This window comes from Mycobacterium pinniadriaticum (assembly GCF_026242045.1).
Lineage (GTDB): Bacteria > Actinomycetota > Actinomycetes > Mycobacteriales > Mycobacteriaceae > Mycobacterium > Mycobacterium pinniadriaticum.
In genome coordinates this window covers 1-57,671 of the sequence record NZ_JAPJDO010000010.1, presented here as the reverse complement: position 1 = coordinate 57,671, position 57,671 = coordinate 1, and the positions used below count along the sequence as shown (strand labels likewise).

The 57,671-nt window shown below is 66.7% G+C and carries 49 protein-coding genes (1 of these 49 running past the window's edge); 21 read left to right on the top strand and 28 right to left on the bottom strand.

Annotation, left to right across the window (positions count from 1 at the left end; translation table 11 throughout):
* From ORI27_RS13645 to ORI27_RS13610, 8 genes are all read left to right on the top strand, one after another.
* Positions 1-988, top strand: the 3' portion of a protein-coding gene (locus ORI27_RS13645) for an ABC transporter ATP-binding protein (RefSeq protein WP_265997406.1). Its footprint begins 35 nt before the window's first position; only the last 988 of its 1,023 coding nucleotides appear in the window; the start codon falls outside the window, past its left edge; the stop codon is at positions 986-988.
* Between the two features lie 15 nt (positions 989-1,003).
* Complete coding sequence (locus ORI27_RS13640) at positions 1,004-2,197, top strand: ABC transporter substrate-binding protein (protein ID WP_265997405.1); 1,194 nt, start codon at positions 1,004-1,006, stop codon at positions 2,195-2,197.
* A 9-nt stretch (positions 2,198-2,206) separates the two neighbouring features.
* Positions 2,207-3,028, top strand: coding sequence for an ABC transporter permease (locus tag ORI27_RS13635; protein ID WP_265997404.1), 822 nt, complete (start codon positions 2,207-2,209; stop codon positions 3,026-3,028).
* Complete coding sequence (locus ORI27_RS13630) at positions 3,028-3,828, top strand: ABC transporter permease (RefSeq protein WP_265997402.1); 801 nt, start codon at positions 3,028-3,030, stop codon at positions 3,826-3,828. Before ORI27_RS13635 ends, ORI27_RS13630 begins: the two co-directional genes overlap by 1 nt.
* 204 nt (positions 3,829-4,032) lie before the next feature.
* A complete protein-coding gene (locus tag ORI27_RS13625; RefSeq protein WP_265997401.1) occupies positions 4,033-6,909 on the top strand; it encodes a CHASE domain-containing protein in 2,877 nt (958 codons plus the stop codon).
* A gap of 51 nt (positions 6,910-6,960) precedes the next feature.
* Complete coding sequence (locus tag ORI27_RS13620) at positions 6,961-7,329, top strand: response regulator (protein WP_265997399.1); 369 nt, start codon at positions 6,961-6,963, stop codon at positions 7,327-7,329.
* Between the two features lie 142 nt (positions 7,330-7,471).
* Positions 7,472-8,764 carry an MFS transporter gene (locus ORI27_RS13615; protein WP_265997398.1) on the top strand — a complete coding sequence of 431 codons (1,293 nt, stop codon included), beginning with the start codon at positions 7,472-7,474 and terminating at the stop codon, positions 8,762-8,764.
* 197 nt (positions 8,765-8,961) lie between these two features.
* Positions 8,962-10,383 carry a WS/DGAT/MGAT family O-acyltransferase gene (locus tag ORI27_RS13610; RefSeq protein WP_265997397.1) on the top strand — a complete coding sequence of 474 codons (1,422 nt, stop codon included), beginning with the start codon at positions 8,962-8,964 and terminating at the stop codon, positions 10,381-10,383.
* Positions 10,384-10,422: 39 nt separating this feature from the next.
* Here ORI27_RS13610 and ppsA read toward each other — a convergent pair whose 3' ends face one another.
* Together ppsA and ORI27_RS13600 are read right to left on the bottom strand one after the other, a co-directional pair.
* A complete protein-coding gene (gene ppsA / locus ORI27_RS13605; protein ID WP_265997396.1) occupies positions 10,423-12,717 on the bottom strand; it encodes a phosphoenolpyruvate synthase in 2,295 nt (764 codons plus the stop codon).
* Between the two features lie 33 nt (positions 12,718-12,750).
* Positions 12,751-14,208: a bifunctional aminoglycoside phosphotransferase/ATP-binding protein gene (locus ORI27_RS13600; protein WP_265997395.1), complete on the bottom strand. Its 1,458-nt coding sequence runs from the start codon at positions 14,206-14,208 to the stop codon at positions 12,751-12,753.
* Positions 14,209-14,400: 192 nt separating this feature from the next.
* Here ORI27_RS13600 and ORI27_RS13595 point away from each other — a divergent pair, with 192 nt between their 5' ends.
* Complete coding sequence (locus ORI27_RS13595) at positions 14,401-15,384, top strand: Acg family FMN-binding oxidoreductase (protein WP_265997394.1); 984 nt, start codon at positions 14,401-14,403, stop codon at positions 15,382-15,384.
* Between the two features lie 3 nt (positions 15,385-15,387).
* Here ORI27_RS13595 and ORI27_RS13590 read toward each other — a convergent pair whose 3' ends face one another.
* Entirely contained in the window at positions 15,388-16,023 is a 636-nt protein-coding gene (locus ORI27_RS13590) for an SRPBCC family protein (RefSeq protein ID WP_265997593.1), read from the bottom strand.
* Between the two features lie 132 nt (positions 16,024-16,155).
* On the opposite strand from ORI27_RS13590, the gene ORI27_RS13585 reads away from it, so the two are divergent.
* From ORI27_RS13585 to ORI27_RS13560, 6 genes are all read left to right on the top strand, one after another.
* Positions 16,156-16,446: a dsRBD fold-containing protein gene (locus tag ORI27_RS13585; protein WP_265997393.1), complete on the top strand. Its 291-nt coding sequence runs from the start codon at positions 16,156-16,158 to the stop codon at positions 16,444-16,446.
* A complete protein-coding gene (locus ORI27_RS13580; RefSeq protein ID WP_265997392.1) occupies positions 16,443-18,482 on the top strand; it encodes an erythromycin esterase family protein in 2,040 nt (679 codons plus the stop codon). The genes ORI27_RS13585 and ORI27_RS13580 overlap by 4 nt, the downstream gene beginning before the upstream one ends.
* A gap of 3 nt (positions 18,483-18,485) precedes the next feature.
* Complete coding sequence (locus ORI27_RS13575) at positions 18,486-19,460, top strand: 1-phosphofructokinase family hexose kinase (protein ID WP_265997391.1); 975 nt, start codon at positions 18,486-18,488, stop codon at positions 19,458-19,460.
* Positions 19,461-19,569: 109 nt separating this feature from the next.
* Positions 19,570-20,439 (top strand): universal stress protein, encoded by an 870-nt coding sequence (locus tag ORI27_RS13570; protein WP_265997390.1) that lies wholly within the window; start codon positions 19,570-19,572, stop codon positions 20,437-20,439.
* A gap of 34 nt (positions 20,440-20,473) precedes the next feature.
* On the top strand, positions 20,474-21,121 hold the full coding sequence (dosR, locus tag ORI27_RS13565; RefSeq protein WP_265997389.1) for a hypoxia response regulator transcription factor DosR/DevR: 648 nt from the start codon (positions 20,474-20,476) through the stop codon (positions 21,119-21,121).
* A gap of 26 nt (positions 21,122-21,147) precedes the next feature.
* A complete protein-coding gene (locus tag ORI27_RS13560) occupies positions 21,148-22,881 on the top strand; it encodes a sensor histidine kinase (protein ID WP_407666306.1) in 1,734 nt (577 codons plus the stop codon).
* A 44-nt stretch (positions 22,882-22,925) separates the two neighbouring features.
* Here the strand turns inward: ORI27_RS13560 and ORI27_RS13555 are convergent, their stop codons facing one another.
* The gene (locus tag ORI27_RS13555; RefSeq protein WP_265997385.1) at positions 22,926-23,807 is read right to left on the bottom strand and encodes a universal stress protein; all 882 of its coding nucleotides are present in this window, start codon (positions 23,805-23,807) and stop codon (positions 22,926-22,928) included.
* A 163-nt stretch (positions 23,808-23,970) separates the two neighbouring features.
* On the opposite strand from ORI27_RS13555, the gene otsB reads away from it, so the two are divergent.
* On the top strand, positions 23,971-27,972 hold the full coding sequence (otsB, locus tag ORI27_RS13550; protein WP_265997383.1) for a trehalose-phosphatase: 4,002 nt from the start codon (positions 23,971-23,973) through the stop codon (positions 27,970-27,972).
* Between the two features lie 4 nt (positions 27,973-27,976).
* Here the strand turns inward: otsB and ORI27_RS13545 are convergent, their stop codons facing one another.
* The 4 genes from ORI27_RS13545 to ORI27_RS13530 form a co-directional block, all read right to left on the bottom strand.
* Positions 27,977-28,978: an Acg family FMN-binding oxidoreductase gene (locus ORI27_RS13545; protein ID WP_265997382.1), complete on the bottom strand. Its 1,002-nt coding sequence runs from the start codon at positions 28,976-28,978 to the stop codon at positions 27,977-27,979.
* Between the two features lie 120 nt (positions 28,979-29,098).
* A complete protein-coding gene (locus ORI27_RS13540; protein WP_265997381.1) occupies positions 29,099-29,602 on the bottom strand; it encodes a flavodoxin domain-containing protein in 504 nt (167 codons plus the stop codon).
* The gene (locus ORI27_RS13535; protein ID WP_265997380.1) at positions 29,599-30,183 is read right to left on the bottom strand and encodes a hypothetical protein; all 585 of its coding nucleotides are present in this window, start codon (positions 30,181-30,183) and stop codon (positions 29,599-29,601) included. Before ORI27_RS13535 ends, ORI27_RS13540 begins: the two co-directional genes overlap by 4 nt.
* A 77-nt stretch (positions 30,184-30,260) precedes the next feature.
* On the bottom strand, positions 30,261-30,998 hold the full coding sequence (locus ORI27_RS13530; RefSeq protein WP_265997379.1) for an SDR family NAD(P)-dependent oxidoreductase: 738 nt from the start codon (positions 30,996-30,998) through the stop codon (positions 30,261-30,263).
* A gap of 299 nt (positions 30,999-31,297) precedes the next feature.
* Between ORI27_RS13530 and ORI27_RS13525 the strand changes: the two genes are divergently transcribed.
* Positions 31,298-32,551, top strand: coding sequence for an IS110 family RNA-guided transposase (locus ORI27_RS13525; RefSeq protein ID WP_265997377.1), 1,254 nt, complete (start codon positions 31,298-31,300; stop codon positions 32,549-32,551).
* A 26-nt stretch (positions 32,552-32,577) separates the two neighbouring features.
* Here ORI27_RS13525 and ORI27_RS13520 read toward each other — a convergent pair whose 3' ends face one another.
* The 18 genes from ORI27_RS13520 to ORI27_RS13435 all read right to left on the bottom strand — a co-directional run bounded on the left by ORI27_RS13520 (position 32,578) and on the right by ORI27_RS13435 (position 50,159).
* On the bottom strand, positions 32,578-33,039 hold the full coding sequence (locus tag ORI27_RS13520; RefSeq protein ID WP_265997376.1) for a nuclear transport factor 2 family protein: 462 nt from the start codon (positions 33,037-33,039) through the stop codon (positions 32,578-32,580).
* A gap of 3 nt (positions 33,040-33,042) precedes the next feature.
* Positions 33,043-33,246: a (2Fe-2S)-binding protein gene (locus tag ORI27_RS13515; RefSeq protein ID WP_265997375.1), complete on the bottom strand. Its 204-nt coding sequence runs from the start codon at positions 33,244-33,246 to the stop codon at positions 33,043-33,045.
* A gap of 8 nt (positions 33,247-33,254) precedes the next feature.
* A complete protein-coding gene (locus ORI27_RS13510; protein WP_265997592.1) occupies positions 33,255-33,848 on the bottom strand; it encodes a fatty-acid--CoA ligase in 594 nt (197 codons plus the stop codon).
* 58 nt (positions 33,849-33,906) lie between these two features.
* On the bottom strand, positions 33,907-34,209 hold the full coding sequence (locus ORI27_RS13505; RefSeq protein ID WP_265997374.1) for a hypothetical protein: 303 nt from the start codon (positions 34,207-34,209) through the stop codon (positions 33,907-33,909).
* Positions 34,210-34,225: 16 nt separating this feature from the next.
* Entirely contained in the window at positions 34,226-35,722 is a 1,497-nt protein-coding gene (locus ORI27_RS13500; protein ID WP_265997373.1) for a class I adenylate-forming enzyme family protein, read from the bottom strand.
* Positions 35,723-35,749: 27 nt separating this feature from the next.
* A complete protein-coding gene (locus ORI27_RS13495; RefSeq protein WP_265997372.1) occupies positions 35,750-36,466 on the bottom strand; it encodes a hypothetical protein in 717 nt (238 codons plus the stop codon).
* Positions 36,463-37,179, bottom strand: a complete 717-nt coding sequence (locus ORI27_RS13490; protein ID WP_265997371.1) for a VirB8/TrbF family protein — start codon at positions 37,177-37,179, stop codon at positions 36,463-36,465. Before ORI27_RS13490 ends, ORI27_RS13495 begins: the two co-directional genes overlap by 4 nt.
* Positions 37,180-37,486: 307 nt before the next feature.
* Positions 37,487-38,944, bottom strand: a complete 1,458-nt coding sequence (locus tag ORI27_RS13485) for a FadD3 family acyl-CoA ligase (RefSeq protein ID WP_265997370.1) — start codon at positions 38,942-38,944, stop codon at positions 37,487-37,489.
* Entirely contained in the window at positions 38,941-40,131 is a 1,191-nt protein-coding gene (locus ORI27_RS13480) for an amidohydrolase family protein (RefSeq protein WP_265997369.1), read from the bottom strand. The genes ORI27_RS13485 and ORI27_RS13480 overlap by 4 nt, the downstream gene beginning before the upstream one ends.
* A gap of 44 nt (positions 40,132-40,175) precedes the next feature.
* The gene (locus ORI27_RS13475; RefSeq protein WP_265997368.1) at positions 40,176-42,575 is read right to left on the bottom strand and encodes a CaiB/BaiF CoA transferase family protein; all 2,400 of its coding nucleotides are present in this window, start codon (positions 42,573-42,575) and stop codon (positions 40,176-40,178) included.
* 4 nt (positions 42,576-42,579) lie between these two features.
* Positions 42,580-43,578, bottom strand: coding sequence for an enoyl-CoA hydratase/isomerase family protein (locus ORI27_RS13470; protein WP_265997367.1), 999 nt, complete (start codon positions 43,576-43,578; stop codon positions 42,580-42,582).
* Positions 43,571-44,719 carry a M24 family metallopeptidase gene (locus ORI27_RS13465; RefSeq protein WP_265997366.1) on the bottom strand — a complete coding sequence of 383 codons (1,149 nt, stop codon included), beginning with the start codon at positions 44,717-44,719 and terminating at the stop codon, positions 43,571-43,573. The genes ORI27_RS13470 and ORI27_RS13465 overlap by 8 nt, the downstream gene beginning before the upstream one ends.
* Positions 44,709-45,977: a M24 family metallopeptidase gene (locus tag ORI27_RS13460; RefSeq protein WP_265997365.1), complete on the bottom strand. Its 1,269-nt coding sequence runs from the start codon at positions 45,975-45,977 to the stop codon at positions 44,709-44,711. Before ORI27_RS13460 ends, ORI27_RS13465 begins: the two co-directional genes overlap by 11 nt.
* On the bottom strand, positions 45,974-47,143 hold the full coding sequence (locus tag ORI27_RS13455) for an amidohydrolase family protein (protein ID WP_265997364.1): 1,170 nt from the start codon (positions 47,141-47,143) through the stop codon (positions 45,974-45,976). The genes ORI27_RS13460 and ORI27_RS13455 overlap by 4 nt, the downstream gene beginning before the upstream one ends.
* A gap of 40 nt (positions 47,144-47,183) precedes the next feature.
* Complete coding sequence (locus ORI27_RS13450; RefSeq protein WP_265997363.1) at positions 47,184-48,425, bottom strand: cytochrome P450; 1,242 nt, start codon at positions 48,423-48,425, stop codon at positions 47,184-47,186.
* Positions 48,426-48,428: 3 nt separating this feature from the next.
* Positions 48,429-48,623 carry a ferredoxin gene (locus ORI27_RS13445; RefSeq protein WP_265997362.1) on the bottom strand — a complete coding sequence of 65 codons (195 nt, stop codon included), beginning with the start codon at positions 48,621-48,623 and terminating at the stop codon, positions 48,429-48,431.
* A gap of 7 nt (positions 48,624-48,630) precedes the next feature.
* A complete protein-coding gene (locus ORI27_RS13440) occupies positions 48,631-49,296 on the bottom strand; it encodes a TetR/AcrR family transcriptional regulator (protein ID WP_265997361.1) in 666 nt (221 codons plus the stop codon).
* A 47-nt stretch (positions 49,297-49,343) separates the two neighbouring features.
* Positions 49,344-50,159, bottom strand: a complete 816-nt coding sequence (locus tag ORI27_RS13435; protein ID WP_265997360.1) for an SDR family NAD(P)-dependent oxidoreductase — start codon at positions 50,157-50,159, stop codon at positions 49,344-49,346.
* Between the two features lie 315 nt (positions 50,160-50,474).
* Here ORI27_RS13435 and ORI27_RS13430 point away from each other — a divergent pair, with 315 nt between their 5' ends.
* Genes ORI27_RS13430 through ORI27_RS13415 form a run of 4 tightly spaced genes read left to right on the top strand, consistent with a single transcriptional unit; the run spans position 50,475 to position 55,762 of the window.
* A complete protein-coding gene (locus tag ORI27_RS13430) occupies positions 50,475-51,656 on the top strand; it encodes a cytochrome P450 (protein WP_265997359.1) in 1,182 nt (393 codons plus the stop codon).
* A 35-nt stretch (positions 51,657-51,691) separates the two neighbouring features.
* Positions 51,692-52,531: a mycofactocin-coupled SDR family oxidoreductase gene (locus tag ORI27_RS13425; protein WP_265997591.1), complete on the top strand. Its 840-nt coding sequence runs from the start codon at positions 51,692-51,694 to the stop codon at positions 52,529-52,531.
* Positions 52,532-52,584: 53 nt separating this feature from the next.
* On the top strand, positions 52,585-53,598 hold the full coding sequence (locus tag ORI27_RS13420) for a phosphotransferase (protein WP_407666309.1): 1,014 nt from the start codon (positions 52,585-52,587) through the stop codon (positions 53,596-53,598).
* A complete protein-coding gene (locus ORI27_RS13415; protein ID WP_265997357.1) occupies positions 53,582-55,762 on the top strand; it encodes a molybdopterin-containing oxidoreductase family protein in 2,181 nt (726 codons plus the stop codon). Before ORI27_RS13420 ends, ORI27_RS13415 begins: the two co-directional genes overlap by 17 nt.
* 5 nt (positions 55,763-55,767) lie before the next feature.
* Here the strand turns inward: ORI27_RS13415 and ORI27_RS13410 are convergent, their stop codons facing one another.
* Both ORI27_RS13410 and ORI27_RS13405 read right to left on the bottom strand, forming a co-directional pair.
* Positions 55,768-57,384, bottom strand: a complete 1,617-nt coding sequence (locus tag ORI27_RS13410) for an FAD-binding protein (protein WP_265997356.1) — start codon at positions 57,382-57,384, stop codon at positions 55,768-55,770.
* Positions 57,385-57,406: 22 nt separating this feature from the next.
* Positions 57,407-57,671, bottom strand: a 265-nt coding sequence (locus tag ORI27_RS13405) for an alpha/beta hydrolase-fold protein (protein ID WP_265997355.1), incomplete at its 5' end; no start/stop codon positions are given.

Below are 57,671 nucleotides of genomic sequence, written 5' to 3'. Positions count from 1 at the left end.
GGTGCGGAAGGTGTTCGGCGAGGTGACCGCGGTCGAGGGCGCGGACCTCTCGGTCGCCGATGGAGAACTGTTCGCGATCCTCGGCCCGTCGGGGTCGGGCAAGACGACCGTGCTGCGGATGATCGCCGGCTTCGAGCAGCCGACGGCGGGCACCGTTCACCTCGGCGGCGCCGACGTCACCGCGCTGCCGCCGGCCAAGCGGGACACCAACACCGTCTTCCAGGACTACGCCTTGTTCCCGCACATGACGGTGGCCCAGAACGTCGAATACGGGCTCAAGGTCAAAGGGGTGGCCCGCTCCGAGCGCAAAGAGCGCACCGCGGCGGCCTTGGACATGGTGCGACTGTCCGGCCATGCCGCCCGCAAGCCCGCTCAGTTGTCGGGTGGACAGCAACAGCGCGTCGCGCTGGCTCGTGCCCTGGTGGGCCGGCCCAGGGTGCTGCTGCTCGACGAGCCGCTGGGTGCCCTGGACCTGAAGTTGCGCGAACAGATGCAGGTGGAGCTCAAGGCGATACAGCGTGAAGTCGGCATCACCTTCGTGATCGTCACCCACGACCAGGACGAAGCGCTCTCGCTGTGCGACCGGCTCGCGGTGTTCAACAATGGCCGCATCGAACAGGTCGGCGCTGCGCGCGAAGTCTACGAGAACCCGGCGAACCGGTTCGTGGCCGATTTCGTCGGCACCTCCAACGTCGTCGAAGGAGCGACCGCCGAGGCCCTCCTCGGCCGGTCCGGCACCTTCGGGATCCGCCCCGAGCGGATCCAACTGCTGGCACCAGACGAACCAATACCAACCGGAATGCGCGGTGTCACAGCACAAGTCGCCGAAGTGGTGTACTCGGGCCCGATCACCCGGGTCGCCGCCGATACGTCCGGAGTCCGGCTGACCGCAACGCTGCTGTCGGCCGAAGCCTCCACCGACATCACACACGGCTCGACCGTCGCGCTGGCGTGGCCACCCGGTGCCGTCAGATCCCTGTCCGAATGAGAGAAGGAGCTCGCCATGAGAACCACCACCCGTCGCCTCGGCGTTGCGCTGGCCGCCTGCGCCGCACTGGTCGCCGCCTGCTCGAGCTCCGACACCTCCGGGGGCGGCAGTTCTACGGCACCACCCAAGATGGAGCCGCTGTCGGCACTGGGCCAGGGCGAAGGCCAGCTCAACCTGATCGCCTGGCCCGGCTACGCCGAGGACGGATCCAACGACTCCGAGGTCGACTGGGTACACCCGTTCGAGCAGAAGACCGGCTGCAAGGTCAACATCAAGATCGGCAACACCTCCGATGAGATGGTGCAGCTGATGCGCACCGGCCAATACGACGGTGTCTCGGCCTCCGGCGATGCCACCCTGCGACTCATCTACGCCGGGGACGTCGCCCCGGTCAACACCGCGCTGGTGCCCAACTACGCGACCATCTCCTCGTTCCTCAAGGACAAGGAATGGAACTCCGTCGATGGCCAGATGTACGGCATTCCGCACGGCTGGGGCGCCAACCTGCTGATGTACAACACCGACGTGGTCAAGGACTCCCCCGACACCTGGGGCGCGGTGTTCCCCGGCGCGCCCGAGTACAAGGGCAAGGTGACCGCCTACGACTCCCCGATCTACATCGCCGACGCCGCTCTCTACCTGTCGAAGGCGAAACCCGAACTGGGGATCAAGAATCCGTACGCGCTCACCGAAGACCAGCTGAGCGCCGCCGTCGACCTGCTCAAGGAGCAGCACGCCAACATCGGCGAATACTGGTCGGACTACACCAAAGAGGTCCAGGCCTTCGAGTCCGGCACCTCGGTGATCGGCACCAGCTGGCAGGTGATCGCCAACATGCTCACGTCCGACAACAAGGTCAAGATCGCCACCGTGTTGCCCAAGGAGGGCTCCACCGGCTGGTCGGACACCTGGATGATCTCGTCGAAGGCCAAGAACCCCAACTGCATGTACCAGTGGATGGACTGGATCACCTCCCCGGAGATCAACGCGCAGGTCGCTGAATACTTCGGCGAGGCTCCGGCACAGACCAAAGCCTGCGAGTTCACCACCGACAAGACGTTCTGCGAGACGTATCACGCGACCGACCCCGGCTACGCGGAGAAGATCAGCTACTGGACCACGCCGCAGAAGCAGTGCGTGGACGGCAGCGGTGACAACTGCACGGCCTACGACGAGTGGGTCGACAAGTGGCAGCAGATCAAGGGGTGACACACTCCGGTGAACCGGCGCATCCGCCTCGCCTTCCTGCTCATCCCTCCGCTGGCCTGGCTGGTGGTCGCCTACCTGGGTTCGCTTGGTGTACTGCTACTTTCGGCCTTCTGGAGCACCAACAGCTTCACCGGGGCGGTGGTGCGGACCTACACCGGCGACAACATCGTCCGGGTGGTCACTGACGCGGTGTTCCGCGCCGTCACGCTGCGTACGCTCGGAGTCGCGCTGTCGGTCACCGCCATCTGCATCGTGCTCGCCGTTCCGCTGGCGCTGTACATGGCCAAGGTCGCCTCACCGCGGATGCGGTTGGCCCTGGTGGTCGCGGTGACGACACCGCTGTGGGCGAGTTATCTGGTCAAGGCCTACGCCTGGCGGATGCTGCTGTCCCCGGAAGGCCCGCTGCACTGGGTTGCGGGTTACACCCCGGGTTACGGCCTCATCGCCACGGTGCTCACGCTCGCCTACCTGTGGCTGCCGTACATGGTGATCCCGGTGTTCGCCGCCTTCGAGCGGGTGCCGGACCCGTTGATCGACGCCAGCGCCGACCTCGGCGCCTCCGATCTGACCACGCTGCGAACCGTCGTGGCGCCGTTGGTGTTTCCCGGCATCGCCGCCGGTTCGATCTTCACGTTCTCGCTATCGATGGGCGACTACATCGCGGTGACGATCGTCGGCGGCAAGACCCAGATGCTGGGCAACATCATCTACGGACAACTGGTGACCGCCAACAACCAACCGCTGGCGGCGGCACTGTCACTGATCCCGCTGGCCGCGATCGTGGCATACCTGCTGGCCATGCGGCGCACCGGCGCGCTGGAGAACGTCTGATGCTGTCCACCGCGATGCGCCGACTGGTCCGGGGCTGGACCGTGCTGGTCCTGGTATTCCTCTACGCACCACTGCTTCTGGTTGTCGTCAACGCGTTCAACTCGTCCAAGACGTTCGCATTTCCGCCCACCGGGTTCACCACGCGGTGGTGGACCGATGCCTGGGCCAGTGACGGCATGTGGCATTCACTGGGTAACTCGGTGGTGGTCGGCCTGTGCGCGACGGCACTGGCATTGGTGCTGGGCACCATGGCGGCCTTCGCCGTGCAGCGATACCAGTTCTTCGGCCGGCAGACCATCAGCTTTCTGGTGGTGTTGCCGATCACGCTGCCGGGAATTGTCACCGGTATCGCGCTGAACGCGACGTTCACCTCAGCTCTCGGGGTGACGCTCGGGCTGGCGACGGTCATCGTCGGGCACGCCACCTTCTGCATCGTGATCGTCTTCAACAACACCCAGGCGCGGCTGCGCCGGCTGGGCACCGGCCTCGAGGACGCCTCGGCCGACCTGGGTGCGTCGGGCTGGCAGACATTTCGCTACGTGACCTTTCCGATGATGCGCGGCGCACTGCTGGCGGGCGCGATCCTGGCGTTTGCGCTGAGCTTCGACGAGATCGTCGTCACCACGTTCACTGCGGGCCCGACGGTACAGACGTTGCCGATCTGGATCTTCGGCAACCTGTTCCGGCCCAATCAGGCCCCGGTGATCAACGTGGTCGCCGCGACCCTGACCCTGCTCGCGGTGATCCCGGTGTGGCTGGCGCAGCGCTTCGGCGGGGATCCGGCCTCGACCCGGGTCTAGCCGGAGCAGCGAAGCCGGGCGAGTCGCGCGGCCGGGATGGATTTGACGGATCAGCCATCGCCCGGAGCCGCTCGAATTAGTATGCAGTGCACAGTGCCATGCACCCGCTCGCCAACGGGTTTGGCAAGGGGGGTAGTTCATGTGGCACGGTCTGATTGTCGACCGACTCGCTAGACCGCCGGCCTGGTCTCGGCGCCCGGGGCGATGTCGCCGGTAAGCCAGCAGGACTCGGCCGGAGCCGGCCTGCGTTGCCTGCGTTGCCTGGGTGGCCGGTACGGCTCCACCCGGACGACGATCGGGCTCATCGTGCTCGCGGTGGCCGCCATCGGCGTCATCAGCGTGGCGTACTGGCTGCTGGGCGGCACGCTGCAGTCGACACCCCCGCCGCTGGTACCCGAATACCTCGGTGCGGCAATCGCGTTTGGCTTCATCGGCATGGCGATCTGGATCCTGTACCTGCGCACCCCGGCCCGGCCGACGCTCCACCTGATCACCGCCGGTCTCACCCTGTTGGGTGTCATCACGGCGGCGGTATGGCTGGGCCCGCTCTCCGCCGTCAGCGAACCCGACGCGGTCCACGTGTTCCGCGGTCCGGCACCATTCATCAGCCAACTCGCCGCGTTCGGAGCGACCTTGCTCTGCGGCGCACTGCTTCTCAAGATGCTCCAGGAGAAGAGCACCGCCGCACGAGTCATAGCCGAGGCGTTCGTTCTGGCCGCCTTCTTTCTCGGCGTCAGCGCGGTCATCGTTTACGCCTACGGCGAGGATCTTTCGGCGCCGTTGGCGCTTCTGCGTAAGGTTCGAGTCCCTGCCGCGCTCAGCATCACGCTGCTCACGGTCGCGATCGCCGTCGGCGAGCAGCGGTGGGCGATTCACCGGCTGGTCCGCCGAATGGGTTGGGGGGCCGGTCTGTTCTTCGCCGTATTGTTCGTCCTGCTCGCGCTTACCGGATTGATGTGGCGCATAGCCCAGTCCGATGCGAAGAACCAACTCTCGGTCCGATTCGACTCGGATGTCCAGACGATGCAATATCTTGTCGAGTCGCATTTGAACAGCGACATCAAGGCACTCAAGGGCGGGGCGAGTCTCTTCGCCGCCTCCGAAGATGTCGATCGCGCGAGCTGGAAAGCCTATGTCGACGGTCTGAACCTGGCGCGGGACTACCCCGGTGTCCAAGGGTTCGGATATGCCGTGGTGCTCGACAGAGATCAACTCGCTGAGGTCGAGAACAGCGTTCGCGCGGAGGGATTCCCGAAATTTTCGATCTTCCCGCTGGAGCCGATCCGAGATGTCTACACCGCGATCATCTACCTCGAGCCGTTCGACGCGCGCAACCAGCGGGCATTCGGGTATGACATGTTCTCGGAGGCGGTTCGCCGGGACGCGATGACCAGGGCGCGCGACAGCGGCGAGCCCGCTATGTCGAGCGCCGTGCTGTTGCTGCAGGAGATCGAATCTCGCACACAGCGAGGCTTCCTGATATACGAGCCGGTGTACCGGCGCGGAAGCTCACCGGACACCGTCGCCGAGCGCATCGCCGATATCCAGGGTTATGTGTACAGCCCGTTCCGGATGAACGATTTCCTGGACGCCGCCATCGGCAACCAGTTCTCCAATATTCGGCTCGAGGTCTTCGACCAGGACCCCAGTGATCCCGAAGCCCTGCTGGAGGACAACAGGATGTACGGCGAAGCTCTCGGAGCTGATCGCGGATCCGGGCCAAGCACCGTTCAGGAGCTGAGTACGGGCGGCCACACGTGGCTGCTGCGGTTCACCGCGACACCCGGCTACATCCCGCGAGAAGACACCTATCGAGCACGGCTCGTCCTCTTCAGCGGCCTGACTGTCAGCATCGCACTGGCACTGGCGACGTACTTCCTGGCGTCCTCGCGCCAGCGCGCCGTCTCGATCGCCAATGTGCTCACCGAGGATCTGGCCAGCGAGCGAGATGCCGCACTGCTGGAACAGAAGAAGGACGAGATGCTCCTCAACGGGATCATCGAAGCGATGATCGTCGTGAGTCCCGGCGGCGTGATCGAACGGATCAATGCCGCGGCTGAAGCGATCCTGCGGGCCGACGAAGCGCAGTTGCTCGGCAAGCACTACCGGGACGTCCTGATCGCCTACCAGGAGGACGGACAGCCCTACCCGGCCGCCGAACGCCCCATCGAGGCCGCACTGCAAGACCGCCTGCGAACGGCCAACGCCGTCGTGCACTACCGGCGCGCAGACGGCAACAGCTTTCCGGCACTGGTCAGCGTCGCCCCCCTCATCCACAACAACGAGTTGTTCGGGGCCATCGAGATACTCCGCGACATCACCGAGGAACGCCGGCTCGACAAGGCCAAGGACGAGTTCCTCTCCGTCGCTTCCCACCAACTCAGAACCCCGATCACCGCACAAGGCTGGCTGCTGGACATTCTGACCGATCCCGAAACGGTCGGCCGACTCAGCGATCAGCAACTCGACATCGCGCAGAAGCTGATCAAGAGCAACGATCGCCTGTCCGACCTGGTCACCGCGCTGCTCAATGTCTCCCGCCTGGAATCGGGCCGTCTCACCGTCGCGCCGGTGCCCACCGACCTGGCCGAGCTCACCAACAGCGTCCTCGACGAGGTCGCCGTCGAGGTGGCGCCGAGACGACAGCGGATCATCGTGCACGCCGAGCGGTTGCCGGACATCAACATCGACCCGGTGCTCATCAGGCAGGTCATCGTGAACCTGGTGACCAACGCGAGCAAGTACTCGCCCGACGAGTCGGAAATCGAGATCTCCATCGAGCAGCGCGACGCCGACATCGTGTTCACGATCACCGATCACGGCTACGGGATACCCGCGTCCCAGCGGGAGCGGGTGTTCTCGAAGTTCTTCCGCAGCGAGAACATCCTCGACAAACAGACCGACGGGAACGGACTGGGTCTGTATCTGGTCAAGTCGATCGTCGAGTTATCCGGTGGCAGTATCAGTTTCGAGTCCGTCGAGGGTCGCGGGACGACGTTCTGCTTCACCCTGCCGCTGGCCGGCAGCCCCGCCCACGAAGGCGAGGTGAGATTTGGCCCGTCCTCACTCGACAGGGTGTGATCCGCGCCCGCCAATCGCACCGTGCAGCGTCACCAACGGAGGTCTGATCACATGACTCATACCATCGTGATATTCGAGGACGACGCGTTCCTCCTGGATGCCTACCAACTCAAGTTGTCGGCGAACAAAGAGTGGCAGGCCATCACGTTCCCCGACGGGGAGTCCGCGTTGCAACGGATCAAGGACGCCCGGCCAGACATCGTTGTGCTCGATCTGCTGATGCCCAAGAGGTCCGGCATCGAGATCCTCAAGGAGATGCGAGCCGACCCGGAGACCATCGGGATTCCGGTCATCGTGGCATCCAATCTCGGACAGAAGGACATCGTGAACCAGGCGCTCGAGCTTGGCGCGAAGGACTACTTCATCAAGAGCGAAACCAAGATCAACGACATCCTGCGCGCAGCCAAGAAGTATCTGTAGCACTCAGGCCAGGCCTGGTCTTCTCCCACCGACCACTGCCGCCTCGCGATGGCCGCTAGCAGCCGGACGCGGGCACGTCGGAAATGAATTTGCATCGCCGAGAGATGATTGATGCGGCGGATCGACGAGAGGGTGGGGCGCAGTGCGGGCCTGGATTGTGTGGTCGACGGGGTTGTTGGCCTACATCGTGGCCGTTCTGGACCGGACCACACTCGGGGTTTCCGGGCTGGACGCCGCCAACCGGTTCTCGGCCAGCCCCGGCGTGTTGTCGACATTCGTGGTGCTGCAGGTGATCGTCTACGCCAGTGCCCAGATCCCGGCCGGGGTGCTGTTGGATCGCTTCGGATCCAAGGTGATGATCCTGTCCGGCGGTTCGTTGATGGTCGCCGGGCAGCTGGCGCTGGCACTCACCGAATCATTGCCCACCGCGATTGCCGCTCGGGCTGTGGTGGGGCTCGGTGACGCTTTCACCTTCATCTCGGTGTTGCGCCTGGTCCCGCACTGGTTCAAACCGCGCCAGATTCCGCTGGTGACCCAGTTGACCGGCATCTCGGGCCAGCTCGGCCAGGTGTTGTCCGCGGTGCCGTTCCTGTCGCTGCTGATCGGGTCCGGGTGGACGACGGCCTATATCGCCGTCGCGGCCCTCGGCGTGCTCTCGCTGGTACTGACCCTGCTGCTGGTGAAGAACACCCCGACCGGGGTGACCGTCCACGACCCGGTGACCAGTGTGCGCGAAACGCTGGCCAGCGTGAAGACGGTGTGGATGCGGCCCGGCACCCGACTGGGCTTCTTCACCCACATGGGTACCCAGTTCTCGGTGACGGTGTTCGCGCTGATGTGGGGTGTTCCGTATCTCACGGTGGCGCAGAAACTTTCGCGCACCGAGGCTGGCACGCTGCTCAGCATCTCGGTGGTCGCGGCGATCGTCTCCGGTGTGGTGATCGGGATCATCACCGGCCGTCATCCGCACCGGCGCTCGCGGCTGGTGCTGGGCATCATCGGCAGTAACGCCCTGATGTGGACCGTCGTGCTCGCGCTCCCGTCGCCGACACCGCGCTGGCTACTGGTCGTGCTGATCGTGGTGATCTCCGTCGGCGGGCCAGGGTCTATGGTCGGGTTCGACTTCGCTCGCACCTTCAACCCGAAGTCCACGCTCGGCACCGCGCAAGGCGCGGTCAACATGGGCGGATTCCTGGCCTCGCTGCTGGTGATGCAGGCGATGGGCATGATCATCGGCGCGGTGGGCGGCTACTCCTTCGAGTCATTCCGGCTGGCGTGGTGCGTGCAGTATGCGGTGTGGGCACTGGCCGTGGTCGGCATCCTGATCACCCGCAAGAAGGCCCGGCGCACGATCGGCGACATCGAGGAGAGCCGGTACCTGCTCGAGTTCTTCACCGATACCGACCTCCAGCCGGTCCCCCGCCCAGGTAGGTAGTCAGCGGCGGTAACGCGGGCCGAACGGCCGTCGATATCCCAGTCAGCCCCGAGCTGCCGCGCAACACCCGACTCCGCGGCAGCCCGGGCCTCCACTTCTCTCCCGGACGACGAAGCCCGTCATCCGGTGACTTCCGGCCCTGCCGAGGCCGCGTGCACCCCGGCACACTGACCCACAGGGTTAGTGAAAGGCCGACGATGACGGGAAAGGTCAACCACCTCACGACGTTGGATGCCGGGTTCCTGCAACTCGAGGACACCGATCGTCACATCAGCCTCGCCATCGGCGGCGTCGCGGTGCTGGCCGGTCCCCCACCGGAATTCGGTGCAGTGCGGGACACGGTCGGCTCCCGCGTCTTGACCAACCCGCGGTCAACCCAGGTGCTACGCACCCACCCCTGGGATCTGGCCGCACCGGAGTGGGCCGACGATCCGACCTTCGACATCGCCCATCACGTGCGTCGCACCGCACTTCCGTCGCCCGGTGACGACGCGGCGTTGTCGGCCGAGATCGCCACGATCATGGAACGCCGGCTGGACCGAGCCCGGCCACTGTGGGAGTGCTGGGTGATCGAGGGATTGGCCGAGGACCGCTGGGCGTTACTGATCAAGGTGCATCACGCGCTGGCCGACGGGATTGCGGCTGCCAACCTGCTTACCGCGCTCTGCGATGACAGCAACGTCGGTAGCTTCGCCACCGCCATCGGGGCCGCAAAGCGCGACAGCCGCCGATCCGGTCTGTCGCTACCCAGCCTGAATCCATTGACCTGGGTGGGTGATTCGGTACGGTTCACGGTCGGTGCGGGCAAGGTCGCGCTGCGGGCCGCCGGCGGTGCCGCCGAACTCACCGCCAGCCTGCTGCGCCCGGCCGCACCGTCCTCGCTGAACGGGCCGGTCGGTGATCTGCGCCGATACGGCTCGGCGGTGGTGAAGCTGCGCGATGTCGAAGAGATCGCCCACACCTGGGGAACCACCATCAACGATGTCGCGCTGGCCGCGGTCGCCGACAGCTACCGGGCCGCGCTGTTGCGTCGCGGCCTGCAGCCGCGCCCCGACTCGTTGCGCACCCTGGTTCCGGTATCGGTACGCGGCTCCGACGCCATGGACGTGTCCGACAATCGGGTATCGCTGATGTTGCCCCTGCTTCCGGTCGACGTCGCCGACCCGTTGCAACGGCTGCGGGCCGTCCACGGCCGGCTCTCGGTGGCCAAGTCCAGCGGCCAGCGCCAGGCCGGCAGCATCCTGATGTGGGCGACGAACCTGGTTCCGTTTCCTGTGACGGCGTGGACCGTGCGCCTGCTGTCACGGCTTCCACAGCGATCGGTGGTCACCGTGGTGACCAATGTGCCGGGACCACGCCAGCCGGTGACGATGATGGGGCACAAGGTTCTTCGCCTATTGCCCATCCCGCCGATCGCCGTGGGTTTCCGCACCGGCATCGCGATATTCAGCTATGTCGACGAACTGGCCTTCGGCCTGCTGGTCGACTTCGACGCCGCCCCTGATGTGCATGAGCTCGCCGTCGGCATCGAACGCGGGGTGCAGCGGCTGCATCGTCTGGCCAAAGCCAGTGGGCGTTCGCGCCGCAAAGGCGATCTGCTGCTGTTGTCCAACGGCTGACTCAGCGTGACGGCCTTGGCCGTCGGCCACGGGGATCGGTCATTCCGGGCGGATGCCGTTACCGGCCCGCGCCGCTTCCAGGAGCAGGCGTCGCTCGGCTGCGGCAACCGTGCGACGGGCACGCTCGGCGGCGTCGGGGTTGACCGAGATCGATGTGATGCCCATCCGCACAAGGTATTCGGCGAACGCCGGTTTGGTTGACGGTGCCTGACCGCACAGCGAGGCTGTTATGCCCAGTCTGCGGGCAGTCGAGACGATACGACCGATCGCGTCGAGCACCGCCTCATCGGACTCGTCGAACAATTCCGCGCACAAATCGGAGTCGCGGTCGACGCCGAGCATCAACTGCGTCAGGTCGTTGCTGCCGATCGACACTCCGTCGATGCCCATGCCGACGTATTCGGGCAGCCAGTGCACCACCGACGGAACCTCCGCCATCACCCAGCGATGCAGACCCCGCTGGCGCCCCAGCGGGCTGGCGTCGACCAGCGCCAGGCACTCCTCGAGCTCCCAGCGCGTGCGCACGAACGGAATCATCAAGTGCAGGTTGGGATTCTGCTCACGAACCCGGGCCAGCGCGCGCAACTCGAGGGCGAAGACGTCGGGCTCCTTGACGTAACGGTAGCACCCTCGGTAGCCGATCATCGGGTTGTGCTCGACGGGCTCGTAGGTCTCCCCGCCCTGCAGTCCGCGGAATTCGTTGGTGCGGAAGTCGGTCGCCCGGTAGACCACCGGCCGGGGTGCGAACGCCCCGGCGATCCGGCCGACCGCCGCGGCCAGCGCGTCCACCAGCGTCTCCTGCTCGCCCCGGGCGATGAGGTCGCGCGGGTGCCGGTTGCGCAGCGCATCGGTGAGGATGAACTCCGCCCGCAGCAACCCGACTCCGTCGACATCGGTCGCGGCAACGCGTTCGGCGCTGTCGGGCATCGCCAGGTTGACGTAGATCTTGGTCGCCGTCACCTCGGTGGCACTGGCCGCCACCGCCGCCGGCTGTGCGACGGGTGCGCTCTGGGCTCCCCCGGTCGCGCGGCCGCTGAGCACCCGGCCATGGGTGCCGTCCACCGTGACGACCATGCCGTCTTGCAGATCGGTGGTCGCGGTCCGCGCCCCCACGATGCAGGGCACGCCCAGCTCACGGGCAACGATGGCCGCGTGGCAGGTCATTCCGCCGGTGTCGGTCACCAGCGCGCAGGCCCGGCGCATGGTCGGCAGCCAGTCCGGGTTGGTCATCTGCGCCACCAGCACCTCGCCGTCCTGAAGGCGGGCGCCGTCGGCGACATCGGTCAGCACCCGCACGACTCCGGATGCCTCGCCGGGCACCGCAGGAAGCCCCTGCGCAACGACCTCGTGGGTCTCCGGTGCTGGTTTCCCCACCCGGTGCAGCGTGGTGATCGGGCGGGTCTGCACGATCCACGTTTTGCCGTCGGCGATCGCCCACTCGGTGTCCTGGGGACAGCCGCTGTGCCGCTCGCTTCTGACCGCGATCTCGGCGATCACCCGCACGTCGTCGTCGGAGAGCACCGGCGCCTGGCGGTCAGCCTCGGACAGTTCGACGTTCTGGTCGCTGCCGTCGGTGCCACGAATGATCTTGAAAGACTTGTATCCGATCCGCCGGGACAGGATTTCACCGGTCTCCTTCGACACCACGTAGGTGTCCGGCTCAACTGAGCCGGACACCACGACCTCGCCCTGACCGAAGGCTGCCTCGATGACCACCCGGTCTTCGGCATCGGTGGTCGGGTCGGCGGTGAACGCCACACCGGCGCGCTCCGAGGCGATCATCGTCTGCACCACCACCGCCATCGCCGGGTCCGCGGAGAATCCCCGGCTGGCCCGGTAGGCGACCACCCGGGGACTGAACAGCGACGCCCAACAGCGTTGGACGGCGTCAAGCAGACCGTCCTCGCCGCTGATATTGGTGAAGGTCGCGTTCATGCCGGCGAACGACGCGTCGGCACCGTCTTCTCCGGTGGCCGACGAACGCACCGCGACGATGGTGCCCGACCCGAGCCGCCGGTAGGCGGCCAGCACCCGTTCGCGGACATCCTCGGCCATACCCGCGTTCAGGACCAGGGTCTGCATCTGCTGACACAGCTCGGTCAGCTTGTCGGTATCGCTGACCTGTGTCATGGCCTCCCGGTGCGCGGCGTTGAGCTCGTCGGCGATGCCGGCGGCCTTCGTCGACGCCAGGTAGCAATCCCTGAGCAGCACGAAGCCGGGCGGTACGGGCAGCCCGGCGGACACCATCTCGCCCATGTTGGCACCCTTGCCGCCGGCCTCCTCCGCATCGCTCATCCTCAGGTCGGCGATGTCTTCGACGTAGTGGCTCGGCATCTGTGATCTCCTCCAGTGTTGCTGCGGGACTGCTCAAATGGCCATGGTGCAGATTTCCCTGGCGTGGGCCACGGAGTCGGCCTGCACACCGCTGGTATCGATGCGGTGGGCCCCGGCCCACCCGTCCCCGACCCGGTCGGCCAAGGCGGTGGTGATCTCGGGTGTCACCTGCGAGGTGGTCTGTGCCCGGCTGTGGACCCGGGCGACAGCGGCGTCGAGTGGTGCGGTGCAGGCGAGCTCGACCTCGACGGCGCCGGTATCGGCGGCCAGCCGTCGGGCCAGCTCGCGATGCCGCGGATCCTGCCAGGTGCCGTCGAGGACCACGCTGCGTCCTTCGGACAGCTCCAGGTGGGCCCGGCGCAACACGCCGTCGTACACCGCGTCGATGTTCTCTCGGGTATAGAGGCCCTCGTCGAGCACCCCCGGCGCGCCGGTGATCTCACCGAGCCGGGCCATCTCGGCACGCACGTCGTCGGTGGAGATCACCTCTGCGCCCAACTCTTCGGCCAGTGATCGGGACAGCGTGGTTTTTCCGGTGCCCGGGCCGCCCCCGACCAGGATCAGCCGCACCGCACCGGCCCGCAGGTGGTCGCGGGCGATCTGCAGATGACGGCGGGCGTCGTCGGCCGCGGAACCGACGCCCTGGGTGTAGCGCACGCAGTCGACCTTGGCTCGCACGACGGCGCGGTAGGCGATGTAGAAGTCGCCGAGGGAGGCCGGCGCGTCGTCCTCGGCAAGCCTGGTGTAACTGCTCAGGAACAGTTCGGCCAGGTCGGGTCGGCCGAGGAACTCCAGGTCCATCGCCAGGAATGCCGCGTCGTCGATGACGTCGACGTAGCGCAGAGAATCGTCGAATTCCAGGCAGTCCAGCATCGCCGGACCGTCCTCGAGGCAGAAGATATCGTCGGCCAGCAGGTCGGCATGGCCGTCGACGATCTTGTGGTCCCCGATGCGCCTGGCGAACAAGACCGAGCGTCCGGCGATGAAATCGCTTGCCAGTCGATTGATTTCGGCTACCAGCTCAGGGTCTGTCCCCGGGACGACACCGTCGGCGTAGCGCTGCAGTTCGCCCAGGTTCTCCTGCCAGCGCGCCGTGATCGCGTCCACCCTGCCCTGGGCATCAACCTCACGCCCACGCGAGGCCGACGCGTGGAAACGTGACAGCACCAGCGCCACCGCCATCAGGTGGTCCTCGACCGGCCCGCCGGTGCGCACCATCGTCGCCAGCCGCTTCTCGTCGGGATGGCGGCGCATGACGATGACCGGTTCGGGATCACCGCCCGGCGCGGTGAAATGAGCGATGCCCAGATAGCTGGACGGCGCCAGCCGGCTGTTGAGGACGAGCTCGTGGGCACAGGCATGTTCGCGGCGCTCAACGGTGGAGAAGTCCAGGAAATCGGTGACGACGGGTTTCTTGACCTTGTACGCCCGGTCGCCGATCAGGAACACCATCCCGGTGTGCGTCTCGGCGATCTGCGGGTGCCATCCCATGGCTTTGATCCTTGCCCCGCCACGACCACGCACACAGCGGCCCTACGGCCACTTCACCCGGGTGCAAGGTCCCTTGCGTTGAGAGCACAAAGGCCTTACGGGTACGTTTCGCGAGCGAAGTGACTTCTGGCACGTGCCATCGGCGCCCGGCGATCCTATGGTTGATTTCAGAACAGAAAGCGGTGGTTATCCATGGCCAAATCGGCGCTCGATCCCCAGGTGATTGCGAACGCGGTGCAATTGGCCTGCCGCGCACCGTCGGTGCACAACAGCCAGCCGTGGCATTGGGTCGCCGAGGGATCAGACCTGAAACTCTTTCTCGCGCCCCATCGGGTTCCGCACGCCACCGACATCAGCGGCCGGGAGTCGATCATCAGCTGCGGCGCCGTGCTCGACCATCTGCGGGTAGCACTCGCCGCGGCGGGCTGGCGGGCGAACATCGCGCGGTTCCCCAACCCCAACGATCCCGACCACCTGGCCACCATCGACTTCAGCCCGTCGGAATTCGTCACCGATGCCGAGCGAGCCCGTGCTGACGCGATCCTGACCCGGCGCACCGACCGTTTACCGTTCGCACCGCCGCCCGATTGGGCAGCCTTCGAGCCGGTGTTGCGCAGCACGATCAACACCGACCAGGCGGTGTTGCACGTGCTGCCCGCCACGATCCGTCCGCAATTGGCCGAAGCGTCCCGTTTGACCGAGTCGCTGCGCCGGTACGACTCCTCGTATCACGCCGAACTCCATTGGTGGACAGCTCCATACGAGATGTCTGACGGTGTGCCGTATAGCAACCTGGTCTCAGCGGCCGAGCGGGACCGGCTCGACATCGCACGGACCTTCCCGGCCGACGAGCATCCCGATCGGCGGCCAGAAGTCGACCATGATCAGTCGACCATCGTGGTCTTGTCGACCTATAACGACACCCGCCGGGATGCGCTGGGCTGCGGTGAGGTGCTCTCCGATGTGCTGTTGGAGGCGACCGTGGCCGGCCTGGCCACCTGCACTCTGACGCACATGACCGAACTGGAAGCCAGCCGGTCCATCATCCGGGCCCTCACCGGGGACCGCGACAACCCGCAACTGCTCATTCGGATCGGCCTGGCGCCCGCGATCGCGCAACTGCCGCCGGCCACCCCGCGGCGGCCGCCGGCAGACGTTCTGGAGTTCCGCGGTTGACCTTCACTCGGCGACGGGTGCTGCCTCGGCGCGGCGCTTGATACCGCGCAGCATTCCGCGCGTCATCAGTGACACCACCGGTCCGGACAGTTCGGCGCCGATCACCTCACCCGGCAGGCGCAGGCGCGAACGGCTGCGCACCAGGAGTCGGCATCGATCCTCCCAGCGCGGCATCACATGAAACGACCACACGCCGTCCCATGGCAGCCGGGACGGATCGATCCGAAGAACGATCGACTGGCCCTCGATGATCTGCGCGACCGGTAGCGCCACCCCATCGCGCAAACCCATCCAGCCGCGCGGGGCCAGCCGGATGACGTCGCCGACCGCCAACTGCTGCCACTCGGGGTGGATTCGATCGGCGTTGCGCAGCTTCAGCCCCACCGAGTTCTCCAAGGCCTCGTAGCTGTACAACCCGCCCCGGTCCTGGCCCATCTGCACCAGCCAGCGCCACACCTCACTTGCGGGCGCGTCGATCCACACACCTTCGGTGGTCTGGACCGCCGGCCGGCCGACGAGTTCATCACCGGGAAGCGGTGTTTGGCACTCCTCCTTGGTAGTGCCCCAGTTGCGATAAAAGCGCCGCGCCCCATACAGCCCGGCACCCACCAGCGCCGTACCCACCACGGTCTTCCACATACCGTTCATACCGTCAGTCTTGCCGAGAACCTCGACGAGCCGTAGGGCCTTCTGCCCACCGCGATAGGACTTCGGTCCCTACCGGTGACCTGGGCCGAGTGGTCGGATCGAATCAGGTACGAGGGGGCAGACATGGAACACAACACAACCAAATACTCGGCAGTGCAGATCGCCGTGGACGAGGATACCGACCGCACCCGGGCCACCGCCCGGTTGGCTTGGCGAAGCAGGAACCTGATCGGCATGGGGACCGCCCGGATGACGGCGGGTGACGCGCATTCGGTGGAGCTTCGCGACGAGTTGGCTGTCGCCCGCGCGCTGTCCAATCTGGCCAATCAGCTGTTCGCGATCTCGATGTCGGAGATCGAGACCGTCGAACACAGTCGACACACCCTGACCGCCCTGACCGGAGGTAGACATTGACCAGATCCACCGGAGTTCGGCGGCAGCATCCCCGCCGGGTGTTCAAGGACCGGCGCGAGGCCGGTCAAGTGCTGGCAGGCTTGCTCGAGGCGTACCGCGGCCGACCCGACGTGATCGTGCTGGGCTTGGCCCGCGGCGGTATCCCGGTCGCCTACGAGGTGGCCAGTTCGCTGGGGGCCCCGCTGGACGCCTTCATCGTCCGCAAACTCGGTGCACCGGGCCACGAGGAGTTCGCCGTCGGTGCACTGGCCAGCGGCGGCCGCATCGTGGTCAACGACGACGTGCTGCGCGGGCTGCGGGTAACCCCGCAGCAGCTGCGGGAAGTCGCCGAGCGCGAGGCCCGCGAGTTGGTCCGGCGGGAATCGGTCTATCGCGAGGGGCGCCCGCCGCTGCAGGTCACCGGCAAGACCGTGATCCTCGTCGACGACGGGCTGGCCACCGGGTCGAGCATGCTCGCGGCCGTGCAGGCGCTGCGCGAATCCGAGCCCGCCGAGATCGTGATCGCGGTCCCGGCCGCACCGGAGTCCACCTGCCGGGAGTTCGCCGGGATCGTCGACGACATGGTGTGCGCCTCGATGCCCACGCCGTTTCTTGCGGTGGGTGAATCGTTCTGGGATTTCCGCCAGGTCACCGACGACGAGGTGCGCGAGCTGCTCGCGCGACCGACTGCGGGCAGGCCGGTGCCGCCGGCGGAGCCTCGCGCCGCCGATCTGCTTGCCCACACCGCGATCAACGCCCCCGGCGGGGTGCCGCCGCGCGAGGTGCTCGAGGATCTGATCGGCGACGCCCGCGTCGTGCTGATCGGCGAGAGTTCGCACGGCACCCACGAGTTCTACGAGGCCCGCGCCGAGATCACCAAGTGGCTGATCGAGGAGAAGGGCTTCAATGCCATTGCCGCAGAAGCTGATTGGCCGGACGCCTACCGGGTCAATCGCTATGTTCAGGGCTTGGGTGACGACTCGACGGCCGAAGAGGCGCTGCGCGGCTTCGAGCGGTTCCCCGCCTGGATGTGGCGCAACACCGTAGTGCGTGACTTCGTCGGCTGGCTGCGGTGGCACAACGGTCGGCGCGCAGCGGACGGCGGCAGGCAGGCCGGCTTCTATGGCCTGGACCTGTACAGCATGCACCGCTCGATGCAGGAGGTCATCGCCTACCTCGACACCGTCGACCCGAATGCCGCGGTGCGCGCCAGAACCCGCTACGCCTGCTTTGACCACTCCACCGGTGATGACGGCCAGGCCTATGGCTACGCCGCCGCCTTCGGTGCCGGGGAGTCCTGTGAACGCCAGGCCATCGAGCAGCTGGTGGAGATGCAGCGCGACGCGGTGAGCTACCTGGCCCAAGACGGTGAACTCGCCGAAGACGAGTTGTTCTACGCCCAGCAGAACGCGGTGACAGTGCGCAACGCCGAGGCGTACTACCGCGGTATGTTCGCCGGCCGGGTGACCTCGTGGAACATGCGGGACAAGCACATGGCCGAGACGCTCAACGCCCTGCTGGCCCATCTGGACAGGCATGCCGGCCCAGAACCCGCTCGAATCGTGGTGTGGGCGCACAACTCTCATGTCGGCGACGCCCGCGCCACCGAAGTCTCTGCGGACGGCCAGCTCACCATCGGACAGCTGGCCCGTCAACAGTACGGCGACGAGTGCCGCCTGATCGGCTTCTCCACCTACCAGGGCACCGTCACCGCTGCCAGCGACTGGGGCGGGATCGCCGAACGCAAGGTGGTCCGCCCGGCCCTGCCGGGCAGCATCGAGGAACTGTTCCACGAGACCGGCGAACCGTCCTTCCTGGTGCCCATGCACGACGGATCCCTGGCCGCCAAGGCGCTCGAGGTGGTGCGGCTCGGGCGTGCGATAGGGGTGATCTACCTGCCGCAGACCGAACGGCAGAGCCACTATTTCCACGTCCGTCCATCCGATCAGTTCGACGCGATGATCCACATCGACTCCACCCGCGCTCTGGAACCACTGGAACCGACCAGTGTGTGGATCGCCGGGCAAAACCCGGAAACGTATCCGAGTGGTCTCTAGTCGATGAATGAACTCGCCGTCAGGGGCCACCGGATCGTCACGCTGACGATGAATCCCGCTCTCGACATCACCACGAGCACTGACGTAGTGCATTCGACGGACAAGCTGCGGTGCTCGGCGCCACGGTACGACCCCGGCGGGGGCGGTATCAACGTCACTCGGGTGGCCGATGTGCTCGGGGCCGCCACCACCGCGGTGTTCCCGGCCGGTGGTTCGGCCGGCAACATGGTGCACAATCTGCTGGTCGCCGAGGGCTTGGCGGTCCAGCGCGTCAAGGTCGGCGGCTCCACCCGGGAGAGCTTCACCGTCGACGAGCGCTCCACGGGAAAGCAATACCGCTTCGTGCTGCCCGGACCCGAACTCACTCTGGCCGAGCAGACCGAGTGCCTGCTTCAGCTGCGCCGGGCAGCCGCCTCGGCCGCGATCGTGGTTGCCAGCGGCAGCCTGCCGCCCGGGGTTCCCCCGGATTTCTACCAACAGGTGGCCAACGTGTGCGTCGACATCGGCGCGGTGTTCGTCCTGGACACCTCCGGCGGCGGACTCCGGCACGTCACCTCCGGGGTGTTCCTGCTCAAGCCCAGCCTGCGGGAACTGCGGGAATGCGTCGGCCGTGACCTGGTCACCGAGGCGGAGCAACTGGCCGCCGCCTACGAGCTGATCGAACGCGGATGTGCCGAACATGTTCTGGTCTCGCTCGGCGCGCGGGGCGCGCTGCTGGTCACCCGGCAGGGTGCGCACCGATTCCCGCCGGTCGTGGTCCCGGCGGGCAGCGGCGTCGGGGCAGGCGACGCCATGGTGGCCGGCGTTGCCGTCGGCCTGACTCGCGGCTGGCCGTTGACCAAGGCGGTGCGCCTGGGTATCGCGGCCGGTGCCGCGATGCTGCTGACGCCGGGTACGGCCCCGTGCACACGCGATGACACCGAGCGACTGTTCGAGTTGGCCGAAAGTCCCGTCGACATCGAACTGGTGACCGGCTGACGCCGTTAGGGCCGTTTTCGCACCACTTGGGGACTTTCTGCCCTGAGACTCGCCCCACCGCGACGATAACGTCGGCACAATAGACGTTGTCGTCCCGGGGGAGCCATCGATGCCCGAACCGTTCACACCGCCGTCGATCGTCGTCGGCGTAGACGGGTCAAGGGCCGCCGTCCGGGCCGCGGTGTGGGCCATCGACGAAGCCGTCAGCCGCGATATCCCGCTGCGACTCGTGTCCGCGATCCCTCCGTCCGGCTCCGAGCCGGTCGACCCGCACGAGGAGGCGAGCCGACAGGCCAGCGCCGAATTGGCGGTGCGCTACGCCGCCGACGCCATCGAGGTCACCGAGCGGCCGGTCAAGGTCGAGACGGAAGTCCTGCAAGGCCAGCCGGTCGCCACAATCGTGGAAGCGTCCCGGGCGGCAGCGATGATCTGTGTCGGCGCGGTGGGGCTCAAGCACTACGACCACAATCGCATCGGGACGACAGCCACCGCTCTGGTCGGCTCGGCCCACTGCCCGGTCGCGATCGTGCGCGGATCCGAACGGGCAATCGCGCATGATTCCGGATGGGTCGTCGTCGAACTCGATGAATCCCCCGACAGCGCGGCGGTATTGCAGTTCGGGGTCCAGGAGGCCCGGTTGCGGGGGGCGCCGCTGCGGGTGCTCAGCTCGTGGCAGTCGCGCTACACCGACGTGCATGACTCCCACGCGGTGGCCGACGGCAATCGGATGGTGCGCGCCCAACTCGACCGTCGGCTGTCGCACTGGAAACATCGCTACCCCGATCTGGACGCCCGGCCGGTCGCCGTCCACGGCAGCGTGCTGAACTACCTCGCCAAGCACGGCGCCGAGATTCAGCTGGTCGTGGTGGGTGCGCGCAATGCCGAAGGCATCGAGGAACTGCTGGGCCCGACGGGCTCGGCGGCCCTGCACAACACCGACTGTTCGGTTTTGGTGGTCGATCGTCAGCGCCTGTTGTGACGGATTCGGGCTGACGGACCGATATCGTTAGCCCATGGTGAAGGTCTTTCTCGTCGATGACCACGAAGTCGTTCGCCGCGGACTGATCGACTTGTTGTCCGCCGACACCGAGCTCGAGGTCATCGGTGAGGCCGGATCCGTCGCGCAGGCACTGGCGCAGATCCCGGCACTGCAGCCAGACGTCGCGGTGCTCGATGTCCGCCTGCCGGACGGCAACGGCATCGAGCTGTGCCGTGACCTGCTGGCCAAGATGCCCGACCTGCGATGCCTGATGCTGACGTCGTTCACGTCCGACGAGGCCATGCTCGACGCCATCCTCGCCGGCGCCAGCGGATACGTCGTCAAGGACATCAAGGGAATGGACCTGGCCCAGGCGATCAAGGACGTCGGCGCGGGCCGTTCGCTTCTGGACAATCGGGCGGCCGCGGCGCTGATGGCCAAGCTGCGCGGTGCCGCGGAGCGCTCCGATCCGCTCTCGGGTCTCACCGAACAGGAGCGGGTATTGCTGGGGCTCCTCGGGGAGGGATTGACCAACAAGCAAATCGCCGCGCGGATGTTTCTGGCCGAGAAGACGGTCAAAAACTATGTATCGCGATTGCTGGCAAAACTCGGCATGGAGCGGCGCACGCAGGCCGCGGTGTTCATCTCCAAACTTGACCACAATCACACAGGAGAAGACTGAGGCATCGCCGCCGATCTGGTGGCACCATGGTCTTCGTGACCGACAAAGTCGGGCCGGAGGGGAATCCGCACGCGGCACCACCGCTGCGAGACACGCTGTCCCAGCTGCGCTTGCGCGAGTTGCTCGTCGAGGTACAGGACCGGGTAGAGCAGATCGTCGAGGGCCGGGATCGGCTCGACGGGCTGCTTGAGGCGATGCTGGCGGTGACCTCGGGACTTGAGCTGGACGTCACGCTGCGAACCATCGTGCACACCGCCATCGACCTGGTCGACGCCCGCTACGGCGCATTGGGCGTCCGCGGTCAGGACCACGAACTGGTCGAATTCATCTACGAGGGCATCGACCCCGAAACCCGGGATCAGATCGGGCCGCTGCCGGAGGGCCGCGGCGTGCTCGGCCATCTGATCGACGAGCCGAAGCCGATCCGCTTGGAGAACATCCTGCAGCACCCCGCCTCCGTGGGTTTCCCGCCGAACCATCCGCCGATGCGGACCTTCCTGGGTGTTCCGGTGCGCATCCGCAACGAGGTGTACGGCAACCTGTACCTCACCGAAAAGGCGGATGGGCAACCGTTCAGCGAGGACGACGAGGTGCTGGTCGAAGCGCTGGCCGCCGCGGCGGGCATCGCCATCGACAATGCCCGGCTCTACGCACAGTCGCGCGCCCGGCAGTCGTGGATCGAGGCCACCCGCGATATCGGCACCGAGCTGCTCGGCGGTGGCGACCCGGCGCGGGTTTTTCGGCTCATCGCCGACGAAGCGGTCAAGCTGACCGCCGCCGACGTGGTGCTCGTCGCGGTGCCCAGCGACGTTCAACTGCCCGTCGAGGACATCCGGGAACTGCTCGTGGTCGAAACAGCCGGGGCGATCGGCCCGGCGCAGGCGCTACCGTCGATACCCGTGGCGGGCAGCGCCATCGGCGCGTCCTTCGCCACTCGCACCCCGCGCCGGTTCGACACCATCGGCGATGAACTCGCCACCGTGCCCGACGCGGGCACGGCATTGGTGTTGCCGTTGCGCACCACCAATGCCGTTGCCGGTGTCATGGTCATCGTGCGCCGCCGCGGGAAGCAGGCATTCAGCGACGAGCAGCTCGACATGATGGCGGGATTCGCCGACCAGGCTACGCTGGCCTGGCAGCTGGCCACCACGCAGCGGCACCTGCGGGAACTCGATGTGCACTCCGACCGCGACCGCATCGCCCGCGACCTGCACGACCACGTGATCCAGCGGTTGTTCGCCATCGGGCTCTCGCTACAGGGCACGATTCCCCGCAGTCGGGTGCCCGAAGTGCAACAGCGGCTGATGAACAGCGTCGACGACTTGCAGGGGGTCATCCAGGAGATCCGGACGGCGATCTTCGACCTACACGGTGGGTCGGCGGGCACCACCCGGCTGCGACAGCGCCTCGACGAGACGATCGGCGCGTTCGCCGGTTCGGACCTGCGCACCAACGTCCAGTACATCGGGCCGTTGTCCGTGATCGATGCCACGCTGGCCGATCACGCTGAGGCGGTGGTCTGCGAGGCGGTCAGCAATGCGGTGCGGCACGCAAATGCGCAAACCCTGGCCGTCAACGTCCGGGTGGAGGACGAACTGGCGATCGAGGTGGTCGACGACGGCCGCGGCATCCCGGCCGATGTCACCGCCAGCGGGCTGACCAACCTGCGTCGCCGCGCCGAGGAGGTCGGTGGCGAATTCGAGGTGGGTAACGCGCCCGGCGGGGGCACCATCCTCCGGTGGACGGCCCCGTTGCCCTGAGGGCCGGTTACGCCGCCTGAAAACATTCGATCCCGCCCGACGCGTCACCGGGCGACAATCACCGGCATCCGGACGCCGTGCACCACCGCGGTGCTGACCGAACCGAGCAGCATTCCGGCGAACCCGCCGCGCCCGTGGCTGCCGACCACCACGAGCTGGGCCGACTCGGACTGCTCGATGAGCTGGCGGGCCGGCCGGTCGGCGACGACCACCCGGTGGACCGGAACATCGGGATAGCGCTCCTGCCACCCCGCCAGCCGCTCGGCGAGCGTCTCCTGGGCCACCGTCTGCATCGTCGACCAGTCGACGCCCGGGAACTCGAAGACTCCCGTGTCACTCCAGGCGTGCACCGCCACCAGGTCCACCCCGCGGAACGAGGCCTGCTCGAAGGCCACCTCCAAGGCCCGTTCCGAGGCCGGCGACCCGTCGACGCCGACCACTACCGGGGCCTTCGACGGATGCGACATCAGCGGATCCTCGTCGTGGATGATCGCCACCGAGCAATGCGCATGATGGATCAACCCGGTGCTGATCGAGCCCAGCAATCCGCGGGCCAGCGCACCGCGACCGCGACAACCGACCACGAGCAGCTGTGCGTCTTTGGACAGATCCACCAGAGTCGGCACCGCGGGCCCGGAAACCAACTCGGTCGCGACCTCCACCGGGTGGTCTTTGGTGGCCTCCATCACGGTCTTGCACGCGCTGTCCAGGATTTCGCGACCCGAGTCCTCCTGCCACTGCAGGTAGCCCGAGGGCATCGGAACCTCGGGAAAGGTCATCACCACAGGCGGGATGAGAACGTGCACCAACCGCACCGACAGCCTGCGCAACGCCGCGTCCCGCGCCGCCCAATCGACGGCCACTTTCGACTCTGGTGAGCCGTCGACCCCGACCACAATGTCATATTTCGTTGCAGGAGTTGACATCAGACGCTCCTTTCGACTCGTGACGAGACCGCAGCCCTTCAGGTGTAGTAGCCGCCACCCCCACGCTAGGCCTGGCGGTCGTCGGCATCATGAGGCGTTGGTCCCATCCAGGATGGCCACAAGGCCCTGATCGCCGAGGCTCTGATGTGGCAATGTCGGTGTCATGGCCAGCGTAAGCCCGTTCGGGGGTTCTGTCGGCAACGTTGGCAGCGGCGGCTCCAGCCTGGGCTTGCCGGTCGCGATCGATCCGCGCTACCACGACGCCGTGCTGTTCGACCTCGACGGCGTGGTCACCGACACCGCGTCGCTGCACGAGGAAGCCTGGGCGGAGTTATTCGCCGAGTACGACTTCACCAGCGCCGACTATCGGCATTTCATCGACGGTAAACCGCGCTACGACGGCGTCCGTGATTTCCTGGCATCGCGGGGAATTTCCCTGCCGTGGGGTGCGCCCTCCGACGAGGGCGAGGACACCATCTGCGGCCTCGGTAACCGTAAGCAACGCCTCTACCTGGCCAAGATCGCCGATGGTGTGCCGACTTTCGAATCGACGGTGGCCCTGGTTCGCCGGCTCGACGAACTCGGTGTGGGTACCGCGGTGTACTCGGCAAGCCGCAACTGCGAGGCGGTCTTGGAGTCCGCCGGCATCGGTGGCTTCTTCGCGGTGCGGGTCGACGGTCTGACGGCCGAGGAACTCGGCCTGCCCGGCAAGCCCGACCCGGCGATGCTGCTGGAGACCGCCGATCGCCTCGGCGCACGGCCCGGGCGCTGTGTCGTCGTCGAAGACGCCGAGGCCGGGGTCAGCGCCGGACGCGCAGGCGGGTTCGGACTCGTGATCGGCGTGGACCGATCAGGAAGCGCCGCCGAGGGCCTGCTGCGGTGTGGGGCCGACGTGGTGATCGGCGATCTCGCCGACGTCACGGTGCGCACGATCGACCGGCGGATGTCGGCCCTGCCCGACGCCCTCCCGTCGTTCGGCCAGGTGGCCGGCGTGGTGTCGGCCCGCCAGCCGGTGCTGTTCTTCGACTTCGACGGCACGCTGTCCGATATCGTCGCCGACCCCGCGGCGGCCACCCTGGTATCCGGCGCGGACAAAGCACTGCAATCGCTGGCGGCGCTGTATCCGGTCGCGGTGCTGTCCGGCCGCGACCTCGCCGACATCCGTTCCCGAATCGGTATTCCCGGCCTGTGGTACGCCGGCAGCCACGGGTTCGAGATGGTCGACCCCGACGGCACCCACCACGAGAACGCGATCGCCGCGGCGGCGGTGCCCGTCCTGGCCGATGCCGCCGACGAGTTGACTGCCCAACTCGCAGAAATCGCCGGAGTGGTCGTGGAGCACAAGCGATTCGCGGTGGCTGTGCACTACCGCAACGCCGCACGCGAGGCCGCATCGACCGTCGCGGCCGCCGTCCACCGGGTCGGCAGCAGCCACGGACTCCGGGTCACCGCAGGCCGCAAGGTCGTCGAGCTGCGCCCGAACCTGGACTGGGACAAAGGCAAAACCCTGGAGTGGATCACCGACCGGATCACCAGCACCGAACCGCTGTTGCCCATCTACATCGGCGACGATCTGACCGACGAGGACGCCTTCGACGCCGTGCTGCACGACGGGATCGGAATCGTGGTGCGCCATGACGAGGACGGCGACCGGTCGACCGCCGCGCGGTTCTCACTGTCCGATCCGGCACACGTCCTGAAGTTCATCGAGCGACTGGTCGATCAGTGTGATGTGGACCGCCAGATCCTCTCCGGCCCTTGGTCGTTCACTTTTGGCGGCTACCTGCCCGAACAGGAACGGTTGCGGGAGGCGTTGTGCACCGTCGGCGACGGCTACCGCGCCACCAGGGGCTGCGCGCCGGAAGCCGACGCCGCGACATTCCACTATCCCGGGACGTATGCGGCCGGGGTCTACAACCGGCTCACCGACGAGATCGACGGGGTGACGGTCGAGAACGAGAGCCTGGTCAATCTGCCGAACTGGTTGTCGTTGAAATTCCGGATCAACGGCGACGAGTGGTTCGACATCGACTCGGCGGACATCCTGACCTACCGGCAGAGCTTGGATCTACGGCACGCCGAACTCACTCGCGAGTTCCGGTTTCGTGACCCCGCCGGACGTACCAGCCGGGTCGTGCAACGGCGCATCGCCGCCATGCATCTGCCGCACGCCTGCGCGCTGGAGACCACCATCTCGGCCGAAGACTGGTCGGGCAAAATCCAAATCCGATCGATCATCGACGGCGACGTTCGCAACAGCGGCGTCGTGCGCTACCGGGACCTCGCCAGCGATCACCTGGCCGTGTTCACCACCCGTGAACTGTCGCCGAACAGCGCTCTGCTGGTCTGCCAGACGACTCAATCACGGATCCCGATCGCGGTGGCTGCCCGCACCGGGGTGTGGACCGGAGGGAACCGCCTGATGACCGACGGCACCTACGTCGAGGAGCACCGTCGCACCGGACACACCTATCTGGTCAAGATCGCGGCGGGCGAGTCGGTCACCATCGAGAAGATGGCCACCGTCGTCACCGGCCGCGATCACGCGATCTCCGAACCTGGTGACGCCGCCCAACGATCGCTGACCCAGCTGGGCCGCTACGCCGAGCTGCGCGACGGGCATATCCGCGAATGGGCCCAGCTGTGGGAGCGATTCGACATCGCGTTCGAAGACAACGCCGACGCCATGCGCGTCGTACGCCTGCATCTGCTACAACTGTTGCAGACCGTGCCCAACCGCGCGGTGGACCTCGATGCCGGAGTGCCCGCGCGCGGCCTGCACGGCGAGGCCTATCGCGGCCACATCTTCTGGGACGATCTGTTCGTGTTCCCGGTGCTCAACCTGCGGGCACCGGAAACCACTCGATCACTGCTGCGTTATCGCTACCGGCGGCTGCCCGAAGCGCGCCGCGCCGCCAAGGAGGCCGGTTTCGAGGGCGCGATGTTCCCGTGGCAGTCGGGCAGCGATGGACGCGAGGAAAGCCAGAAGCTGCATCTCAATCCCAACTCCGGACGCTGGAATCCGGACGCCAGTGCGCGCGCCCACCACATCGGAAGTGCGGTCGCCTACAACGTGTGGCAGTACTATCAGGTGACCGGCGACTTGGAGTATCTGATCGAGAACGGCGCCGAGATGCTCGCCGAGATCGCCCGATTCTGGGTCAGCCGAACTGAATTCGACGAGAAACTGGACCGCTACGTGATCCGTGGCGTGATCGGCCCGGACGAATTCCACTCCGGCTATCCCGACGCGCCCTACGACGGTGTCGACAACAATGCCTACACCAATGTGATGGCTGTCTGGGTGATCGTGCGTGCGCTCGATGCCCTGGACGCCCTGCCGCTGCGTGACCGGTTGGATCTGATGGAGCGGCTGGGGATTCGCGGCCGCGAGCTGGACAGCTGGGACGAAGTCAGCCGGCGGATGTACGTGCCCTTCCACTGCACCTCGAATTCCGGGCCTACGCCGGGGGACGAAGTGATCAGCCAGTTCGAGGGGTACAGCGAGCTGGCCGAACTCGATTGGCACGGCTACCGACAGCGTTATGGCAATATCCAGCGGCTTGATCGGATCCTGGAGGCCGAGAACGACAGCATCAACCGCTACAAGGCCTCCAAGCAGGCCGATGTGCTGATGCTGTTCTATCTGCTGTCCTCGGACGAACTTCGGGAACTGTTGGCCCGGTTGGGATATCGCTTCACCCCGGAACAGATCCCGAAGACCGTCGATTACTACCTGCACCGGACATCGCACGGGTCGACGCTGAGCGGCGTCGTGCACGCCTGGGTGCTGGCCCGCGGCGATCGCGAGCGAGCCATGCGGTACTTCCAGCAGGTGCTGATGTCGGACGTGGCCGACATCCAGGGCGGTACCACCGCCGAGGGAATCCACATCGCGGCAATGGCGGGCAGCATCGATCTGCTGCAGCGCTGCTTCACCGGTGTGGAGACCCGCGCCGACCGGCTGATCCTGTCCCCGATGTGGCCGGAAAGCCTTGGTGCCCTGCGGTTGCCGATCTACTACCGCGGCTACCGCCTACACCTGACGGTCCGCGGCCGCACCGCCGAGGTCAGCGTCGATCCCACCGATCACCCGGCCATCGAGATCGAATGTCGCGGCAAGGTGCAACGACTCACGCCCGGATCGTCGCTGCGGTTCGGCTGAACCGTCAGCCACCGACGATGAAGGCGCCGTCATTGAGCCAGTCGGCGACCTCGGACAGCGGGCGCCGTGGCGTCGCGGGCAGTGGATCGGCATTCACCGCGGCCCAGCCCACCCGCAGCATCATCTGGGGATAGCCGCTGGTGCCGAAGACGTCGGCGCGAACCGCCTCCCGCGTTTCGGGCACCTCAAGCGGCTCGGTCACCGGGCAGGTCGCCAACCCCATCGCCGTCGCCGACAACAACACCAGACTCGTCGCCTCCCCGGCGCGCAACCGGGCCAGTTCGTCATCGGTCTCGGTACCCAGCGCCAGCAGGACGGCATTGTCCTCGGCGGGCGAATCCTGCGCCGCCTGGGCCAGCACCGGGCCGGCGAACACCCGGGCCGGCAACGCCGCGTTCGGGTCGGACGCCGGAGTGTTGCGGGCCGGCACACCGGCCACCGACCCATACCGGCCGCTCCAGGCGTTGAGTTCGGTGAGGTAGTCGGCGTCGGTGGTGTGCTTGCGCACCGACCGGGCGATGATCGCGGCGAGGTCGGGCAGCAGATCGAGCTGGCGCAACATCACTCCGGCCCGTGCGGCACGGGCACCCATCAGCGCGATGTCGCCCGAGGGCACCGGCCAGGCGCTGTACTTGCGCCGGTCGGTACGGCGCCGGGCGATCGCGGCTGCCAGCGTGATGTCGAGTTCCCCAGCCTGCTGCCGGTGAACCTGCAGCGAAGCCAGGTGATCGGGCTCTGCGGGGTTGGGGAATCGGCGGATCCTGGCCTGCCAGCCCAGCGCGGCCAGCGCGACGGTGCAGTGGTGCAGCGCGGCACCGCAGCTGATGAGCATGTCGCGCCGGTCGGGGTCGGTGTTGGGCAGGTGCCGGCTCGGATCGGCATAGAGCTGCATACTGTGCGGCCCGACCCGCCAGTGCCATGGCTGCGAGTTGTGCACCGACGGCGCCTGCGTGGCCAGGGTCAGGACGGCCCGAACCGTGTCTGGGTCGGGGAAATGCGCGCTCATGGTTCTCGTCACCTTCACTGGATCACCGCTCGTATACCCACTGTCGCCCTGCCCCACCACGGCCGGACAGAGACGTAAGTCCTTTGCTGCGGGGACTTGTGCAGCCGGATCGCGGGCTGCTCAGCCCGCGCCGGCCGGCAACAACCCCGGCACGACCGTGGCGGCAACCCAGCGCCGTATGTGCGCCGGATCGCGCCAGTCACCGGCCTTGGTTTTCGCCATCGCGCTGGCGGGAAAGCCGCGGGCGTCGGCGGCCAGCGTTCCGCCGAACGTCACATGGCCACGGGCACCAACCCGCTCGATGAACCCGGCCACCTGCTTGGTCGGCGGGATGTCGCCGAGAGCGGCCGAGTCATCCAGCGGTCCGCTGCTGACCAGCCACACCGGCAGGCCGCGCAACGCGGCCGCGTGCCGGCGTACGAATCGCCGGGCGTGGCGGTGCCACCGATTCGCGTAGAGCGCGCCGGCGACGATCACGGCATCGAAGCCCTCCAGATCGCCGACGTCACGCGCCGACGTCACCACTACGGTGAAGCCCGCCTCGAGGAGCGCATCACCGATCATCGCGGCCAGACCCGCAGTGCCGCGGCGTTTGGAACCGTAGGCCACCAGTACCTGTGTCATGCCGGGACCTCGGCATCCATCTTGATCTGACGCACGGTTGCGCGCATGATGTGCGCGACGAACGGCCGCACCAACCACCAATACCGCCCAAAGCGTCGACGAGACCGGGGATCGGTTGTCGCGGTGCGACATTCATAGCTGAGCAGGGTCTTGGCCGACCCGTAGGGGCGAACTGAGAAGTTGGCGGCGATCTTGCCCCAGCCCGGCTCGGTGAAGCCGGCGAACTCCGCGGCGTCGACGCTGCGCCACTCGATGACGGGCTGCCAGAACCGACCCACGGCACCGAAAGCGATTTCCGTGCCATCACGCTCACCCAGCACCAGCCAACCCGGAAGGCCCACTCCTTCGCCGACGACCAGGCGCGACAGCGGTGGTGCCGGCCGGCCGGCCAACCGCGACGGCAGTTCGCGCACCCACATCGCCGCGTCGAGCAACGGACTGTGCACCCTGAGCAGGTCCAGTCCACGGGCAGCGCGGTAGGTGGCCGATGGATCTGCTTGCACCACAACATGTTCGGAGATCGCCACATCATACGACGGCAACGCCGCATCGATGACCATGCCCTCGACGCCGGTCGTCATGGCTCAATACTGGTCGACACCGGCCCCGGAGAGAAAGGGGCCGACGGCCCGGCCGCGGAGGACCATCGACCCGAGTCTCACGGATGCCTGCTGGTCACTCCCCCGTCTACGACGAGATGAGCGCCCGTGACGAAGGAAGCCTTCGGTGACATCAGGAACGCGACCGCTGCGCCGACCTCTTCCGGGTTGCCCAGCCGGCCCATCGGCGCGGCCGCCTCGAAGCCCTGGCGTACCTCGTCGATGTCCAGGGCGATCTGCAACATCGGGGTGCGGATGAATCCCGGGCACACCGCGTTCACCCGGATTCCCTCGGGGCCCAGTTGGGCGGCCATCGATCGGGTGAGTCCGAGCAGGCCGGCCTTGGAGGCGCAGTAGGCCGGGATGAACGGGTTGGCGGTCAGTCCCTCGATGCTGGAGATTCCGACGATCGCGGGTGCGGAGCCGGCGCGGACGGCCTCCTGCAGATGCGGTAGCAGCAGCTGCGCCAGGATCGCCTGGGCCTTGAGATTGACGTCGAGGACGGCGTCCCAGGATTCCTCGGTGTAGGCGCCCACCGGTTCGGGAATGACCCGCCCGGCGGCGTGCACCAGTCCATCGATTCCGCCCAGTTCAGCGGCCGCTTGGTCGATCGCCCCGCGCAGCGCAGCGCTGTCGCACACGTCGATCACCGCGTACGGCATGCCGAGTTCCGCGGCGACGTCGGCAACCGCCGCGGCCATGTCCCACAGCGCGACGCGGCGCCCGTCGGCGACCAACGCCTCGGCCGAGGCCCGGCCGATACCCGATGCCGCTCCGGTGACGATAACACCGCTCACTGGTGCACCATCCGTGTGTCGGTGATCTTCTCCGAGGGTTTACGGGTGCACCATCGGGTGTGTCGGTGGTCTTGGATGGGTCGCCGATGCACCCGAGGTGGCTGCTGGGTCATCGCCCTGCTCGCTTGACGCCGCCGACGTCCAGCATGAGTTTTGCGAGGCCCGGCAGTTCCCAGACCGTGCCGACCGTCAACAGGGCTGTGCGCCGGTGAGCGCCGATCAGTGAGCGACGCGGCTGTCACGTTCTGCCACCGAACGTCGGGTGCCTCCCCACTGGGTTCAGCAGCGAGGAGGCTGTCTTGAAGTCTGCCCCAATTCCCTTGCCCGACCATCCGCCCAACGGCCTGACCGCTGGTATCGACTGGTCCCGCGATGATCACGCGGTGTCCATCGTTGATGCCCGAGGTCGACAGATCGTGCGTGCGACCATCGAGCATTCTGATGCCGGCTTGCACAGCTTGGTCAGGCTGCTCGCCAAACACGGTGTCGGCGAGGTTGCCATCGAACGCCCCGACGGCCCGGTGATCGACACCTTGCTCGAGGCCGGCCTGACCGTTGTGGTCATCAGTCCCAACCAGGTCAAGAATCTGCGCGGACGCTACGGGTCGGCTGGCAACAAAGACGACCGCTTCGATGCCTTCGTGCTCGCCGACACCTTGCGCACCGACCCCATCCGGCTGCGACCCCTGACACCGGACAACCCGGCCACCGTCACGTTGCGCCGCGCCTGCCGCGCGCGCAAAGACCTGGTCGCCCACCGTGTGGCCATGGCCAACCAGCTCCGCGAACATCTCAAGCGCGTATTCCCCGCCGCAGTGGGCCTGTTCGCCGACATCGACAGCCCGATCAGCCTGAGGTTCCTGAGTCGTTTCGACTGCCAAGACCGCGCCGACTGGCTCTCGCCCAAACGTTTGGCCGCCTGGCTGGCCAGCGTCGGCTACTGCGGACGAACCGACCCCGCCGTCTTGCACGCCCGCCTGACCGCTGCACCCCGTGGCGTCTCCGGTGACCAAGCAATCACCGAAAGTCACGTAACCCGAGCATTTTTGGCTGTTCTTCAGACCGTGACCGAACAGATCAAAGCACTGTCGATGCAGATCGACGAACAACTGGCACTGCACACCGATGCACACATCTTCACCAGCCTGCCCCGCGCCGGCAGAATCCGCGCCGCCCGACTGCTCGCCGAGATCGGCGACTGCCGCGCCCGCTTCCCCACACCGGAGTCCCTGGCCTGTCTGGCCGGGGTCGCCCCCTCCACTCGACAATCCGGCAAGATCCGCAGCGTCGGATTCCGCTGGTCCTGCGACAAACAACTGCGCGACGCCGTCACCGACTTTGCCGGCGACTCCCGACGAGCCAATCCCTGGGCCGCCGACCTCTACGACCGCGCCATCACCCGCGGCCACGACCACCCCCACGCCGTACGCATCCTGGCCCGCGCCTGGATCTACGTCATCTGGCACTGCTGGCAGGACGGCGTCGCCTACAACCCAGACCAACACGGCGCCCTCCAACGCCTCATCCAAAGCCGCAACGACACCGCGGCTTGACACAGGGCGGCTTGACACAGGGCCACTCATGCGCGATCCGCCTTCTCATGCAACTCCGCTCGGCGCTGAGTGCTCGGCGGGTTGTCGAACCAGAGGTTCTCCTCCCGCAGCTGCTTACTGCGCCATCCGCCTGCGGTGCGCACCATAACGTGGTGGTAGTAGCCACCGCACGCACTTGTCTCACTGGCGCCGGGCAGCAGCATCGGGTTGTAGAACATCGCACGCACGGTTGCGGTGTCACCATCGATGTCGGCTTCGATATTGGTGACGAAGTGCTGGGTCATCGGCATCAGCGTCAGCGAGCGCTCCAGCCAGCCGCAGACCTCCTCGCGCCCCCCGGCCGGACCCCCGACACAGCTGTAGTCGAGGTGGGCGTCATCGGTGAACAGCGACCGCAACAGGTCCCAGTCCTTGCCGTCAACCGCGCGGGCATAGCGGTGGAGCACCGAGGCGATTTCGAGTTCGTCACTGATGCGCTGTATGTCCATTTCTCACCTCTTGTGCAGGAAACCCTTGTGCCGCTTCGGCTCTGCGACCCCGGCGGCCTCGATGATGGCCCGGACGGTGCGTCGGCACCGACCGCATTCGGCCCCCGCACCGCAAACCTTGGCAACTTGTTTGGTCGTGTGGGCACCGGCTTCAACCGCATCGGTCACCACCTGACTCGTCACACCGTTACACAGACAGACGAACATCGCGGGACTCAGGCGTTCTCGTCCATGTGCATGATGTGCTGCAGCCGGCCGACGAAGACCGGCGGGTAGGCCCCGATGCCGGTGCGGCCCATCCATTCGGCCGCGACATCGGGGTGGTCCACCCAGGCGATCGCGTCGGCCTCGTCATCGAGTTCCTGCAGGATCATCAGCTCGTGGTCGTCGTCGAAGGCCTGGAATATCCGCACCGCCCGCACGCCCGCGGCGGCGAATCTCGGCAATCCTTCGTGAACGCCCTCGATCAGCGACGGCACGTCCTCGATCGTGGCGATCGCCCCGACGATCACCCCAGGCGGGCCCGCCTCGGTGGGCTCGACCAGGGTGACCTTTTCCACCGTCTCGCCGGCGAAGATCGCGGGGATGTCATCGAGGCCTACGGCGTCGAACCAGCTGAGGAAGGCGCGAGAGCGCAGTACCTCCAGGATGGGCTCCTTGCTGCGCAAGGACATTGTGACCATGACGCGGCCAGGGTCCCGTGTCGCGGTGTACAGCACCACATAATGCGCACCCAGGTCGACCAGGGGCGCCTTGCTGCGCTGCAGTACCGGCCATACCCGGCTCGGGTCGGGAACCCGGTAGTCCATGGCGAGAACGAGCGTGTGGGTCTGACCCTGCGCCGTACCGTCCACGCCCGACCCCCGTCTAGTCGCTGGCCGGCAGCGGCTTGGCGGTCTTCTGCTCCAGCACCGTGGTGCCCACACTCAGGCTGCCCGCCCCGGCCTTGGTGACCAGGAGTTCGGCGCCGCTTTCGTCGACGTAACGCTTGCCCATCACGGTGCCGCCGGAGAACGCTGAATCCAGCTGGGCCCCTTCGGTTTTCTCGCCGTCCAGCGGGATCATCGGAACGCCGCCGGCGCGCAGATCATCGAGGCTGTCCGACGACCGCACGACGATCACCTGGGTGTCACAGACCTGGCTCTGCAGTCGGGTGCCGGTCTTGATCATGGTTGTCCTCCTGGAATCACTGGGTTGGGCTCGGCGACTTCAGTTCGTCGGCCAGCTGGCGGCGCAGCACCTTGCCGGTCGGCGTGGTGGGCAGCTCGTGGCGGAATACCACCCGGTCGGGCGTGCGCGATCCGCGCAGCTGCGTCCGCACGTGGGCGCGCAGATCTTCCGGGTCCGGGGTGATGTGCGCGACGGGGACCACGACGGCGACCATGATCTGGCCCCATTCGGCGTCTTCCACACCGACGACGGCGACGTCGCGCACGTGGGGATGTTCGACCAGCACATCCTCGACCTCAGCCGGAGCAATGTTCTCCCCGCCACGGATGATGGTGTCATCAGAGCGACCTCCGATGAACAGATAACCATCGGCATCCAGGTAGGCGACGTCCTTGGTCGGGAACCAGCCTTCTGGATCCAGCACCGAGCCGATTTCGGCGTAGCGGCCCGACACCTGGTCGCCGCGGACGAACAGCTCGCCGACCTCTTCGGGACCCAGGACCGTACCGTCGTCGGCGCGGATCTGGACCTCGATGCCCGGCACCGGCTGGCCGACCGAGCCGAGTCGCCTGCGGGCTGGTTCGTCGGCGGCCTGATGGGCATCCCGGTGATCGTCGGGCGTGAGAACGGCGATGGTGGAACTGGTCTCGGTCAGGCCGTAGGCGTTGACGAAGCCCACCTCGGGCAGCAATTCGAGCGCCTTGCGCACCAGGGGCAACGCGACCTTCGAGCCGCCGTAGGCCAGGCTCCGCAGCGCCGGCAGCGGGGTGGGATTGGTCTCCAGCTCGGCGATGATGCGATCGAGCATGGTGGGCACCACGGTCGCGCTGGTGACCGCCTCGGTCGAGGCCAGCCGGATCCACTCGCGCGGGTCGAACTTGCGCAGGTAGACCATCTTGCGACCGGCATACAGATTCGACAGTGCCGCGCTGACACCGGCGATGTGATAGGGCGGCACGCAGACCAGCGCGGCGTCGCCCGGCTCGGCGGAGGCGAACTCGACGGTGCCGGTCACGTAGCTGGTGAGGTTGTTATGGGTCAGCTCAACGGCTTTCGGCCGTGATGTGGTACCCGAGGTGAACAGCACCACGGCCACATCATCGGGGTCGGGGAATTCCGCGGCCGGCTCGGCCGTCGCCGCGGCGGCCAGGAACTCCTGCGATTCCATCCGTGCCATGCCCAGGCCCGCGACCACGTCGGCGTATTCGGCGTCGAAGACGATCAGCGGGTCGGGTAACCGCTCGATCAGCTCGGTCAGCGCCTCCCCGGACAGTCGGTAGTTCAGCGGCGTGAAGGCCCGCGCGGCGCGCGCCGAGGCGAAGATCAGCAGCGGCAGCATGGCACCACCGAGACCCACGTAGACGACACTGCCCGCTCCGGAGCCGGCGATGATTCCGGCGCCGCCGTCGGCCAGGGCGTTCAGCTCGCCCACCGTCAGCCGCTGGTCGTCGGTGACCACCGCGACCCGCTCGGCGTCGGAGGCCGCCATCTCCAACAACAGTGCCACGCTCATCGATTGACCTCTCCTGTCGCCGCGTGTCTAGACCGGGTTGAATTCGGAAATCAGCCAACGACCGTCGGTCTTGGTCAGCTTCACCACGACGGCACTCGTCGACAGCGCCGGGTCGGGCCGGTCCTTGCTCGTGGTCACCTGGTTGACGAAGACCAGGACGGTCGCCATGTCGGGGTTCAACTCCGAGACCGCCGCGCGTTGCACGGTTGCCTCGGTCTTGACACCCTTCTGTTTAGCGGCCGGCGCCACGATCTGGTCGGTGAATTGGCTGTAGTACTTGAGGAATTCACCGGTGAGGTGGGACTTGGCGTTAGCCAGGTCCTTGTCCAGAGTGTCCGGCGCGTAGGACAGCAGCGCCACCGTGCCGTCCCGCGCGGCGTCGGAGACCTGCTTCTGCCGGTCCTGGATCTGCTGGTCGACGGAAGCCGTGGTGAACAGGTTCAAGCCGAAAGCCTGCTGATCCGGTCGGTACATCCACCAGTAGACGCCGCCGGCGGCGCCGGCCGATGCCACCAGCAGCACCGCGAGCAGAATCGCCGCCCAGTGCCTGCCGGACCAACTCAGCGCCCGACGGCCGGCACCGGGTGCAGGGTCGGCTGCCGCCGGCTCGGCGACGGTTTCCTCGCTGGCGCCGGAGTCCTCGGTGGTTACCTTGTCGTCGTCGGTGACGTCGGGTTCTGTCGCAGCGGTTTCGGTGATCTCCACGCCGGTCAGATTTTCTTCTTTGTTCTCGTCGCTGCTCATGGCACGAACTCCACATTCGACATCTTGTACTGGTCCCCGTCGCGCGCCACCGTGACGCTCATCCGCCAGGCGCGCGGATCCTGATGTGCCCCATTGGCATTGGTGACTGTCGAGGACGCCGCGAGCAACACCACCCCGGTATCGCCGTTATCGCTGTCGAGTGCGGCCGACTTGATCGAACCGACTGTCACCGCCTTGGACTGCTCGGCCGTCTTCACGAAATCGTCGGCACCCCGGGAGAAATCATCCTTGAACGTTCCGGTGGACAAATCGATGACGTGTTGGACGTCGGCCTGGGCGCGGTTGTAATCGATCGACAGCAGCGCCGTCACACCGGTGGTGGCGGCCTTGATGAGTTCCGCGCGGTGTGCCTGCTCGGCGGTGACTTTCTGATGCGCGACGACCATCATGCCCGTCACCACCAGCGATCCAACAGCCACAGCCACGACCAGAACCACCGCGACCGTCAACCGACCTATCCGCGACCACCACCCGCGGCGGTCGTCCTCGAAGTCCTCGATGTCCTCGGTGGACTCGAGGGGCTCCATCTCTTCTGACGCCGCGGCGTCATCGGTCGATGCCGAGCCCCGCAGGCGTGCGGCGGTGGCCTTGGCGCGCGCGGCCTCTGCGCGGGCTTCGGCTTCGGCCGCCTCGGCCTCGGCGAGCTCGGCCAGCGCCTCCGAGACCGCCTCTTCGTTCACGTCAGCCGCCATGGCGTCCACGCACGTCGTTCATGCTCGGCACGCGGCGCGCGACAACGTATGAGCGTCGCATGTCGAACTCCTCTCTGGTCCAACCATCCCGCCAGCGTACGGGCGGCCGCTGAGCGCGCCGCCCGGACCGCCGCTCATTGTCGACGATGCGGCGGCGACGCTGGGCGCAGTTCGCGCCGACACGCCTGGTACAGACGCGACATCCTGTGAGAATGAGATTATCACCAGCGGTAAGTAGCCTGGTTGCACTGCGACCAGAGCGGTCCGAATCCCGCCTCCATAGTGCGGAAATGATATTTCCGGCAATTCAGTGCAGCTGGTCCTTCATCACCTTGCCCGTCGCGTTGAGCGGCAGCGCGTCGACGAACACGACCGTCCTCGGCACCTTGAACCCGGCCATTCGGTCTTTGCTCCAGCTGATCAGTTCTTCGGCCTCGACATTCGTGGCCGCCTTGCGCACCACGAACGCCTTGCCCACCTGGCCGAGCCGGTCGTCGGGCACTCCGATCACGGCGGCCTGGGCGACGGCCGGATGCTCCATCAGAAAGCCCTCGATCTCGGCCGGGTAGGCGTTGAACCCGCCGACGATGAACATGTCCTTCTTACGTCCGACGATCTTGAGTCGGCCGGATTCGGTGAAACTGCCCAGGTCACCGGTGTGCAGCCAGCCGTCGGCATCGATCGCCTCGGCGGTGCCGGCCGGGTCGTCGAAATAGCCCTGCATCACGCTGTAGCCGCGCACCAGCACCTCGCCGTCGTCGGCGATACGCACCTCGACCCCGTCGCAGGGCAAGCCGGCCGTGGTGGCGACGTCCTCGGCGGAGTCACCCGGACGCGACAGTGTCGCCGTCCCGGCCTCGGTGAGGCCATAGCCGGTGGCCAGCGTCTGGAACGGGAGCTCGTCGTGCACCCGGCGGATGAGTTCGACGGGGATGTCGGCGGCACCGGTCACGCCGGCCCGCAGGGTGGCCAACTTGCTCTTGTCCGGTACTGCCAGCAGTGAGTGGTACAGCGTAGGCGGGCCCGGCAGCATCGTGATCCGCTCGGCGGCGATCAACTCGACGACGCGGTCGACATCGAACACCGGCACCGGCACCATCGTGGCGCCGCGGATGAACGAGGCGATGCAGCCGGCCTTGTAGCCGAACGTGTGGAAGAACGGGTTGACGATCAGGTAGCGGTCGCCGCGGCGCAGGTCGGCGAGATCGCACCACTCGGCGTACATCCGCAGGTTCTGCTGATGGTTCATCATCACGCCCTTGGGCCGGCCGGTGGTCCCCGAGGTGTAGATGATGTCGGCGATGTCGGTCCCGCTGACCGCACGTTCGAACGGACGGCCGGCCTCCAGGAACCCGGACTTCAGATCGATCGTGGGCACACCGGGCGGGGTCACGAAATCCTGCCCCAGGAAACCCTTCTCGATCAGGACCGCCTTGGCGCCGCTTCGGGTGATGATGTCGGCCGCCTCGGCCTGTTTGTACCGCGTGCTGACCGGGACGACGATGCCCCCGGCGGTGAGCACCCCGAACGCCGCGATCATCCAGTGCGCGGAGTTGGGCGCCCAGATCGCGACGCGGTCACCCTTGTCGACACCGAGGTCGGCGAACGCGCCCGCCGCGCACCGCACCCGGTGCGCGACTTCGGCGAAGGACAGGCGCAGCGGACCGTCGACGACTGCTTCCGAGTCGCCGAACCGGTCCGCCGCGCTGGCGACCATCTCGGGGATGGTCTGCCAGGTATTGCTCAATTGCGTCCGAGCCGTCACACCGTGACGAGTCGGGACAGGTTGCCGCCCATGATCTTTGCCTGATCCTCGGCCGGCAGGTGCTGCAGCGCCTCGACATAGTAGGTCGGCTCCGCCAGCCCCTCGGGGTGCGGCCAGTCCGAGCCGTACAACACCTGATCCACGCCGACGAGGTTGACCAGATCGTCGATGCCGTCCTCGAAGAACGGACTGACGTGGATCCGGCTCTTGACCATCTCGACCGGGTCGCTCGGGAAGGCCTCCGGGGCCTTGCGGAAGACCTCGGCGAGGCCGTCCAGCAGCGGCGTCATCCACTTCGAGCCGGCCTCGACGATCGCCACCTTCAGCTTCGGATGGCGGTACAGGGCACCGTGAATCACCCACGACCCCACCGAGTCCTGGATCGGCCGCCATTCGTTGAGGATGCCCATCGCATTGGTCTGGAAGGGCAGCATTTCCTGATCGGCACCGTCCCACTCGGAGGTGTACCGGGAGTAACCGCTGTCGGACGAGTGCATGCCGACCAGCAGGTCGTACTCGACGACCCGCTCCCAGAACGGATCGAACTCAGGCAGTGCGAACGACCGCGGACCGCGGAATCCGGGGACCGGGGCCGGGCGGACCAGGATGCAGCGAGCGCCGCGCTTGACCACCCACTCCAACTCCTCGATCGCCTTCTCCACGATCGGCAGGGTGATCACCGGGGTGGTGAAAATCCGGTTCTGGTAGTTGAAGCCCCAGACTTCGTCGAGCCACTGGTTCAGCGAGTGCACCAGGACGTGGATGGCGACCGGATCGTCGCGCAGCCGCTCCTCGATGAGGCTGGCCAGTGTCGGGAACATCAGGGTCTTGTCCAGACCCAACTCGTTCATCACCTCGAGGCGAGGAGCCGGCTCGAAGAAGGCCGGGATCGCGCGCATCGGCTCACCGAACAGCTCGCGCTTGGTCTTGCCCTCCGGGTTACCGTACTTGAAGTACTCCTCCCAGGCGCCCGGCCGGGCGACGACCTCGAAAGTCGGGTTGGGGATGTAGTTGCTGATCTGGCCGCGCAGCGCGATCTTGGTGCGCCCGTTCACCTGCACGTACTGGACGTAGTCCTTGTACTCCTTGGGCAGGAACTTGGTCAGCGCTTCCGGCGGCTCGTAGAGGTGGTTGTCCGCATCGAAAATCGGAAACGGGACGTCCACCCGGTGGGAAAGTTGACCCATTCTTCCTCCTACTTCAGTCGTGAGAACGATATTCTCATTATGGACTAACCGCAATACCCGGAGCCGATGACCCCCTCGGTCTCGAGTATCGCGATGGCCTGCTCGGACAGGCCGAGTTCGGTTAACAACTCGTGGTTGTGCTCGCCGAGCAGCGGCGCCGGCCAGGCGTGCACCGGTCGCGGGCCGCGGGATCCCCGGAACGGCATGGTGGTGAACCTCGCCGGCGCGTTGACCGGATGGTCGAGCACCTCGAAGAAGCCGCGCGCGGTGAGCTGTTCGAGCTCGGGCTGCCGGTGCGGTTGCATCACCTTGGCCACCGGGACCCCCGCCGGCCACAGGGCCGCGACGATCTCGTCGCCGGTGCGCTCGCGGCACCAGGCACCGACGAACTCGTCGATGAAGTCCTCCCGCTCGCGCCGACCGCGGGCCGTGGCCAGGTCCGGATCGGCGGCCCAGTCCGGATCGCCCAGTACCTCGCACAGTGATCGCCACTGCTCATCGCTGGCAACCGCGATCGCGACCCAGGAGTCCTCCCGGCCGAACTCGTCGATCTCGTTGGTCTGGTAGAGATTCTGCGGCGAGGCCGCGGGCCCCCGGTTACCCGCACGCTGCAACACCGCCCCGTTGGCGCTGTATTCGACGATCTGCTCGGCGGCGATGTTGAGCGCGGCATCCACCATCGCCGCCTCCACGAGCACCCCCTCGCCGGTGCGCCTACGGTGCTCGAGCGCGAGCAGCACCGCGTTGATCGCGTGGAGTCCGGCGTTGGGATCGCCAACAGAGTACGGTTCGTAGGGATTTCGGTCCGGGTAACCGGTGAGCCAGCTGATGCCGGCCGCCGCTTCGATGACATACGCGAAAGCCGGGTTGTCCCGCCATGGCCCGTCCAGCCCGAAGCCCGGCATTCGCAGCATGACGACGTCGGGCCGGATCTGTTGCACGGCAGGATAATCCAAGCCGAGATGTTCGAGCACCCTGGGCGTGAAGTTCTCGGCGACCACGTCGGCAGTGGCGATGAGCCGGCCCAACAGTTCTCGGCCCCGTTCGGTACCCAGGTCGAGCGTGATGTCCTTCTTGCTGGTGTTCAGCGCGGCGAAGATCGGCTGCTTCTCCCACCACTGATCTTCGGTGGCCGGGACGCCGGCGATCATTCGGGTGCCGTCGGGGCGACGGGCGGACTCGACATGGATCACCTCGGCACCGAGCAAGGCCATCAGATGGGTGCACGACGGCCCGGCCCAGAACGTCGTGAGGTCGATAACTCGAATTCCGCTCAGCGGCAGTCGGTCTGCAGCGGTACCGGCCTGCCGCGGAGTTCGGGTGGCGTTGCGCTGCCGGTCGGTGTGCTCACCGAGCCGCGGCGCCGCCGACGGCGGGCGCAACTCGACACCGGTGATCCGGTACGGATGGGCCGGCTGGCGAAAGCCGGCGGGATGGGTGACGAACGATCCGCGCGCAATGAAGTGTTCCAGCGACTCGACGGTGTCCGGGGTCGCCACCGGGGCGTTGGGGATGCGGAAGGCCGTCGCGAGATCGCGGATCTCGTCACCGGTGCGCTCGGCCATCCAGGCGTAGAGCTCGCCGGATTTCTCGTTGGCCTGCTCGGTGATCGTCAGCGCCGAGTCCTCGACGATCCAGTCCTCGTGTCCGGTCATCGCGCACAGGTCGAACCACTGCTGGGCAGTGCCGCACCCGACATCGACCAGACCGTCTTTGGCCCGCGCGATACCGGGTACGGTCAGCTTGCGCGCATCGCGCCAGGGCCGGCCCAACATCTCGTAATACGTCACCGGGTAGTAGGTCAGGCCCATGACGTGGCTTTCCAGCATCGACAGGTCGATGAGCTCACCGCCACCACCGCCGAGCACACGCATCCGGGAGGCCATGATCGCCGCGCTGGCATATGCCCCGGACAGGTAGTCACCGACCCGGCCGCCGACATATACCGGAGCGCGATCCGGTGCGCCCCGGCCCAGGCCGACGATCCCGCCCGACCAGGCCTGCAGCGTGAATTCCGTTGCCGGGCGGTCACTCCACGGCCCCTGCAGGCCGAATGGGGTGATCGCGGTGACAATCAGGTGTGGGTGCGCGGCCTGCAAGGCCACCGGCGCCAGGGTCGGATCGTCGGCCACTGGTGAACCCGGTGACCACACCACCGCGTCCGCCGAAGCCAGCAGGTCGTGTACGAACGCCAGATCATCGGCGACACCCGGGTCGGCCACCACGCTCTGCTTGCCGCCGGCGAGGAAGCCGAACAACGCCCCGTCCTCCCCCGGACCGATCGGCGTGCCCGACGCCGACCATTGCCGCAGTGGATCCCCCTCGGGTGCCTCGACTTTGATGACCTCGGCCCCGCCGTCGGACAGGAGCTTGGTGCAGTAACCGCCGGGAATCCCGGTCGACAAGTCGACCACGACGAAACCGGTCAGCGGCGAGTCGGCCATGGCGCTACTTCTTCTTCTTGGATTTGGTCGTGGTCTTGGTCTTGGTCTTGGCGTTCTTGCGGCCGGCCTTCGACAGCCGCCACTCCGGCGGGAACTTGCTGTCGTTGTCCTTGACGGCGCCGGAGAGTCCCTCATCGAGGGCGGAGTGCATGTCGAACTCGTCCTCGTCGTGGGCAGCGGTGCCGCCGAGTGACTCGAAGGTGCTGCCCAGCAGGCTCCCCAGGTACTCGCCTTGGAACTGCTTGAACACCTCAAAGAACATCTTCTGCTGAAAGACGGTATCGGTGGGCCGGTTTCGGGCACACGCGAGCGCGTACCGCTGCACCTCGTCCTCGAGCTCGTCGCGCGGCACCACGCTGTTGAGGAAGTTGCACTCGTACATCTCGTCGGCGGTGAACGGCCGTCCGGTGTAGACCATCTCCTGGAACTTTCGGATTCCCATCATCTGGGTCCACCACCACATTCGGGGGCCCCAACCGTAGTAGCGGAACGACGGATGGCCGAACAGCGCGTCATCGGAGGAGATCACCAGGTCCGCGTCGGCGGCCTGGTAGAAGTGCCAACCGTAGCAGTACCCTTTGACCTCGAGGATCGAGATCTTCTTGAAGTCCTGCAGGGTGCGGATGCCCGAGTGCGGGCTGGCATACCAGGCACCGACGGTGGCGCCGCGCCGAAAAGACCCCTTGGGTGGGTATTTCACCTCGCCGGGCGCGATCCGGAACTCCGACAGCCGGGGTCCGTCGTCCTCGTCGTTCTGCAACTCCATGAACTCGGGAAGGTCGGCACCACTGCCAAGGTCTTCGCCGGCACCGCGGATGACCAGAACCTTCACCTGGTCGTCCACTCCGGCCTGGTAGAGCAGGTCCGAATAGCGCAGGCGTGCCGCCGCAGTCGGCGCGTTGAGAAACTCGGGCCGGTCGAAGGTGATCGTCGCGATCTTGGTCTTCGGGTTCTTCTCGTAGCGGATGATCTCCTCAGCCGACGGGCGCTTCGCCTCAGCCATGGACCGGGCTGGCGCTCGCCGCGGCGCTCAACGCCGGGCTAGACGTCAGTACCTCACATCCGTCGGCGGTGATCAGCACGGCATCGCGGGTGATCACCGAACCGACCGACTCCTCCCAGACGTGGGCGGTGACGGCGAGCACCATTCCCGCCTCCAGCAGTTCAGCCTCGGCGGTCGCCCGCAACTGGGGAGAGACGACCGGCGGATCGAAGCCCAGACCGAGGCCGTGCGCCACCGGCATGACCGGCAGCCGCTCACCGGCGTGGGCGTAGGCGTCCAACAACGCGCTCGTCGCCACGCCGGGTCGGCATGCCTCGACCAGCCTGTCCCACAGGGCATCTCGGCGCCGGTACAGTCCGCGCACGGCATCGGTCGGCTCACCGACGTAAAGCGTGCGGGCCACCTCGGCGACATATCCGTCGGCCAGCACCCCGGCCGACAACACCACCAGGTCACCCTCGCGTATCACACCACCGCCCTCGGCGCGGCGCCACGGATGCTCCTTGGACGTCACCCAGGCGGCCTCCTGGGTTGCCGGGGTACTCACCCCACCGGCGGCCTCCGCCTCCAACACGACAGCGGTGATCGCCTTCTCCGTCGTCCCCGGACCGAGCGCGGCGACACCCGCGGCCAGGCCCTCCTCGGCGATCGCCAACGCGTGACGCAACGCCTGCACCTCCTCGGGAGTCTTGATCCGGCGGGCAGCCTGCATGGCCTGCTCGGCGTCCACCAACTCCGCGTTCGGGAACGCCATCGGTAACAGTTTGGCGAAAGTCGGTGTCAGGGCATCGGTACCGACTCGCCGCGCGGTATCGGCACCCTTGATGCTCTTCAGGATCTCGACCAGTGTCATCGGGTTCCATGCGAACCCGTAGAGATTCTCGTGCGGGATCTCCTCGGGAATGCCCTCATCCCACGTGCTGTTGAGATGGATCTCGCCAGTAGCGCGCACGAATTCGCAGATCGGCCCGAATGGGCGAGTGCCCACCACCCATAGCTGGGGGGCACCGGAAACATAGCGGACGTTGGCCTGACGGCCGAGCACCAGCACGTCGAGGTCGTGGGCCTCCATCTGGGCCAGGGCCCGCTCGCGACGGCTGACACGCAGAGCCCTGGCATCGGCCTCGATCTCAATTCCCATTGGGCACCTCATAGGGGTCGTACGGATAGGCCGTCAGCGGCATCCAGCCACCTTCGGTGACCACCACGATCTCCTCGCCGCGATAGCCGCCGGTACCGTCCTCCCATACCACCGGCTCGAACACCAACAACATGCCGGGCGGAAAGACGAAGTTGTCGTCCCATTCCTGGCCGAGATCCGTTCCGATCATCGGCATTTCGGCTGCGCTCGTGCCGATCCCGTGACCCAGGTAGAAGTGCGGCAGCCACGGCTTCTCCCCGCCGGCGGCGGCGATCGCCGCGCGTCCGAGGTCACCACAAGTGGCGCCGGCCTTGGTCACCGACAGCACCCCGTCGACGATCCGGCTCCATTTCTCGAACTGGTGCTGCTGCGCCTGTGTCGGTTCCTGACCCACGATCCAGGTGCGCCCGTGGTCGGAGCAGTAGCCGTGGTAGGAGATGGACACGTCGGTCCACAACACGTCGCCTTGTGCCAGCTCGCGCTCGGTCGTCAACAAAGGCAAGGCGAGATCGCCGGTAGTGGTCCAGGTTCCCTGCGCCTTCGACGTGGGCATGACCTGCCAGATCGAGTCGAACATGTTGGTGGTCGCGCCGAGTTCGAAAGTGCGACGCACGAATTCGGCCGACAGATCGATCTGACGGACGCCGGGCGCCAGCGACTTCGCAATCTCGGCGACAGCCAGTTCGGTGATCTGGGAAGCTCGCCGAAGGCAGGCGATCTGGTCGATCGTCTTGACGAGTTTAGCCGCACCGATCACCGGGCCGGCGTCCACCGGCGCGCTGGGGAACAGCGCACTGCCGGCGCGCCGCATCGCCCCGGTCAACTCGTCGGTCGCGACCGTCGCACCCGCCGGGACCAGTCCGGCCAGGATCTTCGCGAATTCCGCTACACCTTCGGAGAATTCGAGGTAGACCGGCCCATGCAGATGGTCATCGGGTAGCCCGGACTCCATCGCCGCGCCCTCACGGAACGGCAGGAACAGGTGCGGGTGCTCGTCGTCAGCCAGGATCACCGCCACCGGCCGCTCGACATGCGACAACCCGGCGTCCGCCAGCGGCCAGCTGATACCGGTGGCGTAGATGACGTTGCCGTTGCCCAGTAACACCAGTGCGTCCACGCCCTGATCGGCCATCGCGGCATGCAGACGCGCACCGACTTCGCTGCGCATCCGCGCGAAGTCCGGCTCGGCCGGGATGTCCAGCCAGCTACACCCGGTCCGGGCGATCTGGGTGACGCCGGAATGGGTAGACGTTGTCACAAGGTCCCCAGGAACTTCTGCACGTTGGTGCTGACGATCTTCACGGCAGCCTCTGGACCCACCGTCTCCACCACGGATGCCAAGGACTTCTCCGAGTAGCCGAATGTGCTCTCGTTGTGCGGATAGTCCGACGACCACATCACGTTGTCGACGCCGATCTGTTCGATCAGCTGCAGACCCAGCGGGTCGACCATGAATGACGCGGTCATGTGCTTGGACCAGTAGTCACGCACCGGGTGCTGTAGCTCGTGGTTGAACATGTGCCGATAAGAGGCCAGCATGTGCTCGGCGTCCTGCAACGCGGTGGGAACCCAGGCGATGCCTCCCTCGAACCAGCCGATCTTCAGGGTGGGATGCCGGTCGATGATGCCCGAGAACACGTACTTGGCGAACTGCTCGCGGAACGAGTCGACGTTGACCATCATGCCGACCACCACGCTGTTGTTCTGGCACGGAGTCTTCGGCGGGGTCTCGCCGATGTGGTGGCTGACCGGCAGGCCGGCCGCCTCGATCTCGTCCCAGACCGCGTCCATATCGGTGCTGCCGTAATCGTAGATATTGCCGTCGTCGTCCTTGCCCGGGTTCAGCGGCAGCAGGAACGTCTTGAGTCCCAGCGACTTGAGCTCCTCCAGGGTGCTGCGCGTGCCCTTCGGGTCCCACCAGTTGATCAGCCCGACGCCGTAGAAGTGACCGTTGGAGCGCTCCTGCAGATCGGCGATGTGCTCGTTGTAGATCCGGAACACCCGCTCCCGCAGCGCTTTGTCGGGGTAATGAAACAAGGCGAGTACGGCATTCGGAAACGCGAGTTCCTTGTCGATGCCGTCCTCTTTGAGCTCGCGGATGCGGGCCTCGATGTTGTTCGACGCCGCGCCGGCGAGGTCGTCATACTGCATGAGCACCCGACCGAAGTCACCGCCGGTCCAGGCCTTGCCCTTCATGCCGACCATGTAGGCGCCGTCCTCGTACCAGATGCGCGGGGCAGCACCCTTGAGTTCCTCGGGGAAGCGCTCGTAGAAGATGTCGTCGGCCACCGAGATGTGGTTGTCGGCCGAGAAGATCTCGGTCCCGGCCGGAAGGCCGACGACCCCGCCGGTGGAATGGCCGTGGCGGTTCTTGGGCGCACCGAAACCTTCGGGCGGATACAGCGTGGCTGTTGCACTGGTCATTCTGGTCTCCAATCAGGGCTGAGGGATGTCGTTCGGGTGGCTACCAGGTAACGGGGACTTCGTAGACTCCGTAGGCGAGGTGGTCTTCCGCGAACGGCACCTCGTCGAACGGGATCGCCAACTTCATGTCGGGCATGCGGCGCAGAACGGTGGGGAACACGATCTGCATCTCGGCACGGGCCAGCTGCTGGCCGACGCATTGGTGCCGGCCGTAGCCGAATCCCAGCTGCTGGCTGGCGTCACGGGTCAGGTCCAGCTTGTCGGGGTCGGGGTACATGGCGGGATCCCAGTTGGCCGGGGCCAGATCCAGGATCACGCCCTCGCCGGCCTTGATGGTCTCACCGCCGATCTCGATGTCCTCGAGGGCCACCCGGCGCTGACCGGTCTGGATGATCGACAGGTAACGCATCAACTCCTCGACGGCGTTCGCGATGAACTTGGGGTCATCGGAATCACGCAGCAGCGCGGCCTGTTCGGGGTTCTGCAACAACGCCAGCAGACCGAGCCCGATCATGTTGGCGGTGGTCTCGTGCCCGGCGATCAGCAGGCCGGTGCCCAGCTGCGCGGCCTCCTTGACGTCGATCTCGCCGGCGGTGACGCGTTCGGCGAGGTCGGAGATGGCGTCCTCGGCGGGCTCTTCCTGCTTCTTCTTCACCAGGTCGATCAGGTACTGGTGCAGCGACATCGCGCCCTTTTGCATGGCGTCGGCCGCGGCGTAGCGGGCCAGCCCGGCGTTGGCGTGCTCCTGGAAGAACTCGTGGTCCTCATAGGGCACGCCGAGCATGTCACTGATGACTCGCGTCGGCACCGGCAGGGCGAGCTTGGCGACCAGGTCGGCGGGCTGCGGCCCGGCGAGGATCTCGTCGATGCACTCGTCGGTCACCTGCTGGATGACCCCGCGCAACGTCTCCACCCGGCGGAAGGTGAACGGCTTGGACAGCATCCGCCGGAACCGGGTGTGCTCCTCGGCATCGGACGTGAACACCGAGCGGGGCCGCTTGTCGACCGTGGACAGCATGTGCTCGTTCCAGTGCGGGAATCCGCTCTTGCGGTCGTCGACGCTGATCCGCGGATCGGCGAACAGCGAGCGGGCCGCTTCGTAGCCGGTCACCAGCCACGGGGTGCTGCCGTTCCAGATCCGCACCCGCGATAGCGGCTTGGTCTCGTTCATCTTGAGCAACTCGGGCGGCGGGGCGAACGGACAGCTCGCCGCGCGCGCCATCGGATAGTCCGGAACGGCCCCGGCCGCCTCGGTGGCGTCAGTGGTCAAAGTGTCCGACATGCATTACTCCTCGACGTAGATGGCCTGCGCGGGACAGGCCGCGGCGGCCCGGCGCACGTTGTCGGCCTCGTCGGCCGGGGGGTTGGTGGTGAGCAGGACGACAACGCCGTCCTCGTCGCGCTGATCGAAAACCTCGGCGGAGTTGAGTACGCATTGACCGGAGGACACGCACTTGTCCTGGTCGACGGTGACCTTCATGGTGGACCTAACCTTGTCGTGTCACGGGCGCCAGCCACAGCCCGACGATCCCGTCGATGAGCCCGGAAGCGGCTGTCCGCCAACTGGTTAAGGGCAACGACGTGCCCTCGGCGAGGGCCCGCTCGTATTCCGCGCAGGTGTGGATCAGCAGGTTGCGCCCCATGATCTTGCGTTCCGCGCGGACGTGGGCCGGCAGATCGGGCAGGCAGCGATTGACGCCCTCGAGCACGGTGACCAGCGTCGGCAAGGTGAGCGCGTCGCGACTGACGGTCCGCTGGTAGGCCGGGTCGGCCATCACCTGCGCGGCGAACCGGGCGTACCAGGTGGGGTTGCCCAGGGCGGTCAGGTGATCGGTCAGCGGTAGCACCAAACACTCGACCCACTCGCGGAGTTCGGAGCCGTCCGTCATCGCGGCGACGCGTTGCTCGCGCAGCTTCTCCACCGGGATGGCGTGCTTGTGCTCGATCGCGCGGACGAGATCGGTCTTGGTGCCGAAGTGATAGCCGACGGCGGCGTTGTTGCCCTGCCCGGCGGCCTCGCTGACCTGACGGTTGGACACCGCGAACACACCGTGCTCAGCGAAGAGGCGTTCGGCGGCGGTGAGGATCGCCTCACGGGTCAGGCTGGCCCGGTCGGTGCGGGTGCTCCTGGAAGGGGTGGTCGCAGTGGTCATCGTGTGTTGAGTCAACGCCGTGATCATCATTAAGTCAAGCGACTGATTTAAGAATCCTTGGGTTTCTTCTTCGGCAACGGCTTGCCCGCCGCGGTTCCGCCGTCCACCGGCAGCACCGTCCCGGTGACGTACGGCGAGCGATCGCCGGCGAAGAACAGGATCGCCTCGGCGACGTCGGCCGCGGTCCCCTCCCGCTCCAGGGGCCGGTCGGCCCGCATGGTCGCCCGGATGCCCGCCTCGAACTTCGCCACCTGCTCGGCGTCCATCCCGTGTGCCGACTTCGACACGATGGCGGTTCGGATGTGGCCGGGTGCCAGACAGTTCACCCGGATCTCGTAGTTCGCCAGTTCGATGGCCGCGCACTTGGTGAAGTGGATCACCGCGGCCTTCGACGCGCGATAAGACATCACCCCGCCACCGGCCTGGATTCCGCCGATCGAGGTCAGGTTGATGATCGAGCCCCCGCCGGTCGCCTTCATGTGCCGGGCGGCGTCGCGGGTGCCCGCCATCACGGCCTTCAGGTTGACCACCATGACACGCTCGAAATCACCAAGGTCGTCGTCGAGGAAACTGCGGTGCATCTTCCCCGAGACCCCGGCATTGTTGACCATCACGTCGAGCTCGCCGAATCGCTCAACGGCAGCGTCGATCAGGCTGGTGATCTGTTCGGTCACCGCGACGTCGGTCGGCAGGAACAGCGCCTTGGCGCCGTGCCGGTCGGCCAGCGCCTGACCCTGTTCGACGTCGATGTCGCCGAACGCGACGCTTGCACCCTCTGCCAGGAACCGCTCGACGATGCCCGCCCCGAGTCCGGATGCCCCGCCGGTGACGACGGCGACCTTGCCTGCCATTTCGTTGCCCATGACGGCCCAATCCCTCTCCTCCGCACGCCGGTCCGGCGGCGTACGCAGTCAACTCGGTTCGTCCGACGCAAGTCAAGCGGTTGATTTAAATGCGATCTCGCCGAGGCTGTCGCTATCGCGCAAAAGTGCGAGTGGACGTGTCGACAGTTACCGCCTGGAAGTGGGCGACAAACCCATTAGTGCGGCTAAGCGAGCAGGAAGAGAACCATGTTCTCTCACTTCGCCAGCAAACCTCACGCAATCCGCACATGGCATTGACACGTTTTGAACCGAACTGCAACAGTTGCTCCACCTAGCCCACGGAAGGGACACCCGGTGACAGTCAGTGCCGACAGGGATCTTCATTACGATCCGTACGACGTCGACCAAAACATCAACCCGTTTCCGATGTTTGCGCGGCTCCGCGAGGAAGCGCCCCTCTACTACAACCCGGACCTCGACTTCTATGCGCTGAGCCGGTTCGACGACGTCAACAAGGCCGTCATCGACCACGAGACCTTCATTTCCGGTCGGGGCGCGTTGCTGGAGATCATCAAGTCCGGGATGGAAATCCCGACCGGGACACTGATTTTCGAGGATCCACCGATCCATAACATCCACCGCAATCTGCTCTCGCGGGTGTTCACCCCGCGCAAGGTGGCCGCACTGGAGCCGCAGATCCGCGAGTTCACCACCCGCTGCCTGGATCCGTTGGTCGGCACCGGCCGGTTCGACTTCGTCAACGATCTCGGCGAGCAGATGCCGATGCGGGTGATCGGCATGTTGCTGGGCATTCCCGAAGATCGCCAGCGCCAGATCACCGATCACGGTGAGGCGACACTGCAGTCGGAGAAGGTCGACCTGCTGGCCACCGGTGAGGTATTCGCCGAATTCATCGACTACCGGCGCGACCACCCGTCCGACGACATCATGACCGATCTGCTCAACGCCGAGTTCACCGACGAGACCGGTACGGTGCGGCGGCTGCATCGCGAGGAACTTCTGCTGTACTTGACGGTGATCGCGACCGCCGGGTCCGAGACCACCACCCGGCTGATCGGCTGGGCCGGCAAGACGCTGGCCGAGTACCCGGACCAGCGTCGCGAGCTGGCCGCGAATCCGGCCCTGATCCCCCAGGCGATCGAGGAGATCCTGCGCTGGGAGCCGCCGGCATTGCAGATCGCCCGCTACGTCGCCCGCGACGTCGAGTACTACGGGCAGACCGTGCCCGAGGGTTCGGCGATGCTGATGCTCGTCGGTTCGGCAAACCGGGACCATCGCCGGTTCGCTCCCAACGGTGACGTGTTCGACATTCACCGGGAATTGAAGTCGCACATGACGTTCGGGGCGGGCACCCATTTCTGCATGGGCAACGCGCTGGCCCGGATGGAGGGTCGCATCGCCCTCGAGGAGATCCTCAAGCGCTTCCCCACCTGGGACGTCGACTGGCCGAACGCGGTCAAGTCCCAAACCACTGCGGTCCGCGGCTGGGACGCCATGCCGACGATCGTTGAATGACCTCCACCAACCACGACACGAGGATTGAAGACACCATGGCAGGACGGGTAGAAGGCAAGGTCGCATTCATCACCGGCGCGGCACGCGGGCAGGGACGCGCCCACGCGGTCCGGCTGGCGCAGGAGGGCGCCGACATCATCGCGGTCGACATCTGCAAGAAGATCGACACGGTCGACCTCATCGCCGCGTCCACCCCAGAGGATCTGGCCGAGACCGCTGATCTGGTCAAGAACGCCGGCGGACGCATCTTCACCGCCGAGGTCGACGTCCGTGACTACGACGCGCTCAAGAGCGCCGTCGACTCCGGTGTCGAGGAATTCGGCCGGCTCGACGTCATCGTCGCGAACGCCGGTATCGGCAACGGCGGGGAGACGCTGGACAAGACCAGCGAGACCGACTGGACGGCGATGATCGACATCAACCTCGCCGGGGTGTGGAAGACGGTGAAGGCCGGCGTGCCGCACATCCTCGAAGGCGGCCGCGGCGGGTCGATCATCCTGACCAGCTCCGTCGGTGGGCTCAAGGCCTACCCGCACACCGGCCACTACGTGGCCGCCAAGCACGGCGTGGTGGGCCTGATGCGCACGTTCGCCGTCGAACTGGGCGCGCAGAACATCCGGGTCAACTCGGTGCACCCGACGAACGTGAACACCCCGCTGTTCATGAATGAGGGCACGATGAAGCTGTTCCGCCCCGATCTGGAGAACCCGGGTCCGGAGGACATGAAGGTCGTCGGGCAGCTGATGCACACGCTGCCGATCGGCTGGGTCGAACCCGAGGACATCGCCAACGCGGTGCTGTTCCTGGCCTCCGACGAGGCCCGCTTCATCACCGGTGTCACGCTGCCCGTCGACGGCGGCAGCTGCTTGAAGTGACCGTGCCCGATCTCACCGTCCCCAGCGAGTGGGACGAGATCACCCCCGAGTGGATGACCGCCGCGCTCGGCTCGCACTTCCCGGATGCCGAAGTCGGCGCCGTCGAGGTGGCACTGCGGGACGACGGGACCAACCGGCGGGCCCGCTTGCGGCTGTCCTACGCGGCGGGTACCGGGCCGGACACGGTGTTCGCCAAGGCAGTCGACCCGGCCCACGCCGAGTTGGTGGCACTCACCAGCGGGCTTTACCACGAGCCGCGACTGTTCTCCTCGGGAGTGACTCTGCCCCTTGCCCATCCGCGGGTGTACGCGGCGGTCTACGACGAGTCCGCGTCGAACTTCCTGATGGTCATGGAGGACGTCTCGGCCCTGGGGGCCGACCCGCGTGATTCGACACGACCGCTGACGGTGGATCAGGCCGCCAGCGGCGTGCGCGGGCTGGCCCGGATGCACAGCCAGTTCTGGGGTGATCAGCTGGTGAACGACCCGCGGCTGGCCTGGGTCGAACCGTTCGTCCCGTTCGCCGGCCTGGAACTGGCGCCACTGGACATCGCCTACGAACGCCTCGGCGACACGGTGCCCGCCGAGATCCCGGCCATGACCGGCACAGACCTGTTCGTCGATGTCTGGGCCCGCTACATCACGACGCTGACCAAGACCGCACCGACCCTGCTGCACGGCGACCCGCACATCGGCAACACCTATGTGCTGCCCGACGGCGAGGTCGGGTTTCTGGACTGGCAGATGGTGCGGCGTGGCAACTTCTCACTGGACCTGGGCTACTTCCTGCAAGGCGCGCTGACGATCGAGGATCGGCGTTCCGCCGAACGCGCGCTCGTCGAGGAATACCGCGCGGCGCTGACGCTGCCCGCCGACGAGATGCCGTCGGCCGACGAGGTGTGGATACGGTACCGCGCCTCGGTGGCTCATGGACTGGCGATCTGGATCGCCACCCTCAGCGGCGGCGACGCCTGGCAACGCCCGGAGATCTGCCTGGCGTTCGCCCAGCGCTACGCGGCGGCCTTCGTGGAATTGGAGACTCGCGCAGCCCTTGACGCCATCGCCTAGCCCCGCTCCGCAGCAGACCGTGCACACGTTCTGCCGGTACTGCCTGGCCTCGTGCGGTGTCGAGGTCACCGTCGAGTCCGGGCGGGTCGTGAAAATCTCTGCGGACAAACAGAATCCGCACAGCTGGGCCGATTTCTGCGCCAAGGGCCGCACCGCCGGCCGGCTCGTCGAGCATCCCCGCCGGATCACCCGGCCGCTGCGCCGGGTGGGTGAGACCTACGTCGAGGCAACGTGGGACGAGGCGATCGCCGACATCGCGGCGCGGATGTCGGCGATCATCGACGCCGGCGGACCGGACGCGGTGGCCACCTACACCGGCAACCCGGCCGGGTTCTCGTCGTCGAACCTGCTCTTCATGACCGGCTGGCTCGACGCCATCGGCAGCCAGAACCGCTACTACGTCGGCTCGGTGGACCAGAACGCCTTGCACGTGGTCGCCCAGGCCATGTACGGGTCGCAGCTGTTCGTCCCCGTCTCCGATGTCGACAGCTGCGATTTCTTCCTACTGGTCGGCGCCAATCCCGCCGTCAGCGCCTGGAATTGGGTGGAGACCGTGCCCGGTGGGTGGAAGCGCGCACTGGCACGGCAACGGCAGGGGGCCAGGATCGTGGTGGTCGACCCGATCCGCACCGAGAGCGCCGAGAAGGCCGACACACATCTGGCGATCCGTCCCGGTCAGGATTGGGCGCTGCTGCTCGGCATGGTCAAGGTCATTCTCGACGAGGGCCTCGAGCACTGGGGCGACTGTGCCGACCTGGCCCGCGGGGTGCCCGCGTTGCGCAGCCTGCTCGCGGCGGCCGACCTCGACGACCTGGCCGCGCGGTGTGACATTCCGAAGGCCGAAATCGAGAATTTGGCACGGGATTTCGCCGCCGCCCCGGGCGCGATGGTGATCACCCGGACCGGGGTGTCGCTGCATGTGGCCGGAACCATCGGCGAGTGGCTGGGTCATGTCCTCAACGTGATCACCGGCCGGATGGATCGCCCCGGCGGCCGCCGCTTCGAACGCGGCTACGTCGACGCGCTGAAGTTGGCGGCGCTGGCCAAGCCCGCGGACCATCGCAGTCGGCTGCAGGGCCGGTCGATGGTGGCCGGCCATCACGGCCTCGACGAATTGCCCGACGAGATCACCACGCCCGGCCGGGGGCAGATCCGGGCCATGGTGATCAACGCGGGCAACCCCGTCGTCTCGGGCCCCGACGGCGCGCGGCTCGACGCCGCGCTGGGCCAACTGGACCTGCTGGTGGTGATCGACTTCCTGCAGCGCGAGAGCCACCGGCACGCGCATTGGCTGTTGCCCGCCGCCCACTGGCTGGAACGTGACGACCTGCTCGCGCTGACCAGCGGCCTGCACGACGAGCCCTACATCCAGTACGGACGACGGGCGGTCGAGCCGGCGGGCGAGGCCCGCGAGGAGTGGCGGTTCTTCCTCGACCTCACGCTGGCGATGAAGCGGCCCTTCCTCGGCATTCGGGGTGTCAACGGATTCGTCAGCGCTACCCGCGCGATCGCCAGAGTCACGCGACGGCCGTCGCTGGCGTTCGGTCCGCACTGGATCGACCGGATGCTCGTCGCGGCCAGCCGCGGTATCAGCTGGCGAGCCGTCATGGCCCACCCGCACGGTTGGGTGTTCGGGCAGCGTGAATTCGGGCAGCTGCGAAAGGCTTTACGCACCGCCGACAAGCGGATCCATGTCGCCCCACCGGAGTTCGTCGCACGCACCCTGGAACTGTTGGGCGAGCCGCATCCGCAACCACCGGCCGGGCTGCCCTTCCAGCTGGCGAACAGCCGTCGCCGGCATTCGATGAACTCCTGGCTCAACGACATCGACGGCCTGCATCCGTCGGGCAAGGACAACCACGCGGTGATCAACGCCGCCGACGCGGCGGCGCTCGGTATTGCCGATGGCGATCGCGTCCGGGTGTTCTCCGAGGTCGGTGAGGTCGAACTCGCCGCCGAGGTGAACGACCGGCCGCGGCCCGGGGTGGTCATCGTCGACCACGGCTGGGGTTCGCGGGTATTCGACCCCCGCGGCGGGGCGGCGCCGATGTCGTTCGGCGTGAACCGTAATCTGCTCGTCGGCGGCTCCCCGATCGATCCGCTGTCGCAGACCCCGGCGTTGAGTTCTGCGTTTGTGGGTGTGGAGCGGATCGGTCCGGGTTAGCCGGTTCAGCCGTGGCCGGTTGCCGTCCCTGCTCGGGTACGGGCCGCGTGCTCGCCCGCGCGTCTGCCCGAGAACACACAGTCGGCCAGCGAAAGCCCGCTGACATACGAGTTGGAGCAGACGCCGACGGCATTGCGGCCCGCCGCGTACAGGCCGGGTATCGACGTGCCGTCGACTCGTCGAACCTGGCCGCTGGCGGAATCCACCGTCAATCCGCCCAAGGTCAGGCCGGGCACGAAGTCCAGCGGAGAGGGCTTCAGCGAGATGTCGATGCCGTAAAAGGGCGGCTGCTGGATGGGTGTGCACACCTCGGCCGCCTTGTGCAGCGGATCCTCGCGACCGTCACGGATGGCCGCGTTGTAGGCGTCGACGGTGGCTGACAGGCCGGTCTGTGACACGCCGAGCTTGGCTGCCAGTCCGGCCAGCGTATCCGCCTTCCGGTGCGCCCCGGCGAAAACCGGTGCCATCATGGCGCGCTGGAAAAGTTGTGTCTGCGAGAAGAATTGCGACTTCGCGCGATCCCACATCCGTGAGTCCAACACCAGGAATCCTTTACCGCTGTAATCGCGGATCATGGCCCGGGCGTGGGTTGCTCCGTACAGATCTTCGTTCGCGATCCGCGCACCGCTGAGCCCCACCGCGACACCTTCGATCATCGCCGACGGAGGTGAGATGAAGCGCCAGGCGGTCACGCGGTCGAGGAATTCCGCCGAGCCGCCCGCACTGAGGCCGAGGAGGATGCCCGAGCCGTCGTCGCCGGCGGTGCCCAGGGGAGATACCAGCACATGGGCCGGCGCGTGCCGGCGAACCATATCCCGGTTGAAGATGAACCCGCCGGCGGCCAGAACCACTGCCGGTGCGGTGAAACTGCGTGTCTCGGCGGCCCGCCGCCAGACCGCGTCGGCCTGCCGGTTGATGAGTTGTCCGATCGGCGGTACCCAGTTGATCAGCTTCACGCTGGCCCGCGTCAGTCGCCGGCTCAGGCGGGAGTGCCATGATCCGGCATCCCCGACGGTGCGGCACGAGATTCCGGTGATCTCGCCGGCCGCGGTGAATTCCAACCGCTCGGCGCGCGTCATGGGCGCAAACGTGACTCCCGACGCGAGTGCCGCATCGCGCATGGCTTCCCACAGCACCCTGCCCGAACTCATCCCGGGCGCTATCTGACGGTGGCCGCGTGGTGCGGGAATAGCGTTGCGGTTGTAGGGATATGCCTTCTCGTTGCCGGAGTAGTAGAGGTAGTGCCGATCGGTCGGGTATGACGTCTTGTAATCACACAGCGAGGAGGCGAAGCGGGCGCCATGCTTCTCCAGCCACGCCAATTGGTCGACGCTGCCGTCGCAGAATCGGCGCAGGGTCTCGTCGTCGACGACACCCTCGACCTCCTGGTGCAGGTAGTCGAACATGTTGTCAGGGCTGTCTTCGAAACCGGCCTGCTGCTGGTACGGGGTACCGCCCCCGGCGTAGACGATGCCGCCGGACAAAGCGGAGGCACCCCCGCCGAGTCCACGGTCGATCACCAGCACCTTCGCCCCGCTCTCCGCCGCGGAGATGGCCGCGCAGGCGCCCGCCATACCGAACCCGACCACGATGACATCGAAATCCCATCCCGACTCGCTCAATTCGACTCTCCCATCTCGTGCGCTATCTGATGGCCGCCGCGACATCGTCGGCCATCGCGGCGAGCTGCGGTCCCCAGTTGCCCCAGTCGTGCTGCCCGCCGACCGGGAAGTCGAAGTGCCCGTTGCGGCCGCCCAGTGAGCGGTAGTGCGCGTAGAAGGTGCGGTTGCTGCCCTGGGCCTGATCGCAGTAGCCGATCATCGCCGGCGGATCGGCACACGTCAGGGTTTGCGGACTGAACACCCACAGCCGGGTGTTGTTGTCCACCAGCAACTGGGCGTGCACATTC

Bases quoted from the DNA above. Each gene is read 5' to 3' on its own strand.
- ORI27_RS13575 (WP_265997391.1), top strand. From the start codon at position 18,486: ATGAATGAACTCGCCGTCAGGGGCCACCGGATCGTCACGCTGACGATG.
- ORI27_RS13535 (WP_265997380.1), bottom strand. From the start codon at position 30,183: ATGACGACCGGCGTCGAGGGCATGGTCATCGATGCGGCGTTGCCGTCG.
- ppsA (WP_265997396.1), bottom strand. From the start codon at position 12,717: ATGCCGAGCCACTACGTCGAAGACATCGCCGACCTGAGGATGAGCGAT.
- ORI27_RS13540 (WP_265997381.1), bottom strand. From the start codon at position 29,602: ATGACACAGGTACTGGTGGCCTACGGTTCCAAACGCCGCGGCACTGCG.
- ORI27_RS13465 (WP_265997366.1), bottom strand. From the start codon at position 44,719: ATGGGAATTGAGATCGAGGCCGATGCCAGGGCTCTGCGTGTCAGCCGT.
- ORI27_RS13545 (WP_265997382.1), bottom strand. From the start codon at position 28,978: ATGAGCGCGCATTTCCCCGACCCAGACACGGTTCGGGCCGTCCTGACC.
- ORI27_RS13455 (WP_265997364.1), bottom strand. From the start codon at position 47,143: ATGACCAGTGCAACAGCCACGCTGTATCCGCCCGAAGGTTTCGGTGCG.
- ORI27_RS13425 (WP_265997591.1), top strand. From the start codon at position 51,692: ATGGCAGGACGGGTAGAAGGCAAGGTCGCATTCATCACCGGCGCGGCA.
- ORI27_RS13500 (WP_265997373.1), bottom strand. From the start codon at position 35,722: ATGAGCGTGGCACTGTTGTTGGAGATGGCGGCCTCCGACGCCGAGCGG.
- ORI27_RS13570 (WP_265997390.1), top strand. From the start codon at position 19,570: ATGCCCGAACCGTTCACACCGCCGTCGATCGTCGTCGGCGTAGACGGG.
- ORI27_RS13585 (WP_265997393.1), top strand. From the start codon at position 16,156: ATGGAACACAACACAACCAAATACTCGGCAGTGCAGATCGCCGTGGAC.
- ORI27_RS13495 (WP_265997372.1), bottom strand. From the start codon at position 36,466: ATGAGCAGCGACGAGAACAAAGAAGAAAATCTGACCGGCGTGGAGATC.
- ORI27_RS13445 (WP_265997362.1), bottom strand. From the start codon at position 48,623: ATGAAGGTCACCGTCGACCAGGACAAGTGCGTGTCCTCCGGTCAATGC.
- otsB (WP_265997383.1), top strand. From the start codon at position 23,971: ATGGCCAGCGTAAGCCCGTTCGGGGGTTCTGTCGGCAACGTTGGCAGC.
- ORI27_RS13625 (WP_265997401.1), top strand. From the start codon at position 4,033: ATGTCGCCGGTAAGCCAGCAGGACTCGGCCGGAGCCGGCCTGCGTTGC.
- ORI27_RS13505 (WP_265997374.1), bottom strand. From the start codon at position 34,209: ATGATCAAGACCGGCACCCGACTGCAGAGCCAGGTCTGTGACACCCAG.
- ORI27_RS13490 (WP_265997371.1), bottom strand. From the start codon at position 37,179: ATGGCGGCTGACGTGAACGAAGAGGCGGTCTCGGAGGCGCTGGCCGAG.
- dosR (WP_265997389.1), top strand. From the start codon at position 20,474: ATGGTGAAGGTCTTTCTCGTCGATGACCACGAAGTCGTTCGCCGCGGA.
- ORI27_RS13515 (WP_265997375.1), bottom strand. From the start codon at position 33,246: ATGTTCGTCTGTCTGTGTAACGGTGTGACGAGTCAGGTGGTGACCGAT.
- ORI27_RS13475 (WP_265997368.1), bottom strand. From the start codon at position 42,575: ATGGCCGACTCGCCGCTGACCGGTTTCGTCGTGGTCGACTTGTCGACC.
- ORI27_RS13555 (WP_265997385.1), bottom strand. From the start codon at position 23,807: ATGTCAACTCCTGCAACGAAATATGACATTGTGGTCGGGGTCGACGGC.
- ORI27_RS13630 (WP_265997402.1), top strand. From the start codon at position 3,028: ATGCTGTCCACCGCGATGCGCCGACTGGTCCGGGGCTGGACCGTGCTG.
- ORI27_RS13440 (WP_265997361.1), bottom strand. From the start codon at position 49,296: ATGACCACTGCGACCACCCCTTCCAGGAGCACCCGCACCGACCGGGCC.
- ORI27_RS13480 (WP_265997369.1), bottom strand. From the start codon at position 40,131: ATGGGTCAACTTTCCCACCGGGTGGACGTCCCGTTTCCGATTTTCGAT.
- ORI27_RS13560 (WP_407666306.1), top strand. From the start codon at position 21,148: ATGGTCTTCGTGACCGACAAAGTCGGGCCGGAGGGGAATCCGCACGCG.
- ORI27_RS13520 (WP_265997376.1), bottom strand. From the start codon at position 33,039: ATGGACATACAGCGCATCAGTGACGAACTCGAAATCGCCTCGGTGCTC.
- ORI27_RS13420 (WP_407666309.1), top strand. From the start codon at position 52,585: ATGACCGCCGCGCTCGGCTCGCACTTCCCGGATGCCGAAGTCGGCGCC.
- ORI27_RS13620 (WP_265997399.1), top strand. From the start codon at position 6,961: ATGACTCATACCATCGTGATATTCGAGGACGACGCGTTCCTCCTGGAT.
- ORI27_RS13590 (WP_265997593.1), bottom strand. From the start codon at position 16,023: ATGTGGAAGACCGTGGTGGGTACGGCGCTGGTGGGTGCCGGGCTGTAT.
- ORI27_RS13610 (WP_265997397.1), top strand. From the start codon at position 8,962: ATGACGGGAAAGGTCAACCACCTCACGACGTTGGATGCCGGGTTCCTG.
- ORI27_RS13600 (WP_265997395.1), bottom strand. From the start codon at position 14,208: ATGGGATGGCACCCGCAGATCGCCGAGACGCACACCGGGATGGTGTTC.
- ORI27_RS13595 (WP_265997394.1), top strand. From the start codon at position 14,401: ATGGCCAAATCGGCGCTCGATCCCCAGGTGATTGCGAACGCGGTGCAA.
- ORI27_RS13450 (WP_265997363.1), bottom strand. From the start codon at position 48,425: ATGTCGGACACTTTGACCACTGACGCCACCGAGGCGGCCGGGGCCGTT.
- ORI27_RS13640 (WP_265997405.1), top strand. From the start codon at position 1,004: ATGAGAACCACCACCCGTCGCCTCGGCGTTGCGCTGGCCGCCTGCGCC.
- ORI27_RS13435 (WP_265997360.1), bottom strand. From the start codon at position 50,159: ATGGGCAACGAAATGGCAGGCAAGGTCGCCGTCGTCACCGGCGGGGCA.
- ORI27_RS13470 (WP_265997367.1), bottom strand. From the start codon at position 43,578: ATGGCTGAGGCGAAGCGCCCGTCGGCTGAGGAGATCATCCGCTACGAG.
- ORI27_RS13510 (WP_265997592.1), bottom strand. From the start codon at position 33,848: ATGGACTACCGGGTTCCCGACCCGAGCCGGGTATGGCCGGTACTGCAG.